General features: G+C 65.5%; 54 protein-coding genes (2 of these 54 cut by a window edge). 26 read left to right on the top strand and 28 right to left on the bottom strand.

Features of this window, described 5'->3' with window-relative positions:
• The 4 genes from atpD to AC3WLX_RS32230 form a co-directional block, all read right to left on the bottom strand.
• Positions 1-331 carry the 5' end (the start) of a F0F1 ATP synthase subunit beta gene (gene atpD, locus AC3WLX_RS32245; protein WP_291628905.1) on the bottom strand. 1,103 nt of this gene lie to the left of the window's left edge, so only the first 331 of its 1,434 coding nucleotides appear in the window; it begins with the start codon at positions 329-331; the stop codon falls past the left edge of the window.
• Positions 332-414: 83 nt separating this feature from the next.
• Positions 415-1,287 (bottom strand): F0F1 ATP synthase subunit gamma, encoded by an 873-nt coding sequence (locus AC3WLX_RS32240; RefSeq protein WP_492338978.1) that lies wholly within the window; start codon positions 1,285-1,287, stop codon positions 415-417.
• A gap of 173 nt (positions 1,288-1,460) precedes the next feature.
• Positions 1,461-2,990 carry a F0F1 ATP synthase subunit alpha gene (atpA, locus tag AC3WLX_RS32235; protein WP_492338977.1) on the bottom strand — a complete coding sequence of 510 codons (1,530 nt, stop codon included), beginning with the start codon at positions 2,988-2,990 and terminating at the stop codon, positions 1,461-1,463.
• A complete protein-coding gene (locus AC3WLX_RS32230; protein WP_492338976.1) occupies positions 2,990-3,550 on the bottom strand; it encodes a F0F1 ATP synthase subunit delta in 561 nt (186 codons plus the stop codon). Before AC3WLX_RS32230 ends, atpA begins: the two co-directional genes overlap by 1 nt.
• Before the next feature lie 660 nt (positions 3,551-4,210).
• On the opposite strand from AC3WLX_RS32230, the gene AC3WLX_RS32225 reads away from it, so the two are divergent.
• A complete protein-coding gene (locus AC3WLX_RS32225) occupies positions 4,211-4,714 on the top strand; it encodes a septal ring lytic transglycosylase RlpA family protein (RefSeq protein ID WP_492338975.1) in 504 nt (167 codons plus the stop codon).
• Positions 4,715-4,940: 226 nt separating this feature from the next.
• Here the strand turns inward: AC3WLX_RS32225 and AC3WLX_RS32220 are convergent, their stop codons facing one another.
• On the bottom strand, positions 4,941-7,148 hold the full coding sequence (locus tag AC3WLX_RS32220; RefSeq protein ID WP_492338974.1) for a primosomal protein N': 2,208 nt from the start codon (positions 7,146-7,148) through the stop codon (positions 4,941-4,943).
• Positions 7,149-7,260: 112 nt separating this feature from the next.
• Between AC3WLX_RS32220 and AC3WLX_RS32215 the strand changes: the two genes are divergently transcribed.
• On the top strand, positions 7,261-8,226 hold the full coding sequence (locus tag AC3WLX_RS32215) for a tyrosine recombinase XerC (RefSeq protein WP_492338973.1): 966 nt from the start codon (positions 7,261-7,263) through the stop codon (positions 8,224-8,226).
• A gap of 88 nt (positions 8,227-8,314) precedes the next feature.
• Complete coding sequence (locus tag AC3WLX_RS32210) at positions 8,315-8,902, top strand: DUF4337 domain-containing protein (RefSeq protein WP_291623665.1); 588 nt, start codon at positions 8,315-8,317, stop codon at positions 8,900-8,902.
• Positions 8,903-9,080: 178 nt separating this feature from the next.
• Here the strand turns inward: AC3WLX_RS32210 and AC3WLX_RS32205 are convergent, their stop codons facing one another.
• The 10 genes from AC3WLX_RS32205 to zapE form a co-directional block, all read right to left on the bottom strand.
• Entirely contained in the window at positions 9,081-9,611 is a 531-nt protein-coding gene (locus AC3WLX_RS32205) for a hypothetical protein (protein WP_492338972.1), read from the bottom strand.
• A 34-nt stretch (positions 9,612-9,645) separates the two neighbouring features.
• Positions 9,646-11,046, bottom strand: a complete 1,401-nt coding sequence (gene lpdA / locus AC3WLX_RS32200) for a dihydrolipoyl dehydrogenase (RefSeq protein ID WP_492338971.1) — start codon at positions 11,044-11,046, stop codon at positions 9,646-9,648.
• Between the two features lie 51 nt (positions 11,047-11,097).
• Positions 11,098-11,847 carry an SDR family oxidoreductase gene (locus tag AC3WLX_RS32195; protein WP_492338970.1) on the bottom strand — a complete coding sequence of 250 codons (750 nt, stop codon included), beginning with the start codon at positions 11,845-11,847 and terminating at the stop codon, positions 11,098-11,100.
• A gap of 64 nt (positions 11,848-11,911) precedes the next feature.
• A complete protein-coding gene (gene odhB, locus AC3WLX_RS32190) occupies positions 11,912-13,159 on the bottom strand; it encodes a 2-oxoglutarate dehydrogenase complex dihydrolipoyllysine-residue succinyltransferase (RefSeq protein ID WP_291623673.1) in 1,248 nt (415 codons plus the stop codon).
• A gap of 185 nt (positions 13,160-13,344) precedes the next feature.
• A complete protein-coding gene (locus tag AC3WLX_RS32185; protein ID WP_492338969.1) occupies positions 13,345-16,326 on the bottom strand; it encodes a 2-oxoglutarate dehydrogenase E1 component in 2,982 nt (993 codons plus the stop codon).
• Between the two features lie 137 nt (positions 16,327-16,463).
• Positions 16,464-17,348 (bottom strand): succinate--CoA ligase subunit alpha, encoded by an 885-nt coding sequence (gene sucD / locus AC3WLX_RS32180; protein WP_024338867.1) that lies wholly within the window; start codon positions 17,346-17,348, stop codon positions 16,464-16,466.
• 33 nt (positions 17,349-17,381) lie between these two features.
• Positions 17,382-17,861 carry a DUF1579 family protein gene (locus AC3WLX_RS32175; RefSeq protein WP_291630911.1) on the bottom strand — a complete coding sequence of 160 codons (480 nt, stop codon included), beginning with the start codon at positions 17,859-17,861 and terminating at the stop codon, positions 17,382-17,384.
• A 4-nt stretch (positions 17,862-17,865) separates the two neighbouring features.
• Positions 17,866-19,065: an ADP-forming succinate--CoA ligase subunit beta gene (gene sucC, locus AC3WLX_RS32170; RefSeq protein WP_492338968.1), complete on the bottom strand. Its 1,200-nt coding sequence runs from the start codon at positions 19,063-19,065 to the stop codon at positions 17,866-17,868.
• A gap of 213 nt (positions 19,066-19,278) precedes the next feature.
• Positions 19,279-20,247, bottom strand: a complete 969-nt coding sequence (gene mdh, locus AC3WLX_RS32165) for a malate dehydrogenase (RefSeq protein WP_492338967.1) — start codon at positions 20,245-20,247, stop codon at positions 19,279-19,281.
• A gap of 260 nt (positions 20,248-20,507) precedes the next feature.
• Positions 20,508-21,695, bottom strand: a complete 1,188-nt coding sequence (zapE, locus tag AC3WLX_RS32160) for a cell division protein ZapE (RefSeq protein ID WP_291627568.1) — start codon at positions 21,693-21,695, stop codon at positions 20,508-20,510.
• A 171-nt stretch (positions 21,696-21,866) separates the two neighbouring features.
• Between zapE and AC3WLX_RS32155 the strand changes: the two genes are divergently transcribed.
• Positions 21,867-22,121 carry a type II toxin-antitoxin system VapB family antitoxin gene (locus AC3WLX_RS32155; protein ID WP_291627570.1) on the top strand — a complete coding sequence of 85 codons (255 nt, stop codon included), beginning with the start codon at positions 21,867-21,869 and terminating at the stop codon, positions 22,119-22,121.
• Positions 22,121-22,525 (top strand): type II toxin-antitoxin system VapC family toxin, encoded by a 405-nt coding sequence (locus tag AC3WLX_RS32150; protein WP_492338966.1) that lies wholly within the window; start codon positions 22,121-22,123, stop codon positions 22,523-22,525. The genes AC3WLX_RS32155 and AC3WLX_RS32150 overlap by 1 nt, the downstream gene beginning before the upstream one ends.
• 16 nt (positions 22,526-22,541) lie before the next feature.
• Here AC3WLX_RS32150 and thpR read toward each other — a convergent pair whose 3' ends face one another.
• Positions 22,542-23,078, bottom strand: coding sequence for an RNA 2',3'-cyclic phosphodiesterase (gene thpR, locus AC3WLX_RS32145; protein ID WP_291627574.1), 537 nt, complete (start codon positions 23,076-23,078; stop codon positions 22,542-22,544).
• A gap of 174 nt (positions 23,079-23,252) precedes the next feature.
• On the bottom strand, positions 23,253-23,888 hold the full coding sequence (locus AC3WLX_RS32140; protein ID WP_492338965.1) for an arylesterase: 636 nt from the start codon (positions 23,886-23,888) through the stop codon (positions 23,253-23,255).
• A 55-nt stretch (positions 23,889-23,943) separates the two neighbouring features.
• On the opposite strand from AC3WLX_RS32140, the gene AC3WLX_RS32135 reads away from it, so the two are divergent.
• The 4 genes from AC3WLX_RS32135 to AC3WLX_RS32120 all read left to right on the top strand — a co-directional run bounded on the left by AC3WLX_RS32135 (position 23,944) and on the right by AC3WLX_RS32120 (position 29,028).
• On the top strand, positions 23,944-24,663 hold the full coding sequence (locus AC3WLX_RS32135; protein WP_492338964.1) for an ABC transporter ATP-binding protein: 720 nt from the start codon (positions 23,944-23,946) through the stop codon (positions 24,661-24,663).
• Complete coding sequence (locus AC3WLX_RS32130) at positions 24,660-27,230, top strand: ABC transporter permease (protein WP_492338963.1); 2,571 nt, start codon at positions 24,660-24,662, stop codon at positions 27,228-27,230. The genes AC3WLX_RS32135 and AC3WLX_RS32130 overlap by 4 nt, the downstream gene beginning before the upstream one ends.
• A 271-nt stretch (positions 27,231-27,501) precedes the next feature.
• Positions 27,502-28,293, top strand: a complete 792-nt coding sequence (locus tag AC3WLX_RS32125; RefSeq protein ID WP_492338962.1) for a Bax inhibitor-1/YccA family protein — start codon at positions 27,502-27,504, stop codon at positions 28,291-28,293.
• A 204-nt stretch (positions 28,294-28,497) separates the two neighbouring features.
• The gene (locus tag AC3WLX_RS32120; RefSeq protein ID WP_492338961.1) at positions 28,498-29,028 is read left to right on the top strand and encodes a GNAT family N-acetyltransferase; all 531 of its coding nucleotides are present in this window, start codon (positions 28,498-28,500) and stop codon (positions 29,026-29,028) included.
• Positions 29,029-29,170: 142 nt separating this feature from the next.
• Here AC3WLX_RS32120 and AC3WLX_RS32115 read toward each other — a convergent pair whose 3' ends face one another.
• The 3 genes from AC3WLX_RS32115 to acnA form a co-directional block, all read right to left on the bottom strand.
• Positions 29,171-29,542, bottom strand: a complete 372-nt coding sequence (locus AC3WLX_RS32115) for a DUF2794 domain-containing protein (RefSeq protein ID WP_291630813.1) — start codon at positions 29,540-29,542, stop codon at positions 29,171-29,173.
• A gap of 596 nt (positions 29,543-30,138) precedes the next feature.
• A complete protein-coding gene (locus tag AC3WLX_RS32110; RefSeq protein WP_492338960.1) occupies positions 30,139-30,915 on the bottom strand; it encodes a DUF1223 domain-containing protein in 777 nt (258 codons plus the stop codon).
• 231 nt (positions 30,916-31,146) lie between these two features.
• A complete protein-coding gene (acnA, locus tag AC3WLX_RS32105; protein ID WP_492338959.1) occupies positions 31,147-33,867 on the bottom strand; it encodes an aconitate hydratase AcnA in 2,721 nt (906 codons plus the stop codon).
• Between the two features lie 240 nt (positions 33,868-34,107).
• Here acnA and ccmA point away from each other — a divergent pair, with 240 nt between their 5' ends.
• From ccmA to AC3WLX_RS32080, 5 genes are all read left to right on the top strand, one after another.
• On the top strand, positions 34,108-34,710 hold the full coding sequence (gene ccmA, locus AC3WLX_RS32100; RefSeq protein WP_492338958.1) for a heme ABC exporter ATP-binding protein CcmA: 603 nt from the start codon (positions 34,108-34,110) through the stop codon (positions 34,708-34,710).
• A 271-nt stretch (positions 34,711-34,981) separates the two neighbouring features.
• The gene (gene ccmB / locus AC3WLX_RS32095) at positions 34,982-35,650 is read left to right on the top strand and encodes a heme exporter protein CcmB (protein ID WP_028133288.1); all 669 of its coding nucleotides are present in this window, start codon (positions 34,982-34,984) and stop codon (positions 35,648-35,650) included.
• Between the two features lie 75 nt (positions 35,651-35,725).
• Positions 35,726-36,517 (top strand): heme ABC transporter permease, encoded by a 792-nt coding sequence (locus AC3WLX_RS32090; protein ID WP_492338957.1) that lies wholly within the window; start codon positions 35,726-35,728, stop codon positions 36,515-36,517.
• Positions 36,514-36,699 carry a heme exporter protein CcmD gene (ccmD, locus tag AC3WLX_RS32085; protein ID WP_492338956.1) on the top strand — a complete coding sequence of 62 codons (186 nt, stop codon included), beginning with the start codon at positions 36,514-36,516 and terminating at the stop codon, positions 36,697-36,699. The genes AC3WLX_RS32090 and ccmD overlap by 4 nt, the downstream gene beginning before the upstream one ends.
• Complete coding sequence (locus tag AC3WLX_RS32080) at positions 36,696-37,280, top strand: DsbE family thiol:disulfide interchange protein (RefSeq protein WP_492338955.1); 585 nt, start codon at positions 36,696-36,698, stop codon at positions 37,278-37,280. The genes ccmD and AC3WLX_RS32080 overlap by 4 nt, the downstream gene beginning before the upstream one ends.
• 54 nt (positions 37,281-37,334) lie before the next feature.
• Here the strand turns inward: AC3WLX_RS32080 and AC3WLX_RS32075 are convergent, their stop codons facing one another.
• Positions 37,335-37,937, bottom strand: coding sequence for a septation protein A (locus AC3WLX_RS32075; RefSeq protein ID WP_492338954.1), 603 nt, complete (start codon positions 37,935-37,937; stop codon positions 37,335-37,337).
• A gap of 122 nt (positions 37,938-38,059) precedes the next feature.
• Positions 38,060-39,004 (bottom strand): signal recognition particle-docking protein FtsY, encoded by a 945-nt coding sequence (ftsY, locus tag AC3WLX_RS32070; protein ID WP_492338953.1) that lies wholly within the window; start codon positions 39,002-39,004, stop codon positions 38,060-38,062.
• A 44-nt stretch (positions 39,005-39,048) separates the two neighbouring features.
• Between ftsY and AC3WLX_RS32065 the strand changes: the two genes are divergently transcribed.
• Positions 39,049-39,750: an RluA family pseudouridine synthase gene (locus tag AC3WLX_RS32065; RefSeq protein ID WP_492338952.1), complete on the top strand. Its 702-nt coding sequence runs from the start codon at positions 39,049-39,051 to the stop codon at positions 39,748-39,750.
• A 235-nt stretch (positions 39,751-39,985) separates the two neighbouring features.
• On the top strand, positions 39,986-41,095 hold the full coding sequence (locus AC3WLX_RS32060; protein WP_492338951.1) for a DUF2336 domain-containing protein: 1,110 nt from the start codon (positions 39,986-39,988) through the stop codon (positions 41,093-41,095).
• 134 nt (positions 41,096-41,229) lie between these two features.
• Here the strand turns inward: AC3WLX_RS32060 and mtaB are convergent, their stop codons facing one another.
• Together mtaB and dapF are read right to left on the bottom strand one after the other, a co-directional pair.
• Positions 41,230-42,483 (bottom strand): tRNA (N(6)-L-threonylcarbamoyladenosine(37)-C(2))-methylthiotransferase MtaB, encoded by a 1,254-nt coding sequence (mtaB, locus tag AC3WLX_RS32055; protein WP_492338950.1) that lies wholly within the window; start codon positions 42,481-42,483, stop codon positions 41,230-41,232.
• Entirely contained in the window at positions 42,483-43,358 is an 876-nt protein-coding gene (gene dapF / locus AC3WLX_RS32050) for a diaminopimelate epimerase (protein ID WP_492338949.1), read from the bottom strand. Before dapF ends, mtaB begins: the two co-directional genes overlap by 1 nt.
• A gap of 246 nt (positions 43,359-43,604) precedes the next feature.
• Here dapF and AC3WLX_RS32045 point away from each other — a divergent pair, with 246 nt between their 5' ends.
• Together AC3WLX_RS32045 and AC3WLX_RS32040 are read left to right on the top strand one after the other, a co-directional pair.
• Positions 43,605-44,363, top strand: a complete 759-nt coding sequence (locus tag AC3WLX_RS32045; RefSeq protein ID WP_492338948.1) for a GyrI-like domain-containing protein — start codon at positions 43,605-43,607, stop codon at positions 44,361-44,363.
• 5 nt (positions 44,364-44,368) lie between these two features.
• Positions 44,369-45,073 carry an SIMPL domain-containing protein gene (locus tag AC3WLX_RS32040; protein ID WP_492338947.1) on the top strand — a complete coding sequence of 235 codons (705 nt, stop codon included), beginning with the start codon at positions 44,369-44,371 and terminating at the stop codon, positions 45,071-45,073.
• 195 nt (positions 45,074-45,268) lie between these two features.
• Here AC3WLX_RS32040 and AC3WLX_RS32035 read toward each other — a convergent pair whose 3' ends face one another.
• On the bottom strand, positions 45,269-46,333 hold the full coding sequence (locus AC3WLX_RS32035; RefSeq protein ID WP_492338946.1) for an MBL fold metallo-hydrolase: 1,065 nt from the start codon (positions 46,331-46,333) through the stop codon (positions 45,269-45,271).
• 450 nt (positions 46,334-46,783) lie between these two features.
• Here AC3WLX_RS32035 and ffh point away from each other — a divergent pair, with 450 nt between their 5' ends.
• The 6 genes from ffh (at position 46,784) to leuC (ending at position 52,631) form a co-directional block, all read left to right on the top strand.
• A complete protein-coding gene (gene ffh, locus AC3WLX_RS32030) occupies positions 46,784-48,337 on the top strand; it encodes a signal recognition particle protein (RefSeq protein WP_492338945.1) in 1,554 nt (517 codons plus the stop codon).
• A 159-nt stretch (positions 48,338-48,496) separates the two neighbouring features.
• On the top strand, positions 48,497-48,829 hold the full coding sequence (rpsP, locus tag AC3WLX_RS32025; RefSeq protein ID WP_194390793.1) for a 30S ribosomal protein S16: 333 nt from the start codon (positions 48,497-48,499) through the stop codon (positions 48,827-48,829).
• A gap of 9 nt (positions 48,830-48,838) precedes the next feature.
• Positions 48,839-49,390: a ribosome maturation factor RimM gene (gene rimM / locus AC3WLX_RS32020; RefSeq protein WP_492338944.1), complete on the top strand. Its 552-nt coding sequence runs from the start codon at positions 48,839-48,841 to the stop codon at positions 49,388-49,390.
• Between the two features lie 118 nt (positions 49,391-49,508).
• Complete coding sequence (trmD, locus tag AC3WLX_RS32015; protein WP_492338943.1) at positions 49,509-50,264, top strand: tRNA (guanosine(37)-N1)-methyltransferase TrmD; 756 nt, start codon at positions 49,509-49,511, stop codon at positions 50,262-50,264.
• A 109-nt stretch (positions 50,265-50,373) separates the two neighbouring features.
• Positions 50,374-50,757, top strand: a complete 384-nt coding sequence (gene rplS / locus AC3WLX_RS32010) for a 50S ribosomal protein L19 (RefSeq protein ID WP_024338835.1) — start codon at positions 50,374-50,376, stop codon at positions 50,755-50,757.
• Between the two features lie 467 nt (positions 50,758-51,224).
• The gene (gene leuC, locus AC3WLX_RS32005) at positions 51,225-52,631 is read left to right on the top strand and encodes a 3-isopropylmalate dehydratase large subunit (RefSeq protein WP_492338942.1); all 1,407 of its coding nucleotides are present in this window, start codon (positions 51,225-51,227) and stop codon (positions 52,629-52,631) included.
• A 116-nt stretch (positions 52,632-52,747) separates the two neighbouring features.
• On the opposite strand, the gene AC3WLX_RS32000 is transcribed toward leuC, so the two are convergent.
• The 3 genes from AC3WLX_RS32000 to AC3WLX_RS31990 all read right to left on the bottom strand — a co-directional run bounded on the left by AC3WLX_RS32000 (position 52,748) and on the right by AC3WLX_RS31990 (position 54,095).
• Complete coding sequence (locus AC3WLX_RS32000) at positions 52,748-53,326, bottom strand: hypothetical protein (RefSeq protein WP_492338941.1); 579 nt, start codon at positions 53,324-53,326, stop codon at positions 52,748-52,750.
• Between the two features lie 211 nt (positions 53,327-53,537).
• Complete coding sequence (locus AC3WLX_RS31995) at positions 53,538-53,804, bottom strand: hypothetical protein (RefSeq protein WP_492338940.1); 267 nt, start codon at positions 53,802-53,804, stop codon at positions 53,538-53,540.
• A 9-nt stretch (positions 53,805-53,813) separates the two neighbouring features.
• On the bottom strand, positions 53,814-54,095 hold the full coding sequence (locus AC3WLX_RS31990) for a hypothetical protein (protein ID WP_492339051.1): 282 nt from the start codon (positions 54,093-54,095) through the stop codon (positions 53,814-53,816).
• A 157-nt stretch (positions 54,096-54,252) separates the two neighbouring features.
• Here AC3WLX_RS31990 and AC3WLX_RS31985 point away from each other — a divergent pair, with 157 nt between their 5' ends.
• Both AC3WLX_RS31985 and AC3WLX_RS31980 read left to right on the top strand, forming a co-directional pair.
• Positions 54,253-54,651, top strand: coding sequence for a metallopeptidase family protein (locus AC3WLX_RS31985; RefSeq protein ID WP_291626865.1), 399 nt, complete (start codon positions 54,253-54,255; stop codon positions 54,649-54,651).
• A gap of 103 nt (positions 54,652-54,754) precedes the next feature.
• Positions 54,755-55,103, top strand: the 5' portion of a protein-coding gene (locus AC3WLX_RS31980; RefSeq protein ID WP_492338939.1) for a thermonuclease family protein. 239 nt of this gene lie beyond the right edge of the window; 349 of the gene's 588 nt are visible here — the first part of the coding sequence; its start codon is at positions 54,755-54,757; its stop codon lies off the right edge, out of view.

Below are 55,103 nucleotides of genomic sequence, written 5' to 3'. Positions count from 1 at the left end.
TGGCACGCAGGCCTTCCGACTTGACGGGACCGGCCTCGTCGATCGGCTCGCCGATGACGTTGATGATGCGGCCGAGCGTGCCTTCGCCGACGGGGACGCGGATCGGCGCGCCGGTGTCGGTCACGTCCTGGCCGCGGACCAGACCTTCGGTGGTGTCCATCGCGATGGTGCGCACCGTGGATTCGCCGAGATGCTGGGCGACTTCGAGCACAAGGCGGTTGCCGCCGTTCTTGGTCTCGAGCGCGTTGAGAATGGCCGGGAGGTGGCCTTCGAACTGCACGTCGACGACGGCGCCGATGACCTGGGTGACGCGACCGACCTGGGCTGCCATTGAATGTCTCCTTCGATCCGAACTTCTAGACCACGGTCAATCCGACCGGGATGTTGCGTGAGATGGGTGCTGAAGCGCCTTGGTCAGACGGCCTCGGCGCCCGAGATGATTTCGATCAGTTCCTTGGTGATCTGCGCCTGACGCGTGCGGTTGTAGACCAGCGTCTGCTTGCGGATCATCTCACCGGCGTTGCGGGTCGCATTGTCCATCGCGCTCATCTGCGCGCCGTAGAACGAGGCGTTGTTCTCGAGCAGCGCGCGGAAGATCTGGACCGCGAGGTTGCGCGGCAGAAGACGGGTGAGGATTTCGTCCTCTGCCGGCTCGTATTCGTAAGAGGTCGTGTTGGCGGCGGCGCTCTGCTCGACCACCAGCGGGATCACCTGCTGGGCGGTCGGGACCTGCGCGATCACCGACTTGAAGCGCGAGTAGAACAGCGTGCAAACGTCGAACTCGCCGGCCTCGAAACGCGCCAGAACCTTCCTGGCGATCTCCTCGGCATTGACGAAGCCGAGCTGGCGGACGCTGCGCAGGTCCATGTGCTCCACGATCTGCTTGTCGAACTGGCGACGAAGCTGCTCGTAGCCCTTGCGGCCGACGCAGAAGAACTTCACGTCCTTGCCCTGCGCCATCAGCGCCAGGGCGCGCTCGCGGGCGAGGCGCACGATCGAGGAGTTGAAGGCGCCGGACAGGCCGCGCTCGCCGGTGCAGACCAGCAGCAGGTGGACCTGGTCATTGCCGGTGCCGGCCAGCAGCACCGGCGCACCGGGCGATCCCGCCGCGGCGCTGGCGATGTTGGAGATCACCGCGCTCATCTTGTCGGCATAGGGACGCGCCGCTTCCGCAGCGGTCTGCGCGCGGCGCAGCTTGGAGGCGGCGACCATCTGCATGGCCTTGGTGATCTTCTGCGTCGCCTTGGTGGAGGCGATGCGGACACGCATGTCTTTAAGTGACGCCATTCTTCGTCCCCGACGGTTCGATCCCTCGGATCAAGCCGCTAGCCTATCCCTGTCGTCATGCCCGGGCTCGTCCCGGGCATTCACGTCTTCACCCTCCACGCCGCAAGGCGTGGATGGCCGGACTTCAGATGCGAAGACGCGCTTCGCGCTTGGGCCCGGCCACGAGGGCTTTGTTAAGCGAAGCTCTTCGCGAAGCCTTCGACCACCGACTTCAGCTTGGCAGCGGTATCGTCGGAGAGATCGCGGCTGTCGCGGATCGCATTGAGGATGTCGACATGCTTGCCGCGCAGCAGCGAGAGCAGGCCGTCCTCGAACGCGCGCACCTTGTTGACCGGCAGCGGATCGAGATAACCGTTGGTGCCGGCCCAGATCACGCAGACCTGCTCTTCCATCTTCAGCGGCGAGAACTGCGGCTGCTTCAACAGCTCGGTGAGGCGCGAGCCGCGGTTGAGCAGGCGCTGGGTCGAGGCATCCAGGTCGGAGCCGAACTGCGCGAACGCCGCCATTTCGCGGTACTGCGCGAGCTCGCCCTTGATCTTGCCGGCGACCTTCTTGGTGGCCTTGGTCTGCGCCGACGAACCGACGCGCGACACCGACAGACCGACGTTCACGGCGGGGCGGATGCCCTGGAAGAACAGGTCGGTTTCCAGGAAGATCTGGCCGTCGGTGATCGAGATGACGTTGGTCGGGATGTAGGCCGACACGTCGTTGGCCTGGGTTTCGATGACCGGCAGCGCCGTCAGCGAGCCCGAGCCCATGTCCTTGTTCAGCTTCGCCGCGCGCTCGAGCAGGCGGGAGTGCAGATAGAACACGTCGCCGGGATAGGCTTCGCGGCCCGGCGGGCGGCGCAGCAGCAGCGACATCTGGCGGTAAGCGACGGCCTGCTTGGACAGATCGTCATAGATGATGACCGCGTGCATGCCGTTGTCGCGGAAGTACTCGCCCATGGTGCAGCCGGTGAAGGGCGCGATGTACTGCATCGGAGCCGGATCGGACGCGGTGGCGGCGACGACGATCGAATATTCCAGCGCGCCCTGCTCTTCGAGCACCTTAACGAACTGGGCGACGGTCGAACGCTTCTGGCCGACCGCGACGTAGACGCAGTACAGCTTGATGTTCTCGTCCGGCTGCGCGTTGAGCGGCTTCTGGTTCAGGATGGTGTCGAGCGCGATCGCGGTCTTGCCGGTCTGGCGGTCGCCGATGATCAGCTCGCGCTGGCCGCGGCCGATCGGGATCAGGGCGTCGATGGCCTTGAGGCCGGTCGCCATCGGCTCGTTCACCGACTTGCGCGGAATGATGCCGGGCGCCTTGACGTCGACGCGCATGCGCTTCTCGGCCTGGATCGGGCCCTTGCCGTCGATCGGGTTGCCGAGCGCGTCGACGACGCGGCCGAGCAGACCCTTGCCGACCGGCGCGTCCACGATGGCGCGGGTGCGCTTGACGGTCTGGCCTTCCTTGATCTCGCGGTCGGCACCGAAAATAACGACACCGACGTTGTCGGTCTCGAGGTTCAGCGCCATGCCGCGGGTGCCGTTCTCGAACTCGACCATTTCACCGGCCTGGACGTTGTCCAGACCGTAGACGCGAGCGATACCGTCACCGACGGACAGCACCTGTCCGACTTCGGAGACTTCAGCTTCCTGGCCGAAATTCTTGATCTGGTCCTTGAGGATCGCGGAAATTTCCGCGGCGCGGATGTCCATCAGCCTGCCTCTTTCATCGCGTGCTTGATCGAATTGAGTTTGGTGCGAAGCGAACCATCCACCATGCGGCTGCCCAGCTTGACGACGAGGCCACCGATGATCGAGGGATCGACTTTCACGTTCAGCGCGACGTCCTTGCCGGTCACCGATTTCAGGGCAACCTTGAGGGCATCGAGATTCTTGTCAGAGAGCGCTTCCGCCACGGTGACGTCGGCCGTCGTCTCGCCCTTGAACTTGGCGACGAGCGCGCGATAGGCCCGGATGACGTCGGCCACCGCGAACAGGCGGCGGTTGGCCGTCAGCACTTTCAGGAAGTTTGCGGCGATGCCGGCGATACCGGCCTTGTCCAGCACGGCCGAGAGGGCCCTGGACTGGGCGTCGGCCGCGAACACCGGGCTACGGACGAGGCGCTTGAGATCAGCGCTGTCGTTCAGCAGGGCCTCGAACTTGTCGAGATCGGCTTTGACCTCGTCGACCAAATTCTGGTCGCGGGCCAGTTCAAACAAGGCCGTTGCATAACGACCGGACACACCTGAAACGGACGTATCTTCTGCAGCCACAGACGCGCTCTTTATGCTGTCAAACTCGCAAGGGAAAAACCGTCGCCACGAAGCGGCGCCTAGCGATCCAAGCCCTTGGAATTCAAGCGGGACTTCGATTTTCGACCGGCGCGGGAGGTGCCGGGCTCGTTAAAATCGCGGCTTTGCTAACATAGCAGGTGCGCAGGTGCAACATGACGCCGGATTAAAGGCGCGAGGTTCTGTCGTCAGTTCGTCGCAGCCAAGCGAGGCCTGGAGGGGTGAGGGCTGGAGAGTGACGTCTGATTGCGCGCCACCTCCCATGTCGCGGAAATAGACTCGCCGCGCACCTCTGTTAGTTCCTGCCGCCAGCGCATAGCGGCCATGAACACGGATCGCTGAGGCGTGACTCAGGCCCCCTTCGGTTCCACCCCCGAATACTTACCGAATTCTAAACGCCAGCGGCGATGACTTCGCTCTACAGTATTCGTAAGTAATATTTGAGTTAATAAATCGTTAAAGCCGAAGTTTTGCGAGCAACGCCGGAATATCAGGCGCCGGTAACAAGATATTTCATGACGACACATATCGGATTTACTGCCCAATTCACGCCTCATTGGGAATCGAAACGCCAAACCGCTCACAAACTGATGGGAGCTCCACTTGCCACATATGTGGCAATACTAGCTTAGGGACCAATAAATGCTGTGTTTGAAGACGCTGGGCTCCGTGACCCGGCCGCGTACGGCGATTACTTTTGTTGCCGCAACTCTTCTGGTCGGTGCAACCGCCACCGAAGCTTCCGCCAAATCCCGGCATCACCGGCATCAACATCATCACCGCCACCACGCCCAGACCGACACCAACGCGACCTCCGACTGGCGCAATGCCAATGCGTCGATGACGCCGACCTCGGGCACCGGGCGCAGCTTTTCCGGCATGGCCTCCTTTTACGGCAACGAGTCCGGCAGCAAGACCGCCTCGGGCCAGCGCTTCAACCAGAACGCCATGACCGCGGCGCACCGCTCGCTGCCGTTCGGCACCAAGCTGCGCGTCACCCATGGCGGCCAGAGCGTCGTCGTCACCATCAACGATCGCGGCCCATTCATCCGCGGCCGGGTGCTCGACCTCTCCACGGGTGCCGCCCGCGCCATTGGCCTCACCAGCCGCGGCGTCGGCCGCGTCACCGCGGAAGTCGTCTCGTAAGACGCGGTCCGCGCCTTATCCTCGCGCAGTTTTCGTCAGTTGCTGCGCATATGAACAAGCCCGCGGTCTTGGGGGACCGCGGGCTTTTTTACGTTCTGTCATTCCGGGGCACGCGCAGCGCGAACCCGGAATCCATTCATCCACAAACTCTGCCGCCCGATGGATTCCGGGCTCGATGCTGCGCATCGCCCGGAATGACAGCGGAGTGTGCTGCGCCAGTGGGCTCCTACAAGAAGCTCTGCGGATCGACGTCGACTTCGAGCTTCTGATTGCCCGTCGGCTTCGGGCAGACCGCGAGCCAGTTGCGCAAATAATCCGACAGGTCGAAACCGCGGGCCGATTTCACCAGGATGCGGAAACGGTAGCGGCCCTTGATGACGGCGAGCGGTGCTTCGGCGGGACCGAGCACCACGACGCGCTCGTCGCGCGGCGCCAACGTCACCAGCTTGCGGCCGAAGCCTTCGGCGCTGGGGCGGTCGCCGGCGGAGATGATCAGGCTGGCGAGCCGGCCGAACGGCGGATAGAGCGTCTTCTCGCGCAGATCGATTTCGCTGTCGTAGAACGCCTCGCGGTCGCAGGCGATCAGGGCCCGCATCACGGGATGATCGGGCTGATGGGTTTGGAGATAGCCGACGCCGCGGCCCTGCTCGCGCCCGGCGCGACCGATCACCTGGTTGAGCAATTGCCAGGTGCGTTCCGCCGCGCGCGGATCGCCGTTGGACAGGCCAAGGTCCGCATCGACCACGCCCACCAGGTTGAGCCTGGGAAAGTTGTGACCTTTTGCCACGAGCTGCGTGCCGATGATGATGTCGACGCGGCCCTCTGCGATCTCGGCGAGCTCGACGCGCATCGTCTCGATCGAAGTAATGAGATCGCTCGACAGCACCATGGTGCGTGCCTGAGGAAACAGCGCGGCCGCCTCCTCCTGGAGGCGTTCGACGCCGGGCCCGACCGCGACCAGCGATTCTTCGGCCGAACAGTTCGGGCAGATATGCGGGCGCGGCATCGAGAAGCCGCAATGATGACAGACGAGGCGCTGGCGGAATCGATGATCCACCAGCCAAGCATCGCAGATGGTGCAGGCGAAGCGATGGCCGCAGGCACGGCACAGCGTCAGCGGCGCATAGCCGCGACGATTGAGGAACAGGAGCGCCTGCTCGCGCCGTTCGATGGCCGTCCTGATCTCTCCGGCGAGCCGCGGCGAGATGAAGCGGCCGCGCGCAGGCGGCTCGCGGCGCAGGTCGATCGCCTCGATGTGCGGCATGTGCTGGCCGCCGAAGCGCGAGGGCAGCGCGATGCGCTGATAGCGGTTCTTGCGCGCATTGACCTCCGATTCCACCGACGGCGTCGCCGACGCCAGCACGACCGGAATCTTGGCGATATGCCCGCGCACCACCGCCATGTCGCGGGCGTGGTAGTGCACGCCGTCGTCCTGCTTGTAGGCCTGGTCGTGCTCCTCATCGACGACGATCAGGCCGAGATCGGCGTAGGGCAGAAACAGCGCCGAGCGCGCGCCGACCACGACCGGCGCTGTGCCGCCAGAGATCGCCGCCCAATTGCGCGCGCGGGTGCGCGGCGTCAGCTCCGAATGCCATTCGATCGGCCGCACGCCAAAACGCTGCGCGAAGCGGTCGAGGAACTGGCCGGTGAGCGCGATCTCGGGCATCAGGATCAGCGCCTGCCTGCCGCGGCGGATCACCTCGGCCACGGCTTCGAAATAGACCTCGGTCTTGCCCGAGCCGGTGACGCCGTCGAGCAGCGCGACGTGGAAGGTGCCGTTGGCCGCGAGCGCGCGCATCGCGTCCACACCGGCACGCTGCAGCGGCGAAAAATCCGGCCGCTCGAACTCCGGATCGGGCGCGGGCGGCGGCGGAGGCGGCGGCATCGGCTCCACCGTGAGCGTGCCTTCGTCGACGAGGCCGTCGATCACGCCGGAGGAGACGCCGGCCTCCCTGGCTGCCTCGGACTTGGCGTGCAGCAGCCGGTCGGACAGCAGCGCGATCACGCGCTGACGTGCCGGCGTCAGCCGCTTCGGGGGATCGCCTGTTAGCCGCACGCCGGCGCGCGCCCGCTCGGGGCCGAGAGTCTCGCCCATGCGCAGGCACATGCGCAGCACCATGCCGCGCGGGCTCAGCGTGTAATTGGCGACCCAGTCCACCACCTGGCGCAGCTCCGGCTTCAGCGGCGGGATATCGAGCTTCTCGCTGACCTCCTTGAGGCGGTTGTGCAGGCGCGGATCGGGATTGGCGTTTTCGCCCCAGACCACGGCCAGCACCTCGCGCGGCCCGAGCGGCACGCTGACGAGGTCGCCGGCCTTCAGCTCCATCCCGCGCGGCACCTTGTAGGAATAGGTCTGGTCGAGCGCGACCGGCACCAGCACGTCGACCATGCCGGTCGCGTGGGCGGAGGCGGAGTTGCGCGGTGCGTGATCCATGGGTGGAGAATCGGAACCCTGAGGCCTCGAGGCTAGCCCCGTGGGCGGGCCTTAGCGAACGATAAACGAGTGTGATGCGATATACTGTGCGGAATCATCCCGTCCAGAGCGCATGACCAAAGCGGCCGCCCCAAGACTCGAGCTCGCCAGCGCCGATCCCTCGATCGCACAGGAGATGGCGCGCTGGCTGTCGCATCTCGGCGCCGAGCGGCGATTGTCGCCCAAGACGCTGGAGGCCTACGGCCGCGACCTCAGGCAATGTCTGGATTTCCTCTGTGCCCATTGGGGCGAGCGCGTGACGCTCGAGCGATTCGCAGCGCTGGAAGCCACCGATGTGCGCGCCTTCATGGCGATGCGCCGGGCCGACGACATCGCCGGCCGCAGCCTGATGCGCGCGCTGGCGGGCCTGCGCTCGTTCGGGCGCTTCCTGGAGCGCGAGGGCAAGGGCAAGGTCGGAGCCTTGTCCGCGATCCGCGCGCCGAAGGTTGCAAAGAGCCTGCCGAAGCCGCTGCCGATGGCCTCCGCCAAACGTCTGGCCGATGCCGACGAGCGTGCCGGCGAGGAGCGCGAGACCTGGATCCTTGCGCGCGATGCCGCGGTGATGGCGCTGCTCTACGGCTCGGGCCTGCGCATCTCCGAGGCGCTCGGCCTGAAGCGCCGCGAGGTGCCGAAGCCCGGCGAAGGCGACGTGCTGGTCGTGACCGGCAAAGGCAACAAGACCCGCATGGTGCCGGTGCTGCAGAACGTGCTGGCGCTGGTGCAGGAGTACGTCGCGATGTGCCCCTATCCGCTGCCGGCGGACGGCCCGATCTTCGTCGGCGCGCGCGGCGGGCCTTTGAGCCCGCGCATCATCCAGCTCGCGATGGAGCGGCTGCGCGGCGCGCTGGGACTTCCCGACAGCGCTACGCCGCACGCGCTCCGGCATTCCTTCGCCACGCATCTGCTCTCGCGCGGCGGGGACTTACGCGCGATCCAGGAACTGCTCGGGCATTCCTCGCTGTCGACCACGCAGGTCTATACCGGCATCGATTCCGAGCGGCTGCTCGAAGTGTATGCGAGCGCGCATCCGCGGCGGTGAAGCTGACATGAAGCTGTCATAGCTCGCGTGCCTCTTGCGCGGCGCCCACGGTTCGGTCAAATCGTGGGAACCAGCACAGGAGAGATTGATGGGCGCACATGAAAGCATGGAGCATGCCGAGCACGCCGAACACGCGTCCGGCTCGAACAAGAAGATCGCGCTCCTGATCGCCGTGCTGGCGCTGTTCCTGGCGATCTCGGAGACGCTCGGCAAGGCCGCGCAGACCGAATCGATCAGCAAGAACGTCGAGGCCGCCAATCTCTGGGCGTTCTTCCAGGCCAAGAGCATCCGCCGCACCGTGGTGGTGACCGCGGCCGAGCAGGGCAAGCTCACGCTCGCTGCCGCGGACGAGGCGCAGAAGCCCGCCGTGCAGAAGCAGATCGACGATTGGACCAAGACCGCGGCGCGCTACCGCTCCGAGCCCGAGACCGGCGAAGGCACCGAGCAACTCGCCGACAAGGCCAAGCACGCCGAGCACGCGCGCGACCAGGCGACCGCAAAATACCATCATTTCGAGCTGGCCTCGGCCGCCTTCCAGATCGGCATCGTGCTGGCGTCCGCCACCATCATCACCGGCATGCTGGCGCTGGCTTACGTCAGCGGCGTGCTGACGCTCGCCGGCCTGTTCATGACCGCGCTCGGCCTGTGGTGGCCGCACCTGTTGCATCTGCATTGAGGTGTTGAGGCGCGTGGCCTTCACGCCACAAGACAAGTGTCATGCCCCGCGAAGGCGGGGCATCCAGTACGCCGCGGCTTCTCGGTTCAATCACTGACGTCTCTGGAATACTGGATTGCCCGCCTTCGCGGGCAATGACACCGAATTTCTGGCGATGACCGTGTACGCGACGCGCAGCTCACCGCGCCTGGTGCACGCTCCTGCGGAAGCGCTGGATCAGGCGCAGCGTTCGTGATGACCACCCCTCGCCGTCGCCGGCGATCAGCGCGCGGATGCGGCGCTTGATCGGGTCGACCAGCTCGGCGGCCTTGGCACGCACCTTCAGCACGAGTTCGTAGATCCGCTCGAACCAACGCATCTCCAGCAGCTTGGCGCGCGTGACGTCGAACACGAAGGCGGTGACACCGACGCCGACCAGCTTCCCGAACACGATGGTGAAGAACGCGCCGGTCCAGTATTCATGCGCGAGCAGCCACAGGCCGACCAGCTTGAGCGGAAACAGTGGGACGACGGGCACCGCGAACACCAGCAGCGTCATGGCCGGCGACAGCGCATCGACGCGCTCCGTCAGCCAGTGCTTGAAGCGCGCCAGCGGGATGGCTGCGACGACCCTGGCAACAACAGGCTCGAGATGATCCCACAGCCAGGCTTCGATCAGGAAGACGATCGCAAGCAGGACCCAGACCGGTTGCAGAAGGCGGCGCAGCATGTGTTTCCCGCCCGGTTCGGCGCTGGGCGCGTCGTTACATATGGATGGCCCGCTTGCCGACCGCAAGCGCGGCTTCCTTGACCGCCTCCGAGCGCGTCGGATGGGCGTGGCAGGTGCGCGCGAGATCCTCCGCACTGCCGCCGAACTCCATGAGAACGCAGGCTTCGTGGATCATCTCGCCGGCTTCGCGGCCGATGATGTGCACGCCGAGCACGCGATCGGTCTTCGCATCTGCGAGAATCTTCACGAAGCCGTCGGTGGTCTGGTTGACCTTGGAGCGGCCGTTGGCGGTGAACGGAAACTTGCCGACGGTGTAGGCCACGCCGGCCTGCTTGAGTTCCTCCTCGGTCTTGCCGACGGAGGACACTTCCGGGGTGGTGTACACGACGCCCGGAATGACGTCGTAATTCACGTGCCCGGCCTGGCCTGCGATGATCTCGGCGACCGCGACGCCTTCGTCCTCGGCCTTGTGCGCCAGCATCGGGCCGGCGACGACGTCGCCAATGGCATAGACGCCCTTCAGGCTGGTGGCGAAATGCGGATCGATCTGGACGCGGCCGCGCTGATCGAGCGCGACGCCGGCTTCCTTGAGGCCAAGCGCCTCCGTGAACGGCACGCGGCCGATGGCGACGAGAACGACGTCGGCTTCCAGCGTCTCCGCAGTGCCGCCGGCGGCGGGCTCGATCGTCGCCTTCAGCGTCTTGCCGGAGGTGTCGACGGCGGTGACCTTGGCCCCTAACTTGAACGCAAAGCCTTGCTTCTCGAGGATACGCTGGAACTGTTTCGCAATTTCGCCGTCCATGCCTGGCAGGATGCGATCCAAGAATTCGACCACGACGACTTCCGCGCCGAGCCGCTTCCACACCGAGCCGAGCTCGAGGCCGATCACGCCGGCGCCGACGATCAGCAGCTTGCCGGGGACCTTGTCCAGCGACAGCGCGCCGGTCGAGGAGACGATGCGCTTCTCGTCGATCTCGATGCCCTTGAGCCGCGCGATGTCCGAGCCGGTGGCGATCACGATGTTCTTGGTCTCGACCACCTGCGACTTGCCGTCGGCGGATATTTCGACCTTGCCGGTCCCCAAGATCTTGCCGGTGCCCTTGAGCACGTCGATCTTGTTCTTCTTCATCAGGAACTCGACGCCCTTGACGTTGCCATCGATGCCCTGCTGCTTGAAGTTCATCATCGCCGGCAGATCGAGCTTCGGGGCGGAAACGCTGACGCCCATTTTGGCGAAGGAATGGCCGGCTTCCTCGAACATTTCGGAGGCGTGGAGCAGCGCCTTCGAGGGCATGCAGCCGACATTGAGGCAGGTTCCGCCGAGGGTGGCGTTCTTCTCGACCACGGCGACTTTCATGCCGAGTTGGGCTGCACGCACTGCACAGACGTAACCGCCCGGTCCGGTGCCGATGACGACGAGATCGTAGGATGCCATGAGAGAAAGTCCCGTGAGTTTAGCGTGATGAGAATGCGTCCGCGCAGCGCGTCAGCGTCCGCCGGACACATCGAGAATGGCTGAGGTGACGTAGGAGGCCTCGTCGGAGATCAGCCAGACGATGGCGTTGGCGATCTCGTCGGCGGTGCCGACGCGCTTCATCGGCACCATGTGGGCCAGGCGATGGGCGCGATCGGGCTCGCCGCCCGCGGCGTGAATTTCGGTATCGATCAGGCCGGGACGGATCGCGGCGACGCGGATGCCTTCGTTCGCGACTTCATAACCGAGACCGACGGTGAAGGAATCGACCGCGCCCTTGGACGCGGCGTAGTCGACATAGGTGTTGGGTGCGCCGAGACGCGCCGCCACCGAGGACAGGTTGACGATGACGCCGCCCTTGCCGCCATGCTTGGTCGACATCCGCTTCACCGCCTCGCGCGCGCAGAGGATGGAGCCGGTGACGTTGACCGCCATCACGCGTTGAATGCGCTCGGCCGACATCTCGTCGACGCGCACGCCACTCTTGCCGACGATGCCGCCATTGTTGACGAGCGCGCCAAGCGCGCCGAACTTGTCGGCTTCCTTGAACAGCGCGAGGATGTCGCTTTCCTCGGCGACATCGCATTTCACCGCGACGGCCTTGCCGTTGCTGGCCTCGATCTGCGCGATAACCTCGTCGGCCGCCTTCTTGTTGCTGGCATAGCCGACCACGACGCGGTACCCGCGCGCAGCCGCCGCAAGCGCGGTCGCCCGCCCGATACCGCGGCTGCCGCCGGTGATGACAACGACTTTATCGGTCATGCGCACCTCCATTGTTCGACATGCGCCGTCGCGGGGAGCGACGGCGCTGTCGGAGCATCAGGGATCAGAGGTCCAGCACCAGCCGCGCCGGGTCTTCCAGGCTCTCCTTGACGCGGACCAGGAAGGTGACGGCTTCCTTGCCGTCGATGACGCGATGGTCGTAGGACAGCGCCAGATACATCATCGGGCGGACCTCGATCTTGCCGCCGACGACCATCGGCCGCTCCTGGATCTTGTGCATGCCCAAAATGCCGGACTGCGGCGCGTTCAGGATCGGGGTCGACATCAGCGAGCCGTAGATGCCGCCATTGGTGATGGTGAAGGTGCCGCCCTGCATCTCGTCGATCTTGAGCTGGCCGTCGCGGGCGCGGCGGCCGTAGTCGGCGATGCTCTTCTCGATGTCGGCGATCGACTTCTGGTCGCAGTCGCGCACCACGGGCACGACGAGACCCTTGTCGGTGCCAACGGCGACGCCGATGTGGTAATAGTTCTTGTAGATCAAATCGGTGCCGTCGATCTCGGCGTTGACCGCCGGGATGTCCTTGAGCGCTTGCACGACGGCCTTGGTGAAGAAGCCCATGAAGCCGAGCTTGGCGCCGTGCTTCTTCTCGAACGCGTCCTTGTAGTGCGCGCGCAGCGCCATGACGTTGGTCATGTCGACCTCGTTGAAGGTCGTCAGCATGGCCGCGGTGTTCTGCACGTCCTTGAGACGGCGGGCGATGGTCTGGCGCAGGCGGGTCATCTTGACGCGCTCTTCGCGGGCGGCGTCATCGGCCGGCGAGGGCGCACGGACCTGAACCGCGGCGGCGGGCTGGTTGACCGGCGTCGGCGCGGAGGCGGCGCGCTCGATCGCGGCGAGCATGTCGCCCTTGGTGACGCGGCCGTCCTTGCCGGAGCCGGGAACGGTGGAGGCATCGACACCGGTCTCGGCCGAGAGCTTGCGCACCGACGGGGCAAGCGGCGCATCGGCCGGCGGCGCCTTCGGCGCAGCGGCGGCAGCAGCCGGAGCCGCAGCGGCTGCGGCGGGAGCAGCGGCGGGCTTGGCCGGCGCGGCGGCCGGCTTGGCTGCACCGGCGGCGCCTTCCGTGATCTGGCCGAGCAGCGCACCGACCGCAACGGTCGCGCCGTCGGCGGCGATGATCTCGCTCAAGGTACCCGCGGAGGGCGCGGGAACTTCGATGGTGACCTTGTCGGTCTCGAGCTCCACCAGGGGCTCGTCGACGGCGACGGGGTCGCCGGCCTTCTTGAACCAGCGGCCGATGGTGGCCTCGGTGACGGATTCGCCGAGCGTCGGCACACGAATTTCAGTCATGGTCTCTTCCTCAAGGGGATCGCAGGTAGCGGTCATGAATTTCATCCGTCATGCCCCGCGAAGGCGGGGCATCCGGTACTCCGCGGCTTTCGTTCTGATCACGAAAGTCACGGCGTACTGGATTGCCCGCCCCTGTGCGCAATTGCGCACTGGGCGGGCAATGACAGAGTCCTAAAAAAAACTTCTCAGCTCAGTGCTTCGTCCAGGAACGCCTTCAGCTGAGCCTGATGCTTGGACATCAGACCCGTTGCGGTCGCAGCGGAAGCGGCGCGGCCGACATAACGCGGACGCCGGCTCGCGCCGTTCACCTGGTTCAGCACCCATTCCAGATAGGGCTCGATGAAGTGCCAGGCGCCCATGTTGCGGGGCTCTTCCTGACACCACACCACTTCGGCCTTCTTGAAGCGCGACAGCTCGGCCACCAGCGCCTTCAGCGGCACCGGATAGAGCTGCTCGATGCGCATCAGATAGATGTCGTCGATGCCGCGCTTCTCGCGCTCCTCGTAGAGGTCGTAATAGACCTTGCCGGAGCACAGCACGATGCGGCGGATCTTCTCGTCCGGAACGAGCTTGATCGCCTCGCTCGGCAGCATCTGGGCGTCATCATAGAGGATGCGGTGGAAGGTCGTCCCCTTCGCCAGCTCGTCGAGACGCGACACCGCCCGCTTGTGGCGCAGCAGCGACTTCGGCGTCATCATGATCAGCGGCTTGCGGATCTCGCGGTGCAGCTGCCGGCGGAGCGCATGGAAGTAATTCGCCGGCGTGGTCGGGTAGACCACCTGGATGTTGTCTTCCGCGCACATCTGCAGGAAGCGCTCGAGGCGCGCCGAGGAGTGCTCCGGTCCCTGGCCCTCATAGCCGTGCGGCAGCAGGCAGACGAGGCCGGACATGCGCAGCCATTTGCGCTCGCCCGAGGAGATGAACTGGTCGAACACGACCTGGGCGCCGTTGGCGAAGTCGCCGAACTGGGCTTCCCACAGCGTCAGCGTGTTCGGCTCTGCGAGCGAATAGCCGTATTCGAAGCCGAGCACGGCTTCTTCCGACAGCAGCGAGTTGATGACCTCGTAATGGCCCTGCTCGTTGCCGAGATGGTTGAACGGCGTGTAGCGGCTCTCGTCCTCCTGATCGATCAGGACCGAATGGCGCTGCGAGAAGGTGCCGCGCTCCGAATCCTGTCCTGATAGCCGGACGTGGTGGTTCTCGTTGAGCAGCGTGCAGAACGCCAGCGCCTCGCCGGTCGCCCAGTCGATGCCGTTGCCGCTCTCGATCGCCTTGGCACGGTTATCGAGGAAGCGCTGAATGGTGCGGTGGACGCGGAAGCCGTCCGGCACCTTGGTGATCTTGCGGCCGATGTCTTTCAGGATCGGCAGGTCAACGCCGGTGACGCCGCGGCGCGCATCCTCTTCCTGGTCGGCGATCTTGAAGCCGGCCCACTTGCCGTCGAGCCAGTCGGCCTTGTTCGGCTTGTAGGAGGTGCCGGCCTCGAACTCGGCATCGAGCCGGGCGCGCCAGTCGGCCTTCAGCTTGTCGACCTCGCCCTCGGTGACCACGCCTTCGGCGATCAGGCGCTTGGAGTAGAGCGTGAGGGTCGAGGGATGGGCCGCGATCCGCTTGTACATCACCGGCTGGGTGAAGGCGGGCTCGTCGCCCTCGTTGTGGCCGTAGCGGCGATAGCACCACATGTCGATGACGACAGGCTTGTGGAACTTCTGCCGGAATTCGGTCGCGACCTTGGCCGCGAACACGACGGCCTCCGGATCGTCCCCGTTCACGTGGAAGATCGGCGCGTCGATCATCTTCGCCACATCCGACGGATAGGGCGAGGAGCGCGAGTAACGCGGATAGGTGGTGAAGCCGATCTGATTGTTGACGATGAAGTGCACGGAGCCGCCGGTGCGGTAGCCCTTCAGGTCGGACAGGCCGAAGCATTCGGCGACCACGCCTTGACCTGCGAACGCGGCATCGCCGTGCATCAGCAGCGGCATCACGGAGATTCGCATGTCCGGGGGATCGCCGTGCTGGTCCTGCTTCGCACGCACCTTGCCGAGCACCACGGGATCGACGATCTCGAGATGCGAGGGGTTGGCGGTCAGCGACAGATGGATGCGGTTGCCGTCGAACTCCCGGTCCGAGGAGGCGCCGAGGTGATATTTGACATCGCCCGAGCCCTCCACCGCGTCGGGATTGGCCGAGCCGCCCTTGAACTCGTGGAACAGGGCGCGGTGCGCCTTGCCCATCACCTGCGTCAGGACGTTGAGGCGGCCGCGATGCGGCATGCCGAGCACGATCTCCTTCACGCCGAGATTGCCGCCGCGCTTGATGATCTGCTCCAGCGCGGGGATCAGGGCTTCGCCGCCGTCGAGGCCGAAGCGCTTGGTGCCGGTGAACTTGGTGTCGCAGAACTTCTCGAAGCCCTCGGCTTCGACCAGCTTCTGCAGGATGGCCCTGCGGCCTTCGCGCGTGAACGAAATCTCCTTGTCGGGTCCCTCGATGCGCTCCTGGATCCAGGCCTTCTGCGCGGCATTGCTGATGTGCATGAACTCGACGCCGAGCGTCTGGCAGTAGGTGCGCTCGCAGATCGCAGTGATTTCGCGCAAGGTGCCGTATTCGAGACCGAGCACGTGATCGAGGAAGATCTTGCGGTCGAAATCAGCCTCGGTGAAGCCGTAGGTGCGCGGATCAAGCTCTTCGCGGTTGCGCGGGGCCTCGATACCGAGCGGATCGAGCTTGGCATGGAAGTGACCGCGCATGCGGTAGGAGCGGATCAGCATCAGGGCGCGGACGGAATCGCGCGTGGCCTGGAGCAGGTCGGCGGAGGAAATGTCGCCGCCCTTCTCGCTTCCCTTATCGCTTCCCTTGGCCTGCGCCTTGGCGGCGATCTTGGCACCGACCGCCTTCTCGACCTCGGCCCAATTGCCGTCAAGGGCGGAGGTCAGGTCATCCCTGGGCGTCAGCGGCCAGTTGTCGCGCTCCCAGGACGGGCCTTCCGCGTTCTTGCTGATGTCGGCAGGCGCATCGTTCAGGCTCTTGAAGAACTCCTGCCACTCGGGGTCGACCGAAGACGGGTCCTTCTGGTAGCGGGCGTAGATTTCGTCGATGTAGGTGGCGTTGGTGCCCTGCAAAAAGGATGACAGGGCAAAGGCTGCGTTCGCGTCCTGGCGAGACATACTTGAGTTCCTGGCGATTTCGGTTCGCGCATAACAAACGGCGCTGGCGCCGAGCTCCCCCGACAGGGCTCGACGTGATAGGCACCCTTTACCCTATTTGCTGCGAAACTTCGCCCGGAAAAGCACGAAGAACTGAATTAGCCTTTCAACTTTTCGGCAAGCGTATGCCCGAGTCGCGCGGGCGACGGGGACACTGTAATACCTGCTGATTTCATCGCCTCGGTCTTGGAACCAGCGTCGCCCTTGCCGCCCGAGATGATCGCGCCGGCATGGCCCATGCGGCGGCCGGGAGGGGCGGTGACGCCGGCGATGAAGCCGACCATCGGCTTCTTGCGGCCGCGCTTGGCCTCGTCCTTGAGGAACTGGGCGGCATCCTCCTCGGCGGAACCGCCGATCTCGCCGATCATGATGATCGATTCGGTCTTGGGGTCGGCCAGCAGCATTTCCAGCACGTCGATGAACTCGGTGCCCTTGACCGGGTCGCCGCCGATGCCGACCGCGGTGGTCTGGCCGAGGCCTTCCTGGGAGGTCTGGAACACGGCCTCATAGGTCAGCGTGCCCGAGCGGGAGACGATGCCGACCGAACCGGTCTTGAAGATGTTGGCCGGCATGATGCCGATCTTGCACTCGCCGGCGGTCATGACGCCCGGGCAGTTCGGCCCGATCAGGCGCGACTTGGAGCCAAGCAGGGAGCGCTTCACCCGCACCATGTCGAGAACAGGGATGCCTTCGGTGATGCAGACGATCAGCGGGATCTCGGCGTCGATGGCTTCGCAGATCGCGTCCGCCGCGCCCGGCGGCGGCACGTAGATCACCGAGGCGTCGGCGCCGGTCTTCTCACGCGCCTCGCGCACGGTGTCGAACACCGGCAAGCCCAGATGCGTCGAGCCGCCTTTGCCCGGAGAGGTGCCGCCGACCATCTTGGTGCCGTAGGCGATCGCCGCCTCGGAATGGAAGGTGCCGTTCTTGCCGGTGAAGCCCTGGCAGATGACCTTGGTGTTCTTGTCGATCAGGATGGACATGAGGTCTGCTTTCGCGAACTAACGAGTGAGAGGTCAGTGGATGCGGCGGTAGACGCCGGTGAGCACGTCTGCCCAGCCTTCCGCGTCCGGCGAGAACTGGATCTTCAACGAGTAGGAATTGTCGTCGAGGATCTCGTAGACGTGGCGCGCATTGCCGCGGAGCGAGCCGCGCACCAGCGTCAGGGTCTTGCCGGCCCATCCGCCCGAGGCGGGCGAAGGCGGCGTGTAGCCGAGCGAGTCGTACCAGAACAATTTGTAGGTCCGGTCGTCGCGGTCGAAGGTGAAGATGCCATGGGTGGCGAAGCTCTGCTTGCCGTCGCGCATCTGGACCGAGTCCTGGATCAGATAGAACCCGTTGAGATCCATGCGCGCGACGGTGCGCGAGGTGGCCTGCCCGCCTTCCGTCCAGCGCGACGGAAAGACCACCTCTTCGCCATCCCATTCGCCGGCGAACGCGGCGAGACGCGCATGCTCGGGGAGCGGAAGTGACGCGGCGAGATGGTCCTGGGCCATGGCCTTAGCCTCCCTTGACGGCCTTCACGATCTTCTGCGCGGCGTCGTCGAGATTGTCGGCCGGCACCACGTTCAGTCCGGATTCATTGATGATCTTCTTGCCGAGTTCGACATTGGTGCCTTCGAGGCGGACCACCAAGGGCACGCTGAGGCCGACTTCACGAACCGCCGCCGTGACGCCCTCGGCGATCACGTCGCACTTCATGATGCCGCCGAAGATGTTGACCAGGATTCCCTTCACGTTGGGATCGGCGGTGATGATCTTGAACGCGGCCGCGACCTTCTCCTTGCTGGCGCTGCCGCCGACGTCGAGGAAGTTCGCCGGCGCCATGCCGTAGAGCTTGATGATGTCCATCGTCGCCATGGCGAGACCGGCGCCGTTGACCATGCAGCCGATGTTGCCGTCGAGCGTGACGTAGTTGAGGTCGTATTTCGACGCCTCGATCTCCTTGGCGTCTTCCTCGGTCAGATCGCGCAGCGGCACAGCGATCTCGGGATGGCGGAACATGGCGTTGTCGTCGAATGACACCTTGGCATCGAGCACGCGGAGCTCGCCCTGCTTGGTGACGACCAGCGGATTGATCTCCAGCATCGCCATGTCCTTGGCGATGAAGGCCGCGTAGAGCTGCGCGGTGAGCTTCTCCGCCTGCTTGGCGAGGTCGCCGGTCAGGTTCAGCGCCTTCGCCACGGTGCGGCCGTGATGGCTCATGATGCCGGTCGCCGGATCGACCGAGAAGGTGACGATCTTCTCGGGCGTGTTGTGCGCGACGTCCTCGATGTTGACGCCGCCTTCGGTCGACACCACGAAGGAGGCGCGCGAGGTCTCGCGGTCGACGAGGATCGAGAGATAGAACTCCTTGTCGATGTCGGAGCCGTCCTCGATGTAGAGGCGGTTGACCTGCTTGCCGGCCGGGCCGGTCTGCACGGTGACCAGCGTTGCGCCCAGCATCTGCTTGGCGAATTCGTTGACCTCCTGCACCGACTTGGCGATGCGGACGCCGCCCTTGTCGCCTGCGCTGGCTTCCTTGAACTTGCCCTTGCCGCGGCCGCCGGCGTGGATCTGGCTCTTCACCACCCAGACCGGGCCGGGCAGCGCCTTGGCGGCGGCTTCGGCGTCGCTCGCTTTAAGCACCGGAACGCCCTTGGAGATCGGCACGCCGAACTCGTGCAGCAGCGCTTTGGCCTGATATTCATGGATATTCATGTGCTCGCTCCCTGAACCCGCGTGCGGAAGCCCGCTTGAGGCCGCCTCAGCCTTTGGTTTGGCATACCATATACCAAAGGAACTGCAACCGGGGTTCTCATCGAAATCTCTGGACTGCCGGTCCGGAGGTTCAAGCCCGCGATGGGACCTGGCTGCCCTCCAGAAGTGAAACCGCCGAAGACCGGGTTCGATCTTCGGCGGGAATGCCTTGAATTACTTGCCGAGCAGATCGGGGGCAATCTTCTTGCAGGCGTCCACCAGACCCTGCACCGCGCCGACCGACTTGTCGAAGGCCTCGCGGTCCTTGCCGGCGAGCTCGATCTCGACGACACGCTCGACGCCCTTTGAGCCGATCACCACCGGCACGCCGACATACATGTCCTTCACGCTGTACTCGCCGTTGAGGTAGGCGGCGCAGGGCAGCACGCGCTTCTTGTCCCTGAGGTAGCTCTCGGCCATCGCGATCGCGGACGCGGCCGGCGCATAGAAGGCCGAGCCGGTCTTGAGCAGATTGACGATCTCGGCGCCGCCGTTGCGGGTGCGGTCGACGATCTCGTCGAGGCGCGCCTGCGAGGTCCAGCCCATCTTGACGAGGTCGGGCAGCGGGATGCCGGCGACGGTAGAGTATTTCACCAGCGGCACCATGGTGTCGCCATGGCCGCCGAGCACGAAGGCGGTGACATCCTCGACCGAGACGTTGAACTCGTCGGCCAGGAAGTAACGGAAGCGCGCCGAATCCAGCACGCCGGCCATGCCGACGACCTTCTTGTGCGGCAGGCCCGAGGCCTTCTGCAGCGCCCAGACCATCGCGTCGAGCGGGTTGGTGATGCAGATGACGAAGGCGTCGGGGGCGTACTTCTTGATGCCGGCGCCGACCTGCTCCATGACCTTGAGGTTGATGGAGAGGAGGTCGTCGCGGCTCATGCCGGGCTTGCGCGGCACGCCGGCAGTGACGATGCAGACCTTGGCGTTGTCGAGCGCTTCGTAGGAGTTCGCGCCGGTGTAGTGCGCGTCGAAGCCGTCGACCGGCGAGGACTGTGCGATGTCGAGCGCCTTGCCCTGCGGCACGCCCTCGGCGATGTCGAACATCACGACGTCGCCCAGTTCCTTCAGGCCGATGAGGTGAGCCAGCGTCCCGCCGATCTGGCCTGAGCCAATCAAAGCAATCTTGTCGCGCGCCATGTGAACCTGTCCTTCAGACACGTAAGGAGGGGAAAACTGAGACGGGTGGTTATCCCTTTCGCCTTCCCCGTTCAAGTCGCCGGATGCCCAATTGTCGGGCTTGGCGCGATTCCGGCCAGCGCACCGAAGCCGTCATTCCGGGGCGTGCGGAGCACGAACCCGGAATCCATGGGGTCACGGAGTTGGTGGTCTGATGGATTCCGGGCTCGCGACTTCGTCGCGCCACGGAATGACACCGACGAAAGCCGAGAGAATAGAACTTAAGTCTCTACCAGGCCCTTGGTCGAGCCGCTGGCGGTGGAATCCTTGCGGCCGTGGGCCAGCGCCAGATAGGATTCCGAGCTCATCTCGATCAGGCGGGAGGCGGTCCGCTTGAATTCCATGGCCTCGACCCCCTCATGGGCGAGGTACAGCGAGATCGGATTGGCGTCGGCCGAGGCCATCAACTTCACCGCATTGTCATAGAGCGTGTCGATCAGCGTGATGAAACGCTTGGCGGCGTTGCGCTGGGAGACGTCCATCACTGGAATATGGTCGACCAGGATGGTGTGATAGTCGTGCGCCAGCCTGAGGTAATCCGATGCGCCGAGCGGCTTCTCGCAGAGATCGGCGAAGGTGAACCGCGCCACGCCATGGGCCGAGCACGGCACGTGCAAGGTGCGGCCCTTGATGGCGATGTCGCGCGACTTGCATTTGGCGTTGCCGGTCATCTTGACCCAGGCGCGGTCGAGCGCGGCGTCCGCGTCGCCGTCCGCCGGCGTCAACCACATCGGCACGCCCTGGAGCTTCTCCAGCCGGAAGTCGGTGCGCGCATCGAGCCGCGCGACGTCCATGTGGTCGGTGATCTGCTTGATGAAGGGCAGGAACAGCGACCGGTTCAGGCCGCCCTTGTAGAGATCGTCGGGCGCGACGTTCGAGGTCGCGACCACGACGGTGCCGAGCTCGAACAATTTCGCGAACAGGCGTCCGAGGATCATCGCGTCCGCGATGTCGGTGACATGGAATTCGTCGAAGCAGAGCAGCCAGCTCTCCTCGAAGATCGCGGTTGCGGTCAGCGCGATGACGTCGGCGTCGGCGATCTCGCCGCGCGCGATGCTCTGGCGATAGTCGTAGATGCGCTCGTGCACGTCGGCCATGAATTCGTGGAAATGCGCGCGGCGCTTGTGCTCGATATCGGAGTGCTGGAAGAACAGGTCCATCAGCATGGTCTTGCCGCGGCCGACCTCGCCATGGATGTAGAGCCCGCGCGGCGCGTCGTCCTTGTCGCCGCCGCCGAACAGGCGGCTGAGCAGGCCCTGCTTGCGCCTGGGGCTGTAGTTCGCAAGCCTGAGGTCCAGCGCCGCATAGGCCTCGGCGACCTCGGCCTGCGCAGCATCAGGCTCGATCGCGCCGGAGGCGACCTGGCCCTGATAGGCTTCGCTGAAGGAGGAGCTGGGGGTGGAGAGCATGGCCCTTTACCGCCAGAAACGGACGGAAATTGCAACCGCGTGTTGGCGCAACGGCTTATGCGCTGCCTTCCAGGGAAAGCGTCCATGACGAGTGGCGGGGTCCATCGTCCAAATGAACCTTGCAGCGTCCCGAGGTAGAATATACCTATTTAGGAACAAAGGAGCCATAAGATGGCGCTAAGCATCAAGGACCCCGAAACTGAGCAATTGGCGCGAAGTCTGGCGCAGTTGACGGGCGAGAACATTACGACTGCGACCAAGCGTGCCATCGAAGAGCGATTGCGCCGGCTCAACGCTCAAACGCGCAAGGACGCGCTGCTCGAAGATTTGGCCGAAATCAGGCGACGCTGGAGCCAGATGCGCGTCTTGGACGACCGCACGCCTGAGGAAATTCTCGGATACGACGAGCATGGATTGCCGCGCTGATGGTGATCGACACGTCGGCGATCGTGGCAATCGCTCTCAACGAAGCTGATGCCGGCGATATTGAGCGCTTGATTGTAGAAGACCAGATCCGTTTGATCTCTGCAGCGACTGTCGTTGAAGCGACTATGGTGATCGAGACCCGGCTTGGCGAAGCGGGAGGGCGTGAGTTCGATCTCTGGCTCGTCAAGTTGAGCGCCGAGATCGTTGCCGTCGATGCCGTGCAAGCCGATGCAGCGCGGCGGGCCTGGCGGCGCTACGGAAAGGGACGACACGCCGCAGCGCTCAACTACGGTGATTGCTTTTCCTATGCGCTGGCTATGACCCGCGGCGAACCCTTGTTGTTCAAAGGCGGGGACTTCGCAAAGACCGACATCAGGCAAGCAGGCGCGGGGCAGCCGCGGTAACGTCGCCGAGTTGGGCCTACTCGCACAGCTCGTAGGCGTCCTCGACCACATACGGGCCGCCGCCGGTGGAGGCGCGCGACGAGAACAGCACGAAGCGCTCGGCCATGAACGCCTTGCTTGGAAAATAGCCGCGCAGCGACAGATAGTCGGCGACGTCGCGGTCGGAGGCATCGTGCAGGCGGGCCAGCGTGACGTGCGGGATGAACTTGCGCCCTTCCGGATCGAGGCCGATCCGCTGCATCATGCGTTCGAGTTCGGCCTGCAATTCCATCAGCGGCTTGCTCGGCGCGATGGTGGCGACCACGGCGCGCGGCTTGCGGCCGCCAAAGCTCGTGAGCCCCTGCACCTTCACCTCGAACGGCTTGCGGTCGACGCGAAACAGCAAGGAGGCGATCTCGTTGGCGGAGGCGCCGTCGATATCGCCGATGAAGCGCAAGGTGACGTGATAATTTTCGGGATCGATCCAGCGGGCGCCGGGGAGGCCGCCCCTCAAGTTGGAAAGCGAGTGGCCGATCTCGGCCGGAATTTCCAGACCCGTGAACAAACGCGGCATCGTTTCGCACTCCCGATGCTTGGGTACGGCCCTCGAGACAAGGACCATATCCAAATTAGAGCCGGCGACGAATCACCGGTACCCTGATTCCTATCGCAGTTGTGTGACTCTGCGAAGCATCGCTCGCCTCACTCCGGTAAAACCCTGGGAATTAGGGTTAGCGCTGCCTGGTTTTCAACGCCGCTGCTCAGCGATCGTGCCGATGAATGCCTCCACGGTGGGCATGACGTTGCGAACGATGACGTCGACGCCGGCTGCGGTCGGATGAATGCCGTCACCTTGGTTGAGCTTGGCGTCGGCGACGACGCCCTCGAGGAAAAACGGATAGAGCGGCACGTCGAATTGTTTCGCCACATCCGGATAAATCGAATTGAAGCGCGCGGCATAGTCGGCGCCATTGTTGGGCGGCGCCAGCATGCCGCACAGCATCACCGCGATCTTGCGTGCCCTGAGCCGCTGGACGATGTCCGCGAGCGCGGCCCGCGTCACAGCGGGATCGATGCCGCGCAGGGCGTCGTTGGCGCCGAGCTCGACGATGACGCCATCTGTTCCCTCTGGCACCGACCAGTCGAGCCGATCGCGGCCGCCGGAGACGGTGTCGCCGGACACCCCGGCATTGATCATGTCGATCGCTATGCCCTTGGACTGCAAGGCTTTTTGAAGCTTCTGGGGAAACGCTTCCTGGGCCGCCAGGCCGTAACCGGAGCTCAAGGAATCGCCGAGCACGACGAGCTTGACCGGCTTTGTCGCCTCCGCCCAGGCCGGGTGCGCTATCGTCATAAAGCCGAGCATCAACACGGCTATGTGCATGAACAATCCGTAACGCCTCTCGACCCCGCGTGCGGAGTTGCCATATGACCGGACCATGGACACTCGCATCGACCCCTCTTCGCTCGCCGCCACCGCGGACACCATCGCCATCTCCAACGTCAACCTCTCATTGGGCACGGGCGCGGCGCGCGTTCACATCCTCAAGGATATCAGCCTGCGCATCGGCCGTAGCGAGACGATAGGCCTGATCGGCCCTTCAGGCTCGGGCAAATCCACGCTGCTGATGGTGATGGCCGGGCTGGAGCGCCCTGATAGCGGAGAGGTGGTGGTCTCGGGCACGCCTTTCAATGCCCTCGACGAGGACGCGCTGGCCCGCTTCCGCGGCCGCCAGGTCGGCATCGTCTTCCAGTCGTTCCATCTGATCCCGACCATGACGGCGCTGGAGAACGTCGCCGTGCCGCTCGAGCTTGCCGGCAATCCCGATGCTGCCAAGCGCGCCGCGCAGGAGCTGCAGTCGGTCGGGCTCGGCGACCGCCTGCATCATTATCCGACGCAGCTGTCCGGCGGCGAGCAGCAGCGCGTCGCGCTCGCCCGCGCGCTGGCGCCCGATCCCGCCATCCTCGTCGCCGACGAGCCGACCGGAAATCTCGACGAGACCACCGGACAGCAGATCGTCGACCTTCTGTTCAGCAAGCATGCCGAGCGCGGCATGACCCTGGTGCTGGTCACGCACGATTCCTCGCTGGCGCATCGCTGCGATCGCGTCATCCGCCTGCGCTCGGGTCGCATCGACACCCAGTCCGCGCCGGCATGAGCGCAGCGGTCGAACCCTTCGCGAAGCCGAACGGCATCGCACTGTCGCTGCGCTACGCCTTACGCGAATTGCGCGGCGGCCTGCGCGGCTTCTACGTCTTCATCGCCTGCATCGCGCTCGGCGTGATGGCGATATCAGGCGTCGGCTCGGTCTCGGCGAGCCTGTCCGACGGCCTTGCCCGCGAGGGCCGCACGCTGCTCGGCGGCGACGTCTCCTTCGTGCTGTTCCAGCGCGAAGCAAAGCCCGAGGAGGTCGCCTTCCTGCGCTCGCGCGGCACGCTGTCGACCGCAGCGACCTTGCGCGGCATGGCGCGCTCGGCCGACGGCAAGCTCGCTTTGGTCGAGATGAAGGCGGTCGACGCCACCTATCCGATGCTCGGCAAGCTGAAGCTTGCGCCGCAGTTGGAGATGTCCGATCTGCTCGCGGAGCGTGACGGCGCCTTCGGCGCCGCCGCCGATCCGACGCTGCTGACGCGGCTGTCGCTGAAGGCCGGCGACCGCGTCACGATCGGCAACGCGACGTTCCAGATCCGCTCGACCGTCGAGACCGAGCCCGACAAGCTCGCCGGCGGCATCGGCTTCGGCCCGCGCTTTCTGATCAGCGAGGCGGCCTTGCGCGCCACCGGCCTGATCCAGCCCGGCAGCCTGGTGCGCTGGGTCTACCGGGTCAAGCTGCCCGATGCCGCGAACAGCGAGCGCGCCACCGAGGCCTTCATCGCGGACGCCCGCAACGCCGCGCCGCAGGCCGGCTGGGAGATCCGCAGCCGGTCCAACGCTTCGCCGCAGCTGGAACGCAACATCAGCCGCTTCACCCAGTTCCTGACGCTGGTCGGCCTTGCCGCGCTTCTTGTCGGCGGGGTCGGTGTCGCCAACGCCGTCAAGAGCCACATCGATCGCCGGATCGAGGTGATCGCCGCCTTCAAGGCCGTCGGCGCCACCGGACGCGACGTGTTCGGCATCTATCTGGCGCAGGTGATCCTGCTGGCCGCGATCGGCTCGGCGATCGGCCTTGCCCTCGGCGCCGCGCTGCCCTTCGCCATCGTCGGCCTGTTCGGCAAGCTGTTGCCGCTGCCGGTGGTGCCGGCCGTGCACGTCGAGGAGCTCGCGCTGTCCTTCCTCTACGGCCTGCTGACCGCATTGGCCTTCGGCCTGTGGCCGCTCGGCCGCGTCCACGACGTGCCGGTCGCCGCGCTGTTCCGGGACACAATCAGCTCGGAATGGCACCGGCCGCGTCTCGGCTATCTCGTCTTCATGGGCGTGGTGATCGCGCTGTTGATCGCCGTGGTGATCGGGCTCTCCTTCGACAAGCGCATCGCCGCGGTGTTCGTGGCCGCCTCGATCGTCGTGTTCGCGCTGCTCCGCGGCATCGCCGCCCTGCTGATGGCGACCGCGCGACGGCTGCCGCGGACGCGGCTGCCGATGCTGCGGCTGGCGATCGCCAACATCCACCGGCCGGGCGCGCTGACGCCCTCGGTGGTGCTGTCGCTGGGACTCGGGCTCGCCGTGCTCGTCACCATCACCCAGATCGACGGCAATCTGCGCCGCCAGTTCCTCGCGGCTCTGCCCGACCAGGCGCCGTCGTTCTTCTTCATCGACATTCCGAGTGCGCAGGCCGAGCAGTTCGACGGCTATTTGCGCCGGATCGCGCCGGCCGCCAGGATCGAGGACGTGCCGATGCTGCGTGGGCGCATCGTTTCCGCGCGCGGCGTTCGCGCCGAAGAGCTCAAGCCGACCACGGATTCCGAATGGGTGCTGCAGAGCGACCGCGGCCTGACCTACACCAGTGAACTGCCGAAGGGCTCCAAGGTGGTCGAGGGCGAATGGTGGAGCGCGGATTATTCCGGCCCGCCGCTGGTTTCGCTGGAGAAGAAGATCGCCGACGGCCTCGGCCTCAAGCTCGGGGACGAGATCGTGGTCAACGTGCTCGGCCGCGACATCCCGGCCAAGATCAGCAATTTGCGCACGATCGACTGGCAGGGGCTCGGTATCAATTTCGTCCTGGTGTTCTCGCCGAACGCCTTCAAGGGCGCGCCGCACACCCATATCGCGACGCTGACGGAAACGGGCGGAAATGCGGCGGGCGACGGCAAGATCATCAAGGAGGTCGCCGACGCCTATCCGATGGTCACCAGCGTGCGGGTGCGCGAGGTGATGGAGACGGTCGGCTCGGTGGTGACCAATCTGGCCCTGGCGATCCGCGGCGCCAGCGCGGTGACCCTGATCTCGGCGATCCTGGTGCTCGGCGGGGCGCTCGCCGCCGGCCATCGTCACCGGGTCTACGATGCCGTGATCCTGAAGACCCTGGGCGCGACGCGGCTGCGGCTGCTCGGCGCCTATGCGCTCGAATACCTCCTGATCGGTCTGGCCACCGCGGTGTTCGGCGTGATCGCCGGCAGCTTGGCTGCCTGGATGATCGTGACGCGGCTGATGACGCTGACTTTCGTCTGGCAGGCCGGCAGCGCCGCCGGGGTGGTCGCTGCCGCGCTGGTCGTCACGGTCGGGCTCGGCCTCGCCGGCACCCTGCTGGCGCTGAACAAAAAGCCCGCAACGGTGTTGCGAAATTTGTGACAAAATGTAGCGGATGGGGGCGCCGGAGCGGAATCGCACGATTCCTGCGGTTAACCACGTCCGCTCGTCAGGATTGCAGGGTGAGGGCGACATTCAGCCGCGCGTGGAAGGTTGCAGCGGATGTGTTAGTTTCCCACATATCGGATGGGTTCGGAGTCCGATCGTTCGCCAAACTTTTAGTCGGCTGGCATCGGTATCCGAGATGGAATTTGACGAACCGGCGGCATGGCGACCCTCGTGCCGGACCGGACCAACCAACGGGAATTCGACCATGTCGGACCTAGACCGTAACTACGCTTCTCCTTTCGGCAGGGCCGCCGGGCGTGTTGACGCCGCGACGGTCGATGCCGGACTGCGCGCCTATATGCTGCGCGTCTACAACTACATGAGCATCGGCCTCGCCATCACCGGCCTGGCCGCGCTCGGCGTCTACATGGCCGCCGTGACCGACGTTGCGACCCCTGACGCCGTTCGCGTCGGCAAGCTGTTCCTGACGCCGTTCGGCTACGCGATGTTCGTCAGCCCCCTCAAGTGGCTGTTCATGCTCGCGCCGCTCGCAATGGTGTTCGCGATCTCGGCGGGCATCAACCGTCTGGCCCCCTCGACCGCCCAGATCCTGTTCTGGGTATTCGCGGCGCTGATGGGCATCTCGCTGTCGTCCATCTTCCTGGTGTTCACGCACACCTCGATCGTGCGGGTGTTCTTCATCACCGCGGCGACGTTCGGCGCGCTGAGCCTCTACGGCTACACCACCAAGCGTGACCTCACCGGCATGGGCTCGTTCCTGTTCATGGGCCTGATCGGTATCGTCCTCGCCAGCCTGGTGAACCTGTTCCTGGCCAGCTCGATGCTGCAGTTCATCGTGTCGGTGGTCGGCGTGCTGGTGTTCTCTGGCCTCACCGCCTGGGATACGCAGCGGTTGAAGAACGACTACATCTACGGCTACGCTTCGGCCGGCGGTGACGTCGCAGAGCGTGCGGCCATTACCGGCGCGCTGTCACTGTACCTGAACTTCATCAACCTGTTCACGCTGCTTCTGCAGTTGCTCGGCCAGCGCGAGTAAGCGCAACGACGAGAGAACGGACACGAACCCCGGCCGAGAGGCCGGGGTTTTTGTTTGCGTAACACTCTCAGTCATGCCCGGGCTTGTCCCGGGCATCCACGTTCTTCGTGCCGCGGGTAACGGCGTGGATGGCCGGGAAAAGCCCGGCCATGACGCATGCGGAAACAGCGTTGCTCGTTGCAATACCGCTGCTATCTTCCCCCCATGTCCGCACCCGAAATCAGGCCCACCACCGAGGCCGACCTTCCCGCCATCACCGCCATCTACCAGCAGGCCGTCCGCGAGGGCACCGCGACGTTCGAGCTGGAGCCGCCCGATCTTGCCGAGATGACGCGTCGCTACCGCGCGCTGGTCGACGGCGGCTATCCCTATTTCGTCGCCATGCTCGACGGCAGCGTTGCCGGCTATGCCTATGCCGGCGCCTACCGGCCGCGGCCGGCCTACCGCTTCACGGTGGAGAACTCGATCTATCTCGACCCCGCCTTCCACCGCCGCGGCGTCGGCTCGTTGCTGCTGGAACGGCTGATCACCGAATGCGAGGCGCGCGGCTTCCGCCAGATGATCGCGGTGATCGGCGATTCCGCCAATGCCGGATCGATCGGCGTCCACACCAGGAGCGGCTTCAAGATGATCGGCACGCATCCCAATGTCGGGCTGAAATTCGGCCGCTGGCTCGACACGGTGATGATGCAGCGCGACCTCGGCGAGGGAGCGTCCACGGTACCGGGGAAGTAGTCCGTCCGTCATTCCGGGAGATGCGCAGCATCGAACCCGGAATCCATTGAGCGGCACATAAGGTGCATGAATGGATTCTCAGGTGCGCATTTGCGCACCAAAGTTCGCGCTGAGCGCGCCCCGGAATGACGACCGAAGGTCGTCACACCACCGCCAGCTTCCGATCGATCACCAGCAGCACCCGGTCCAGCTCATGGCCGCGGCGCAGGATCAGGCCCGTTGCCGAGATCACGCTGTACATGCCCTGCTTGCGCGCAAGGCGCGGGTCCTTCTCGATGCGGTAGATCGGGACTTCCGAGGCGCGGCGATAGACCGAGAACACGGCGCGGTCCTTCAGGAAGTCGATGGCATAGTCGCGCCACTCGCCGTCGGCGACCATGCGGCCGTAGAGATTGAGAATCCGATGCAGCTCGAGCCGGTTGAACGTCACCCGGTTCGGCTGCGCGTTCGCCGGCGCGGGGCGCGCCGCCGCGCGCTGCTCGCTCGGGTCGGCATCCTCCGACATCAGGCTCATGGGAAGCGCCTCCTCATCGCACGCCAGTGACCGCGTCCGCGAAAACCGTCCCCGGAACCGCGATCATGACAATGGCATGATCGCGCCAACCGTTCCGGGCCGCAAGGGGCTCAACCTGCCGAATCGGCGCTTCGTCAGCGCACACGCCAGGGTGGAACTCTATCGCGACGAACCGTCACGGGATCGTTAGCAGGAATCATAGTATCGCCGCTTTTCCGCCAACCGCCTGCCGCCCTACGTTGCGAAAAGACTTGTGTGCGTTGACCCGGTCCTTTCGGTTCCGGATTCCTCAGCCCCCAGCCCCCCGGGGTCGAACAGGATCGGGTCTGTACGCACAGCAAGGAGGGATCAACGCAAGTTGGTCCTTTTTTGTTTGTCGCGATGTTGCCGGCACGACCGGCACTCTTCCCAAACATCCGGGCGAACACTCCCTCCCCTCGTCCTGAGGGCCGCGCCCTTCGCGCGGCGTCTCGACGGATCGCGGTCCGAGCTGCATCAGCGGGGCCTTTCATGTTCGAGAGGCGCGCAAGAGCGCGCTCCTCACCATGAGGATTGCGAGCAGTCTCGGAGATCAAAGAATTCGAAGTACGGCTTCTTCAATGCAGCGACGTGTACGCCGCGCCTAGCATCGGGCCCGGCTTCTCGCGGCTGCCGTCCTGGACGTAGACCACCGCGCCGTCGACGCCATCGCGCGTGAGGTTCTCGATCGGCACCGTCCAGCTTTCCGGACGGCCGGTCCAGTCGCCGACCTTGAGCAGGTTGCGCACCACATTGTGATAGGTGACCTGCTGTCCGCGATTTTCGCCGCGGGTGATCGCGATCGGCACCGACTTGGCGATCGAGCAGATCCAGACCTCGCCGCGCGAGACCGCGGGCTCCTTGCTTGCGGCGACCGAGACGTTGATCTGCTTGCCCGAGAGCGACATCGTCACCGGCACGCTCATCACGCCGGTGCCCTTGTCGGCCTTGCCGATCGCCTTCTCGATGCCGGCGCGATCGCTGCCGATGACATGCGTCGATCCGTTGACCACGACCTGCGGGGTGTAGACTTCGCGGTCGCCGCGCATGCGGGAATACGCACGCTGCCGTGCAGAGAAGCGCGAATCGGCCAGCGTGTCCTTCCAGCCGAGATAGTCCCAATAGTCGATCGGCATGCTCAGCGCGATGATCGACGGGTCTTTCGAGAGATCGCCGATGATCTGGTCGGCCGGCGGGCAGGACGAGCAGCCCTGCGATGTAAACAATTCGACGACGGCGCGGGGCTCAGCGTCCGCGGGGCGAATGACGGCGATGATCGCACAGATGCCGAGAGCTCCCGACCAGAGCGCGCCGGTCCAACGTGAAATCGGATGAGAAGCCGTCATTGTCGTCATGTCGAACGCCGCACACCATTGCTCGTGAGAGGGGAATCTTATCGCCTGATGGTCACCGTAGTCTTACGGGGCGCGGTACATTCATCCATCCGGGCAACCGTCCAGGGGAAGGTTTCCGCCGGGCGGGCCCAGCCGAAGCGTACCGCAAACGCGCGAAGGCGGCCTTTGATAGGCCGCCTTCGTCAGGGCTTCTACTCACTTCGCAGTGAGCCATGGTTCACAAATCCGCGCTCAGGCCGCGAGCTTGCGCAGCACGTAGTGCAGAATGCCTCCGTTGCGGTAGTAGTCGAGCTCGTCCAGCGTATCGATGCGGCAGAGCAGCGAAACGCGCTGCAGCGAACCGTCGCCGGAGACGATCTCCGCGGTGAGCTTCTGGCGCGGCTTGAGGTCGCCGACGAGGCCCCGCAGCGTGACCTTCTCGTCGCCCTTCAGCCCCAGCGACTGCCAGGAGGTGCCTTCCTCGAAGGTCAGCGGCAGCACGCCCATGCCGACCAGGTTGGAGCGGTGGATGCGCTCGAAGCTCTGGCAGATCACGGCGCGAACGCCGAGCAGACGCGTGCCCTTGGCAGCCCAGTCGCGCGAGGAGCCGTTGCCGTATTCGGCGCCGGCGAACACCACCAGCGGCACCTGCTCCTGCTGGTACTTCATCGCGGCGTCGTAGATCGACATCTGCTCGCCGTCGGGCCAGTGCTTGGTAAGACCGCCCTCGGGGATGTTGCCGTCCGCACCCTTCAGCATGAAGTTCTTGATGCGGATGTTGGCGAAGGTGCCGCGCATCATGACTTCGTGGTTGCCGCGGCGCGTGCCGTACTGGTTGAAGTCGGCCGGGCGCACCTGGTGCTCGCTGAGATATTTGCCCGCGGGCGAGGTGAGCTTGATCGAGCCGGCCGGCGAGATGTGGTCGGTGGTGATCTTGTCGCCGAACATGGCGAGGATGCGCGCCTCGACGATGTCGGTAACCGGCTCCGGCTCCTTCTTCATGCCGTCGAAATAGGGCGGGTTCTGCACATAGGTCGACGACATGTTCCAGCGATAGGTCTCGCTCTCGACCGTCTTGATCTTGCGCCAGTTGGTGTCGCCCTTGAACACGTCGGCATATTTCTTCTTGAAGATCGACGCGGTCACGAACTTCTTCATGAAAGCGTTGATTTCCTTGGTCGTGGGCCAGATGTCCTTCAGGTACACCGGCTTGCCGTCCTTGCCCTCGCCGAGCGGCTCGGTGGCGAGGTTCTTGGTGACGGTGCCGGCGAGCGCGTAGGCGACGACCAAGGGCGGCGAGGCCAAATAGTTCGCCTGCACGTCCGGCGAGACGCGGCCTTCGAAGTTGCGGTTGCCGGAGAGCACGGCCGCCGCGACGATCCCGTTGTCGTTGATCGACTTCGAGATCTCCTCGGGCAGCGGACCGGAATTGCCGATGCAGGTGGTGCAGCCGAAACCGACCAGGTTGAAGCCGACCTTGTCGAGATAGGGCTGCAGACCGGAATTGGCGAGATATTCGGCGACCACCTGGCTGCCAGGAGCGAGCGAGGTCTTCACCCAGGGCTTGGCCTTGAGGCCCTTTGCAGCGGCGTTACGCGCCAGCAGGCCGGCGCCGATCAAGACGCTCGGATTCGAGGTGTTGGTGCAGGAGGTGATCGCGGCGATCACGACGTCGCCATGGCCAAGATCGAAGTTCTTGCCTTCGACCGGGAAGCGCTTCTCCGGCTCCTCCGCCTTCTTGTACTCGCTGGCGAGCGCGAGCGAGAAGCCGTCTGCGACGGTCGGCAGTGCGATGCGGCCTTCGGGACGCTTCGGGCCGGCCAGGGACGGCACGACATCGCCGAGGTCGAGCGTCAGCGTTTCCGTGAACACTGGATCGGGCGACTTGGCGGTGCGGAACAGGCCCTGTGCCTTGGCATAGGCCTGCACCAGCGCGACGCGCGCCGAAGCGCGGCCGGAGGTCTTGAGGTAGTCGAGCGCGGCGGCGTCGACCGGGAAGAAGCCGCAGGTCGCGCCATATTCGGGCGCCATGTTGGCGATGGTGGCCTTGTCGGCGACCGAGAGGTGGTCGAGGCCGGGGCCGAAGAATTCGACGAACTTGCCGACCACGCCGAGTTTGCGCAGCATCTGCGTCACGGTGAGCACGAGGTCGGTCGCGGTGACGCCTTCCTTCAGCGCGCCCTTCAGCTTGAAGCCGACGACGTTGGGCAGCAGCATCGACAGCGGCTGGCCGAGCATGCAGGCCTCGGCCTCGATGCCGCCGACGCCCCAGCCGAGCACGGCAAGACCGTTGACCATGGTGGTGTGCGAATCAGTGCCGACCAGCGAGTCGGGATAGGCGACTTCGAAGGTGCCGGTCTTCTTGCCGACCGTCATCTTCTCCTTCCTGGTCCAGACCGTCTGGGCCAGATATTCCAGGTTGACCTGGTGGCAGATGCCGGTGCCGGGCGGCACGACCGAGAAGTTCGTGAACGCCTTCTGGCCCCACTTCAGGAACTCGTAGCGCTCCTGGTTCTGCTTGTATTCCTCGGTGACATTCTTGCCGAAGGCCTTGTTGTCGCCGAAGAAGTTCACGATCACGGAGTGGTCGATGACGAGATCGACCGGCACCAGCGGATTGATCTTCTCAGCATCGCCGCCGAGCTTCTGCATCGCGTTGCGCATCGCGGCGAGGTCGACCACCGCGGGCACGCCGGTGAAGTCCTGCATCAGCACGCGCGCCGGGCGGAAGGCGATCTCATGCTCCAGCGACTTCTTGCGCAGCCATTTCGACACCGCGACGATGTCCTCCTTCTTGACCGAGCGGCCGTCCTCGTTGCGCAGGAGGTTCTCGAGCAGGACCTTCATCGAATAGGGAAGTTTCGAAATGCCCTTCAGACCATTCTTCTCGGCCGTAGGCAGGCTGTAATAGACATAAGTCTTGGCGCCGACCTTGAGGGTCTTTTTGCATTTGAAGCTGTCGAGCGAGGTCATGTAGGAATCCCAATTGTTAGCTATACCCGGCAGGGTATTTTAACACCGTCAGCGTATCAGGCTGGGCCGCTTGCAGGGGCAGGTTGAGTTGCTGCATCAAGTAGTTCCGGGCTTATAGAAGCTTTCTAACGGCGCCGCCACAGCCTCAATCGCGCCGCTGCAATCCGCGAGCCAAAAATTCCCATGCGCTACCCCAAGATTTCCTGAGGCCAGGCCTTGAGCGGGTTGAAACAAGGCGAGATGCGGCTGGCCGGTCACGGGCTCAGATGCGTACGGGGCGGCCGCGAGGTCTTCGCCGGGCTCGAATTCGCGGCCGCCTCGGGCGAAGCCGTGGCGGTGACGGGTCGCAACGGATCGGGCAAGACCTCGCTGCTGCGGCTGATCGCGGGCCTGCTCGTTCCCGCCGCCGGGACGATCGCGCTGGACGGGGGCGACGCGGAGCTGACGGTGCCGGAGCAGTGCCACTATCTCGGCCATCGCGATGCCCTGAAGCCGGCGCTGAGCGTGGCTGAAAACCTGGCATTCTGGGCCGATTTTCTCGGCGGCGAGCGCGTCGATTTCGCCGAGAGCCTCGCCACGGTGGGTCTCGCGCACGCCACCGATCTGCCCGCGGGCTTCCTGTCGGCCGGCCAGCGCCGCCGGCTGTCGCTGGCGCGCCTGCTGACGGTCCGCCGCCCGGTCTGGCTGCTGGACGAGCCGACCAACGCGCTCGACGTCGCCGGCCAGGACATGTTTTCCGGATTGATGCGGCAGCATTTGGCCGCTGGCGGCATGATCATCGCCGCCACCCACGCCCCGCTCGGGATCGATTCGCGAGAGTTGCGGATCGGGGGGACGGCATGATTCCGATGGACCCTCAGCTTTCCAAGCGCCCGGGCGCGACACTCTCCGTTCCCTCCCCCCTTGTGGGGGAGGGTCAGGGAGGGGGGCGCCACACGACGCGGCCTATCGGTTCTGACGTTCGAGCAGCGGATGCTCTGTTGCTTGCGGTCCGCGCCCGACGAGCATCTCGCCCGGGGCTACCCCTCTCCCCCGCCCTCCCCCACAAGGGGGGAGGGAGCGCAGTTTGCCTGTGGCGCGAGGTGCCGGTTCGTGAGACTGCCGGGGCCGCCCCATGACCGCCCTCGCCGCTCTCATCCGCCGGGACATCCGGATCGCGCTGCGCGTCGGCGGCGGGGCGCTGATCGGCGTGCTGTTCTTCCTCACCGTCGTCGTGCTGATGCCGTTCGCGGTGGGGCCGGACCTGGCACTGCTGTCACGGCTGGGACCTGCGATCCTGTGGCTCGGCGCGCTGCTGGCGAGCCTGCTCACCCTGGACCGGCTGTTCATGGCCGACCATGAGGACGGTTCGCTCGACCTGATCACGATGAGCCGGACGCCGCTGGAGCTCGCCTGTGCCGCCAAGGCGCTGGCGCATTGGCTGGCGGCGGGCCTGCCGCTGATTGTCGCAACCCCCGTGCTGGGCTTGCTGCTCAACCTCGATATGGTCGCGACCGGCGCGGTCGCCCTGACGCTCTTGGCGGGTACACCCGCCCTCACCTTCACCGGCATGATCGGGGCCGCGCTGGCGGTGACGCTGCATCGCGGCGGGCTCTTGATGGCCGTGCTGGTGCTGCCGCTATCGATTCCGGTGCTGATTTTCGGCGTTGCGGCCTCGCAGGCGGTGATCGTCGGTCCCATGACGTTCGGCGCGCCGTTTTCGATCCTGTGCGCGCTGTCGCTGGTCAGCCTGGTGATCGGCCCATTCGCAGCGGCGGCGAGCCTGCGCCACGGACTGGACTGATTTGACCCCGATCAACTTTCGCATCGGGCTTTCGTGCTGATTGCCTGCGGGCACCCTCCCGATTATCAGGATACCATGTCGCTGATCGACCTCGCCAACCCCACACGGTTCCTCGCGCTGACGGCGCGGGTCCTGCCGTGGCTCGCGGCCGCGACCGTCATCCTGCTCACGATCGGTCTCTACCAGGCCGCCCAGGCGCCCGACGACTATCAGCAGGGCGCGACGGTCAAGATCATGTTCATCCACGTGCCCAACGCCTGGCTTTCGATGTTCGTGTGGGGCGTGATGAGCATCGCCTCGCTGGGCACGCTGGTGTGGCGCCATCCGCTCGCCGACGTCGCCGCGAAAGCCGCTGCTCCGATCGGCGCCGCCTTCACCTTCCTCGCACTGCTCACGGGCTCGCTCTGGGGCCGGCCGATGTGGGGCACCTATTGGGAATGGGATGCACGGCTGACCTCGGTGCTGATCCTGTTCCTGATGTATCTCGGCCTGATGGCGCTGTGGCGTGCGGTCGACGATCCCTCGCGCGCGGCGCGCGCCGCCGCGGTGCTGACGCTGGTCGGCGCGATCAACCTGCCGATCATCAAGTTCTCGGTCGACTGGTGGAACACGCTGCATCAGCCGGCCTCGGTGATGCGCGTGGGCGGCTCGGCGCTCGACAAGTCGTTCCTGATTCCGCTGCTCGTGATGGCGGTCGCCTTCACGCTGCTGTTTGTCACGCTGCATCTGGCAGCGATGCGCAACGAGATCCTGCGCCGGCGTGTCCGCTCGCTGCAGATGATGCAGGCCAGCCGCATGGCGTATTCGAGCGAAGCGGCCGCCGGTTCGCGTCAAGAAAACGCGTCGAACGAAGTTGGGGCAGCATGACGATGTCGCTTGGTCCCTACGCCTCGTTCATCGTGATGTCCTATGCCGCGGCGGCGCTCGTGGTCGCGATCCTGATCGGCTGGGTCATGCTCGATTATCGCAACCAGACCCAGCGCCTGCGCGAACTCGAGCAGCGCGGCATCACCCGTCGTTCGGGGCGCGGCGCGACGGAGCTGCGATGAGCGATCAGTCGAGCCCCGCGCCGCCGCAGCGCCGCACCTTCCTGATGGTGCTGCCGCTGATCGCCTTCCTGGCCCTGGCGCTGCTGTTCTGGTTCCGGCTCGGCAGCGGCGACATCTCGCGGATCCCGTCCGCGCTGATCGGCCGTCCGGCGCCGCAGACAATGCTGCCGCCGCTCCAGGGATTGCAGGACAACGGCGCGCCGGTGCCGGGCCTCGATCCCGCCGCGTTCAAGGGCAAGGTCACCCTGGTCAATGTCTGGGCGTCCTGGTGCGTGCCGTGCCACGACGAGGCGCCGCTTCTGACCGAGCTCGCCAAGGACAAGCGATTCCAGCTCGCCGGCATCAACTACAAGGACGCCGCCGACAATGCGCGCCGCTTCCTCGGCCGTTACGGCAACCCGTTCAGCCACGTCGGCGTCGATGCCAACGGCCGCGCCTCGATCGAATGGGGCGTCTATGGCGTGCCCGAAACCTTCGTCGTCGGGCGCGAAGGCACCATCGTCTACAAGCTGGTCGGGCCGATCACGCAGCAGAACCTCAAGACCGTGCTGATGCCGGAGTTGGAGAAGGCGCTGAAGTAATCACCGTCATTCCGGGGCGGCTCGCAGAGCCGAACCCGGAATGACTCAAACCGACTACCCCTTGCTCACGTCCCCCGCCTCGGTCTCGCTCCGCTCCAGCGACACCGGCTCGAGATGGTAGCGCTTGGTCAGCGGCAATTGGGCGATCGCGAAGATCATGGTCACCGTGGTCACGCCGAACACCTTGAAGTTCACCCAGAAGTCCGTGGTTTGGGTGCGCCAGACGATTTCGTTCAGCACCGCCATGCCGGCGAAGAACAAGGCCCAGCGCAGCGTGAGGATGCGCCAGCCTTGCGGCGTCAGGTTGAACACCTGGTCGAACATCACGGCGATGAAGGAACGGCCGAACAGCAGGCCGCCGCCGAGGATCGCGGCGAACAGGCCGTAGATGATGGTGGGCTTGACCTTGATGAAGGTCTCGTCGTGCAGCACCAGTGTCAGCGTGCCGAACACCAGGACGACCACGCCCGTCACGATCGCCATGATGGGAATGTGGCGCGTCACCACATAGGAAGCGACCAACGCAATTGCGATCGCCACCATGAAGGCGCCGGTCGCGGCGAACAGGTTGAACTTCGCGTTGACGAAGAAGAACACGAGCAGCGGACCGAGTTCGGTCGCGAGCTTGAACAGCGGATGCGGCTGGGTCTTGTCCATTCTCTCTTCCGTCTCTCTCATCCTTCGAGACGACCGCTTCGCGGTCTCCTCAGGATGAGGATCTCATGTGTGGCACGACCTCATCCTGAGGAGCCGCGCAAGCGGCGTCTCGAAGGATGACACTATTCGATTCCGGCGATGGCGCGGGCGAAATCGCGCGCGGTGAAGGGCGCGAGATCGTCGACGCCTTCGCCGACGCCGATGAAGTGCACCGGCAGCTTGAACTTCTCCGCGAGCGCCACCAGGATGCCGCCGCGCGCCGTGCCGTCGAGCTTGGTCATCACAAGGCCGGTGACCCCGGCGGTGCGATGGAAGGCCTCGACCTGCGACAGCGCGTTCTGGCCGACAGTAGCATCCAGCACCAGCAGCACGGCATGCGGCGCAGTGTCATCCACCTTGCGGATCACGCGCACGACCTTTTCGAGCTCGTTCATCAGCTCGGCCTTGTTCTGCAGGCGGCCGGCGGTGTCGATCAGGAGCACGTCGACATTCTGCTCCTTCGCCGCCGTCAGCGCGTTGAAAGCGAGGCTCGCCGAATCCGAGCCTTGCGCGCCCGCGATGACGGGCGTCTTGGTGCGCTCGCCCCAGACCTTGAGCTGCTCGATCGCCGCGGCACGAAAGGTGTCGCCGGCGGCGAGCATCACCTTGCGGCTTTCCGAGGCGAATTTCTGCGAGAGCTTTCCGATCGTCGTGGTCTTGCCGGAACCGTTGACGCCGACGACGAGAATGACGAACGGCTTCCTGCCCGTGTCGATCACGAGCGGCTTTGCCACCGGCGCCAGCACCTTCTCGACCTCGGTCGCGACGACGTCCTTGACCTCGTCCGCCGAGATCGCCTTGTCGTAGCGCCCGGTACCGACGGCGTCCGCGATCCGCACCGCGACCGAGGTGCCGAGGTCGGCGCGCAGCAGCACGTCCTCGATGTCGTCGAGCATGGCGCGATCGAGCTTGCGCTTGGTGACGAGATCGGCGACCGCGGTGCCGAGCGAGGACGAGGTGCGCTTCAGCCCGTTGGACAGGCGGCGCCACCAGCTCAGCTTGGGGGTCTCGGAAGTGGTATCGTTCATGGAGGCGTGTTAGCCGTTCCCGCTTCCAAACGAAAGTCTTGCCATTGCTCGATGTTCCCCAATTGACCGCTGACGAGATCTTGAGCCGCGTGCTCCATCGCGACGGGCTGATGCTGATCATCGACAAGCCGGCCGGCCTGCCGGTGCATCGCGGCCCCAAGGGCGGGCCGAACCTCGAGGATTCCTTTGGCGCGCTTTGCTTCGGCCTGCCGCGACCGCCGGTGCTGGCCCACCGGCTGGACAAGGACACCTCCGGCTGCCTCGTGCTCGGCCGCCATCGCAAGGCGACCGCCTCTCTCGGCCTCTTGTTCAAGCACGGCAAGATCGGCAAGACCTATTGGACCGTGGTCGAGGGCGGGCCGGTCGAAGACGAAGGCACCATCGACATGCCGCTTGGCCGGCTCAATGCCGAGCGCGGCTGGTGGCAGAAGCCGGACCCGGACGGGCAGAAGGCGGTCACCAACTGGAAAGTGATGGGCCGGGGCGAGGGCCTGACCTGGCTCGCCATGGAACCGGTGACCGGCCGGACCCACCAATTGCGGGTGCACGCGGCCGCGAGCGGCTGGCCGATCTTCGGCGATAACATTTACGGCAACGGCCCGCGCTTCGGCGAACCGAAGCTGCACCTGCACTCCCGCGAGATCGTGGTGCCGATCTCCCGCAACAAGGAGCCGATTCGCGCGGTTGCGCCGGCCCCGCCGCACATGCAGGAAAAACTCAGGGCTTGCGGCTGGAAGGGGGAATGATCGACCCTCATGGTGAGGAGGCGCGTCAGCGCCGTCTCGAACCATAGAGGCCCCGCTGCTGCATCTCGCCCGCGGCCATCCTTCGAGACGCCCGCTTCGCGGGGCCCTCAGGATGAGGAGCGGAGTGGTGCTCCGCTACGGACCCGTGGTTTACCAAACCTTCAGCGCTCGCCGCTAATGATGGCGGTTGCTTAGAACAAGCTTCCGTCAATCCGCTCAGGACGAGCAGCGCGCGATGACCACGGCCGGGCTATCGATCATCGACGAGGTCGAATCTGCGATTCGGCTCGGATCGGCGGAAAAGGGCCTGGAAACGGCCCGGCGCGTCACCGCGCTGTTCCTGTCATCTGCCGGCAAGTTCGACGACGAGCAGATCGCGCTGTTCGACGACGTGCTCGCGCGCCTGATCGGCACCATCGAGCTGCGTGCCATCGCCGACATCGGCGCCCGCGTCGCGCTTGCCGAAATCAGCGCGCAGCTCGCACCGATCGCGCAGGCGCCGCCCTCCGTAATCCGCCGCCTCGCCAACAATGACGAGATCCGCATTGCCGGCCCCGTGCTGCAGGAATCCGCCCGCCTCGACGATGACGAGCTGGTGAAGATCGCCTCAGTCAAGGGCGAGCCACATCTGCTCGCGGTCGCCGGCCGCTGGTGGCTGAAGGAGATCGTCACCGACGCGCTGCTGGCGCGGCGCTATCCCAGCGTCAGCCGGCGGCTCGCCGCCAATCCCGGCGCGCGCGTCTCGGGCAACGGATTTGCGGTCATCGTCGGCCAGGCCGAAAACGATCCGGAGCTCGCAGTCAGCGTCGGCGTTCGCGTCGATCTGCCGTCGGATCTGCGCCGCCAGCTGCTGCGTTCGGCGACCGATGCCGTGCGCACCCGCCTGTTGTCCCGCGCTCCGCCGCATCTGTTCGAGGAAATCCAGAGCGCGATCGCCGCCGTCACCGTCGGCGTTGCGCGCGACATGTCCGGCGTGCGCGATTTCGAGGGCGCCAAGCGCGCGATCGCGAATCTCAAGGCGAGCGGCCAGCTCAACGAAGCGACATTGCTCGGCTTCGCCAGGCAGCGGCGCTACGAGGAAACGGTGGCGGCGCTCGCGGCGTTGTCGGGATCGACGGCCGAAGTGGTCCGCCCGCTGATGCAGAGTCTTCGCGACGACGGCCTCCTGGTGCCGTGCAAGGCCGCGCAGCTCAGCTGGGAGACCACGGTCGCCGTGCTCGAAAGCCGCTTTGCGACCGGTGCGATGAAGCCCGCGGATCTCGCGCGGGCGCAGGGGCATTACGCGAGAATGACGGCGGAGAACGCCAAGCGGACGCTGCGGTTCTGGCAGGTGCGGGCGTCGTAGGGCGCTTGCTGCTCATTACACATTCCTGTCATCGCCCTCGAAAGCGGGCAATCCAGTATTCCAGAGACGGCGGACATTGAATCGAGAAGCCGCGGCGGACCGGGTCGCCCGATCGAGCCGGGCGACGACACCCACTATGTGGTGAGCCGCGCACCATCAATGCCGGCAATCACTCGCGGCACGACGCTTCCCACTCGCTCGCCTGCGACAGCCACCGGCAGATAATGCTCCGTGCGGCCCTGCCCTTCGCTCTCGATCAGCACCTCGCGCCTCGCGCCGATCTCGGCTTGCAGGCGCTGCCGCAGCGCCGCTTCGCCGGCTGCGCGCAGCCGCTTCGCACGGTCCTTAACGACCGCCCCCGCCACCTGCGGCATCCGCGCGGCCGGCGTGCCCGGGCGCGGCGAATACGGAAACACGTGCAGGAACGTCAGGCCGCATTCCTCGACGAGGTCGAGCGAGCGCGCAAACATCTCCTCGGTCTCGGTCGGGAAGCCCGCGATGATGTCGGCGCCGAAGGCGATATCCGGGCGCAGACGGCGGACCTGCCCGCAGAACGCGATGGCGTCATTGCGCGAATGCCGCCGCTTCATGCGCTTCAGGATCATGTCGTCGCCGGATTGCAGTGACAGATGCAGATGCGGCATCAGCCGCGCATCGTCGGCGATGGCATCGAGCAGGTCGCGGTCGGCCTCGATGGAGTCGATCGAGGAGATGCGCAGGCGCTTCAGATCCGGCACATGCCGCAGGATCTGCCTGGTCAACAGGCCGAGCTTCGGCGCGCCCGGCAGGTCAGTGCCGTAGCTGGTGAGATCGACGCCGGTCAGCACGATCTCGGCATGGCCTCGCGCGACCAGCGCCCGCACCTGCTCCACCACCGCGCCCATCGGCACCGAGCGTGAATTGCCGCGGCCGAACGGAATGATGCAGAAGGTGCAGCGATGGTCGCAGCCGTTCTGCACCTGCACGAACACGCGGGGCAGGCCGCTCGCATAACCGTCAACGAGATGCGGCGCCATCTGCTTCACAGCCATGATGTCGCCGACGGCGATCTTCTCGCTGGTGCCGAGATCGAACGCATCGCGCGTCGCGTGCCAGGCTTCGCGGCGCATCTTGTCGTCATTGCCGACGACGCGATCGACCTCCACCATGTCGGCGAACATGGCGCTTTGCGTCTGCGCCGCGCAGCCGGTGACCACGATGCGGGCCTCGGGCCGCTCGCGCTTCAATCTTCGGATCGATTGCCGCGCCTGCGCCACCGCCTCGTTGGTGACCGCGCAGCTGTTGATGACGATGGTGTCGGAAAGGCCCACAGCCTCGGCCTCGCGGCGCATCACCTCGGCCTCGAAGGCGTTGAGGCGGCAGCCGAAGGTAACGATATCGACGGCCATCAGGCGGCCGGCGCGAACAGCGCCGGATCGAAGGTGCCTTCGTATTCGAAGGTCGCGGTGCCCGTCATCAGCACGTGGTCGTCGCGCTCGCGCCATTCGATGCCGAGCTTGCCGCCGGGCAGCGTGATCTCGACCTTGCGCTCGGCGCGCTTCAGCCGTGCCGCGGCGACCGCCGTGGCACAGGCCGCCGATCCGCACGCCTTGGTGAGGCCGGCACCGCGCTCCCAGGTGCGGATCGTGATGTGCTTGTCATCGACGATATGGGCGAGCGTGATGTTGGCGCGCTCCGGGAAGATCGGATGGTTTTCCAGCAAGGGACCGAAGCGGCCGAGATCATAGGCGTCGACGTCATCGACCCAGAACACCGCGTGCGGATTGCCCATGCTCACCACCGAGGGCGAATGCAGGATCGGATTGTCGATCGGCCCGATCTGCAATTCGATGTAGCGGGTGTCGCGAAACTCTTCGGCCAGCGGAATGTCCTGCCAGCCGAACTTCGGCGCGCCCATGTCCACTGTGTAGAGGTCGGGCGCCGGGCCCTGCCAGGCATTGAGCAGGCCGGCGGCCGTCTCGAACGTCGCATTGGTCTGCCCGGTCTTCTCGAAGATGCGGCGCACGACGCAGCGCATGCCGTTGCCGCAGGCGCCGGCCTCGGAACCGTCATTATTGTAGATGCGGATGAAGGCTTCGGTGCCGTCGAGCCGCGGCTTCTGCAGCACCATGAGCTGGTCGTAAGCCACGCCGCCCTTCGCGGACGCCACCGCGCGCGCGTCGTCCGGCGTGACCGGCCCTGCGGAATCGCGCATGTCGACGACGACGATCTCGTTGCCGATGCCGTTCATCTTGGCAAATGCGTGATTGGCCAGCGCGCTCATGAAAATTCCCGAATTTCGCCTGCCTTATATGGCGATCCTCGGCCGCTTGGCCAGTGATTTGCGGCTCTGTGCCAGGGCGCCTTCCAAGACGCGTGCCATGACGCATCTGTCATGGGACGAATTCGGCGGCCGCGTGTTAGAACGGCGCGGTTCGCGCGAACCGGGACGCGCGGCGGGTTAAGGCCTTGGTGGGTAAGGCCTGGATGAATTCAGACCCCGACGAAGCGGGGTCTTGGGGAGAATAAAATGGGCATTTTTCGTCGTCTTGTGCTGGCCGCGCTGATCCCGGCTGCGGCCTTGTCGCAGGGGCTATCCGGCGCGCTTGCGCAGACGCCGAGCCCGGCGCCGGCCGCATCGGCAAGTCCCTCGCCGGCCCCGTCGGCTTCTCCCGTTCCGGCTGCCAGTGCCTCGCCCGCCCCCGCGGTAACCCCCTCGCCTGCGGCGAGCGCCTCACCCGCTCCTGCAGCATCGCCAGCGCCCGCCGCCAGCGCCTCGCCCAGCCCGCCCCCGGCGGCCGCCGCGACGCCCGCGCCGGTTCAAACCGCCGATCCCTTTGGCCTCGAGACCGCGCTCGAGCCGAAAAAGGTGGTGATGGTCAAGGGCACTGCCAATTGGGACTCGGCCTTTGACACGCTGATCGACGCATTCAAGGCGCTGAATACGCTGCTGGACAAGCAGGGCATCAAGCCCGCAGGAAATTCGATGATCGTCTACACCTCGACCGACGACACCGGCTTCACCTTCCTCGCCCAGATCCCGGTCGACCAGGACCCCAAGAACCTGCCCAAGGACATGAGCATCGGCAAATCGCCGGAAGGCAAGGCGCTGAAGTTCGTCCATCGCGGCTCCTACGACAACATGGACAACACCTATGAGGCGATCACCAACCACCTCGACGACAAGAGGCTGGAAGCCAAGGACACCTTCATCGAGGAATACCTCACCGATCCCCTGAAGACGGCCGAGGACAAGCTCGTGATCAACGTTTTCGTACCGCTGAAGTGAGACTGATGAAAAAGCCTGCCCTCCTTGCCGCTGCTATCGCCACCGCCCTGCTGACCGTGCCCGCACGCGCCGACGATTTTCCGTCGGCCATTTCGGTGAGCGGCGAAGCCATGATCTCTGCGGCCCCGGATCTCGCGCAGATCGACGCGGGCGTCGCCAACGACGCCAAGACCGCGAAGGAAGCCTCCGATGCCAACAATGCCGCGATGGGCAAGGTGCTTCTGGCGCTGAAGGGCGCGGGCATCGCCGAGAAGGATTACCAGACCTCGCGGCTGTCGCTGCAGCCGCAATACGGCCAGAACAAGTCCACCGGCGCATCCCCGGTAACAGGCTTCCGCGCCAGCAACCGCGTCACCGTGAAGATTCGCGACGTGACCAAGGTGGCCGGCATCATCGACACGCTGGTCGGCGCCGGCGCCAACGATATCGGCAATATCTCGTTCGAGGTGACGCAGGCCTCGAAGCTGCTGGATGATGCGCGCGAGCAGGCCTTGGCCGATGCGCGGCGCAAGGCGGAGGTTTATGCTAGGGCTGCCGGCGTTACGCTGGGCGCGCCGCTCAGCATCACCGAGGGCGGCGGCCCGGTGCCGCTGTTCAAGGGCCGCATGGCAGCGCCAATGGCCGCAGCACCGCAGGCCGCGGTCGCGCCCGGCGAGGAGACACTGACGGTGACGGTGAATGTGAGCTGGGCGATCAAGAAAGAGCAGTAGGTCGTAAGAGGCACACGGCGCACTCCAATTTCGCTGTCATCCCCTCGAAGGCGGGGATCCATAACCCCAGGGCGGCGTGTGGGGCACAGCTCCCACTCCGAGTCTTCGCCAAACATCTCCCTGTGGCTATGGGTCCCGGGCTCGCGACTTCGTCGCGCCCCGGGACGACGAGCTGTTGCTGTGGCGACTGTAGACCTAAATCTCCACCACCTGCCCCGGCTTCATCGCCACGAACCGCTCCTGCGGAATCTTCGCCGCATCGAGCGCTTCCACCAGCGCCTTGGCCGGGGCGTCGATCGCCTCGTCGGTCAACTGGAACGTGAAGTGATGGTGCCCGAGCGCTTGCTCGGCGCCGCAATCGGCCAGCGCCTTCACCGCGTCTTCCGGGTTCATGTGCTGGTCGCGCATGAACCAGCGCGGCTCGTAGGCGCCGATGGGCAGGATCGCCAGGCGCAGCTTGCCGTGCTTCTCGGCGACGCGACGGAAATGGCGGCCATCGCCGTAGCCGGAATCGCAGACCACGTAGATCTTCCCGGCCGGCGTCTCCAGGACGAAGCTCGCCCACAGCGCCTTGTTGCGATCGAACAAGCCGCGCGCGGTCCAGTGCCTTGTCGGCACCAGATGCACCGCGACGCCTTCGCCGAGCTCGACCCGGTCGTGCCAGTCGAACGCTTCCACGTTGATCGCGGAATCCCAGCTGCGCATCGTGACGTCGTTGCCGAGCGGCGTGACCACGCGCGGGGCAAAATTCTTGGCGAGGCGCGACAATGTCGCGATGTCGAGATGGTCGTAGTGGCCGTGCGAGACCAGCACGACGTCGATCTTCGGCAGCTTCTCGAAGGCGATGCCGGGATCATTGTGCCGCTTCGGGCCGGCAAAGGCGACCGGCGAGACCCGCTCCGACCAGACCGGATCGACCAGAATGTTGAGGCCGGCGGTCTGGATCAGCCAGCTGGCGTGGCCGACAAAGGAGAGCCGCACCTTGTCGCCATCGACACGCGCCGGCGGGGTATCGGCGTGGGGGCTGGGCGCCCAATCCGGCCAGGCTGCGCGCTGGCGCTTGCCGCCGAACTGCCAGCGCAGCACCTCGCGCAGCGATTTCGGCGGCGATCCGTCCGGATCGAAGAAGGTCAGGCCGTCGAAGTGGTCGGAGACGGGGCCGTCATAGGTTTTCATGCTGGACATCCAGAGGGAGGGGACGCCGACCAGAGCGCCGGCTCCGGCAAGCAGTCCGAACAGGCGGCGGCGGGTGACCGGCACGGCGGGTTTCTAGGGATGGTCGAAGTGGTAAGACATCACCGCCTATATGGGCGGGGCTGGCGGAAAAGGAACCGCGACAAAAGGGACACGTTTTCAGAACCTTGCCTTACCGTGGCCGGGCCGACACCCTAACTTTCCTTGACTTTTGGGCGGGAGCGGCGTTTAACCCCGCCACTTTCTCGGAAAGGCTTTCTTTTCGACCCGCCGACCGGCCCTCGAGGCCGGAGGTCAACGCCCGACAGCGCTGTGCGCCCTCGGGCGTGAAGGTGTTTGGAGAATTGCTTATCCCGGTAAGTGGTCATCCCCCGCGAAAGCGGGGGATCCAGTACTCCGAGACGGCTCGGCTGGAACCGAGAAGCCGCGGCGTACTGGATGCCCCGCCTTCGCGGGGCATGACGGTGGAGAATAACGGCGCGCCCCTCAACGGGGGACAGCAACAGGACAACGGCATTGTTCGACAATCTGTCGGAACGGCTTGGCGGCATTCTCGATCGTCTGACGGGGCGCGGTGCGCTGACCGAAAAGGACGTCGACGCCGCGATGCGCGAGGTGCGCCGCGCGCTGCTGGAGGCCGACGTCGCGCTCGAAGTGGTGCGCAGCTTCACCGAGCGCGTGCGCGAGCAGGCGATCGGCGCCACCGTCGTCAAGTCGGTCACGCCCGGCCAGATGGTGGTCAAGATCGTCCATGACGAGCTGGTCAACACGCTCGGCGCCGAAAGCCAGAGCATCGACGTCAATTCCGTGCCGCCGGTGCCGATCATGATGGTCGGCCTGCAAGGCTCCGGTAAAACGACCACCACCGCAAAGCTCGCCCGCCGCCTGGTCCAGCGCGACAAGCGCAAGGTGCTGATGGCCTCGCTCGACGTCTACCGCCCGGCGGCGATGGAGCAGCTGGCCGTGCTCGGCCGCGACCTCGACATTCCGACGCTGCCGATCGTCGCCGGCCAGCAGCCGCCGCAGATCGCCAAGCGCGCGCTGGAAGCCGGCAAGCTCGGCGGCTACGACGTCGTGCTGCTCGACACCGCCGGCCGCACCACGCTCGACGAAGAGATGATGGCGGAGGCGGCCGCGATCAAAGCCGCGGCCAATCCGCATGAAGTGCTGCTGGTCGCCGACTCTCTCACCGGCCAGGACGCCGTGAATCTCGCGCGCTCGTTCGACCAGCGCGTCGGCCTCACCGGCATCGTGCTGACGCGGGTGGACGGCGACGGCCGCGGCGGCGCGGCGCTGTCGATGCGCGCGGTCACGGGCAAGCCGATCAAGCTGCTCGGCACCGGCGAAAAGACCGACGCGCTGGAAGACTTCCACCCCGATCGTATCGCCGGCCGCATCCTCGGCATGGGCGACGTGGTCTCGCTGGTCGAGCGCGCCGCCGCCAATATCGACGCCGAGAAGGCCGCGCGCACCGCCGAGCGCATGCGCAAGGGTCAGTTCGACCTCAACGACATGCGCGAACAGCTGCTGCAGATGTCGAGCATGGGCGGCATCAGCGGGCTGATGGGCATGATGCCCGGCATCTCCAAGATGAAGAACCAGATCGCGGCCGCCGGCATCGACGACAAGATCCTGAAGCGCCAGGTCGCGATCATCGATTCCATGACGCGCGACGAGCGCCGTCATCCCGACCTGCTCAAAGCCAGCCGCAAGAAGCGTATCGCTGCGGGCTCCGGCCAGAGCGTCGAGCACGTCAACAAGCTGCTCAAGATGCACCGGAACATGGCCGACGTGATGAAGGCCATGGGCTCGGGCAAGCGCGGCCCGCTCGCCGGCATCGCGCAGGCCATGGGCTTCGGAGGCGGCATGAAGATGCCCTCGCCCGAAGAGATGAAGGCGCTGCAGGAGAAGATGCAGAGCGGCGGCGGACAGGGCCTGCCCAATCTGCCGAAGGATCTGCCGCCCGGCTTGCGCCAGGGCCTTCCGAATGTGCCGGGGCTCACGGGCCTCAGCAACAAGCCGACCCTGCCCGGGCTCGGCGGCTTCCCCGGACTGGGGAAGAAGAAGTGAGGGCATTCTCTCTCCTCGTCATTCCGGGGCGCGCCGGTAGGCGCGAACCCGGAATCCATTTCACCGCGCGCATGCGGCGCGATGGATTCCGGGCTCGCGCTCCGCGCGCCCCGGAATGACGAGCTGATTTTCAATTAACCGACACTCAGGAGACCAACAATGTCCGTCGTTATCCGCCTCGCCCGTGCAGGCACCAAGAAGCGTCCCGTCTATCACGTCGTCGTCGCCGACTCGCGCTTTCCGCGTGATGGCCGCTTCATCGAGCGTCTCGGCCATTTCAACCCGCTGCTGCCGAAGGACAACGAGACCCGCCTCAAGCTCGACATGGAGAAGGTGAAGGCCTGGCTCGCCAAGGGCGCGCAGCCGTCCGACCGCGTCGCGCGTTTCCTCGACGCCGCCGGCGTCAAGAAGCGCGAAGCGCGCAACAACCCGGAGAAGGCCGTGCCGCGCAAGGAGCGCAAGGCGCAGGCCGAAGCCGCGGCCAAGAGCTAAGGCCAGATCATGTCGGCGCTGGTCTGCGTCGCGCGGATCGGCGCCGCGCATGGCGTGCGCGGTGCGGTCAAGCTGTGGACCTTCACCGAGGATCCCTTTGCTGTGCGACACTACGGCCCGCTGCTGTCCAAGGACGGCAAGCGCCAGTTCGAGATCGCGCAGGTGCGCGAGGCCAAAGACCATCTGGTCGCGACGTTCAAGGGCGTCGCGACCCGCGATGAGGCCGAGCGCCTCAATGGCATTGAGCTGTACGTCCCGCGCGACAAGCTGCCCGCGACCGACGAGGACGAATATTACCACACCGATTTGATCGGCCTCGCCGCCGTCACCACCGATGGCGAGCCGCTCGGCCGCGTGCTCGCGATCCACAATTTCGGCGCCGGCGACATCATCGAAATTGCGCCGCTCAAGGGCACGACGATGCTGCTGCCGTTCTCGAATGCCGTGGTGCCGGAGGTCGATCTCGAAGGCGGACGCGTCGTGATCGCGCTGCCACGGGAGATTGAGGGTGAGGACAGCAATCCCTCCACGAGTCGTCCCCGCGAAGGCGGGGACCCATAACCACAGGGCGTGGTTTTTGGCTAAGCTGATGGCTCCAGCCATAGCAAAACTGGCTGCGGTGGTTATGGATCCCGGGCTCGCGCTTCGCGCGCCCCGGGACGACGAGAACTGAGATCGAATGACCAACCCCTCACCCTGGCGCGCGACGGTGCTGACGCTGTTTCCGGAGATGTTTCCGGGGCCGCTCGGCGTGAGCCTGGCCGGCCGGGCGCTCGCATCCGGGCTCTGGGAGATCGAGGCGCGGGATATCAGGGCCTCCGCGACCGACCGCCACCGCAGCGTCGACGACACCCCGGCCGGCGGCGGCCCCGGCATGGTGCTGCGGGCGGATGTGCTGGCCGCCGCTATCGATGCCGCCGAGATCGGGCAAGCCCCCTCAAGAGCGCGGCCACGCCTGCTGATGAGCCCGCGCGGTCGGCCATTGACCCAGGCCCGGGTGGTCGAGCTGGCCCAGGGCCCTGGGCCCCTGATCGTCTGCGGGCGGTTCGAGGGCATCGATCAGCGGGTGATCGACGCCCGGGGCCTGGAGGAGGTCTCGATCGGCGATTACGTGCTCTCCGGGGGCGAAATCGCAGCTTTGGCCCTGATTGACGCCTGCGTCCGGCTGCTGCCGGGGGTGATGGGCAAGGAAGCCTCGGGAACCGAGGAAAGCTTCTCCGAAGGCCTGCTCGAATACCCCCAATACACCCGCCCGCAACTGTTCGAGGGCGTTCCGATCCCTGCCGTCCTCACCTCCGGCGACCACGCCAAGGTCGCGAGCTGGCGGCGAGCCCAATCCGAGGCCCTGACGGCGGCCCGGCGGCCGGATCTGTGGGAAAAAGCCGCGAATCGCGGGAGCGGCCAAAAAACGCCAAAAAACAAGACAGACGGGTGACAAACGCTCCGGCTTGCCTTATAGGAGCGGCCACATCCGCAATGGCTGGATCAACGAATTTCACGCAGCCCCCGTTTCGAAGGCTGGGCGCGCCGATGGAGATTTACCCATGAACCTGATCAAGCAGCTCGAGCAAGAGCAGTTCGACAAGCTGTCCGCCGGTAAGACCATTCCGGAATTCGGACCCGGTGACACCGTGATCGTCAACGTGAAGGTGGTCGAAGGCGACCGTACCCGTGTGCAGGCCTATGAGGGCGTCTGCATCGGCCGTTCCGGCGGCGGCCTCAACGAGAGCTTCACCGTCCGCAAGATCTCCTATGGCGAAGGCGTCGAGCGCGTGTTCCCGGTGATGTCGCCGATGATCGACTCGATCAAGGTGGTGCGCCGCGGCAAGGTGCGTCGCGCCAAGCTCTATTACCTCCGCAACCTTCGCGGCAAGTCGGCCCGCATCGTCGAGAAGACTGAGCACGCCAAGGCCGCCGTCAACGAGTAAGCTCCGCTTACAGGCAAGTTTCGAGGAGCGCGGGGCAAAACCCCGCGCTTTTTTATTTTGCCTGTGCGGCGCGCACGGAGGCGGTCCCTCACCCTGAGGAGCGCGGAACGCGCGTCTCGAAGGGCGAGGCCACCGGCCGGGCCTGCATCCTTCGAGACGCGCGCAAGGGCGCGCTCCTCAGGATGAGGGTCATGCACGGTGCGCGTGCCGCGCATTTGAAAGCTCTCGCGCTTCCAATTCGGCCTGCTATATATCTCTGGAATGTTTCCAGATCTGACCAGACCCTCGTCCGTCAAGCGCATCGTCATCGACGATCGCTCGCGGCTGCCTGGGCGGTTCTTCGGGCGCTTCGCGACCTCGGCAACCTCAGAGCTTACGCGCGCAGCCTGAAAGGCTGCGCTGACGATCTGTTGCCCGCGCGGCATGCCGCGCTCATCGCTGACACACATTCTTCGGAGCTGACGCTCATGTCCAAGCCGACCACCCTGTATGACAAGATCTGGAACGACCATCTGGTGCACGAAGCCGAGGACGGCACCTGCCTGCTCTACATCGACCGCCATCTGGTGCACGAGGTGACCTCGCCACAGGCGTTCGAAGGCCTGCGCGCCACGGGACGCAAGGTGCATGCGCCGGAGAAGACGCTCGCCGTCGTCGACCACAACGTGCCGACCACCGACCGCAGCAAGCCGAACCCCGACCCCGAGAGCATCGAGCAGATCAAGGCGCTGGCCGAGAACGCCAAGGAGTTCGGCGTCGAATATTACAACGAGTTCGACAAGCGCCAGGGCATCGTCCACGTCATCGGCCCCGAGCAGGGATTTACGCTGCCCGGCACCACCATCGTCTGCGGCGACAGCCACACCTCGACGCATGGCGCGTTCGGCGCGCTCGCGCACGGCATCGGCACCAGCGAGGTCGAGCACGTGCTGGCGACGCAGACGCTGATCCAGAAGAAGGCCAAGAACATGCGCGTCACCGTCGACGGCAAATTGCCTGACGGCGTGACCGGCAAGGACATCATCCTGGCCATCATCGGCGAGATCGGCACCGCCGGCGGCACCGGCTACGTGCTGGAATACGCCGGCGACGCGATCCGCGCGCTCTCGATGGAAGGCCGCATGACGGTCTGCAACATGTCGATCGAAGGCGGCGCGCGCGCCGGCCTGGTTGCGCCCGACCAGAAGGCCTACGACTTCCTGCGCGATCGTCCGAAGGCGCCGAAGGGCGCGGCCTGGGACGCAGCGATGCGCTATTGGGAGACGCTGCGCTCCGACGAGGGCGCGCATTTCGACCATGAGCTGCGGCTCGACGCGGCCAAGCTGCCGCCGATCGTGACCTGGGGCACCAGCCCCGAAGACGTGATCTCGGTCACCGGCATCGTGCCAGACCCTGATAAGATCGCAGACGAGGCCAAGCGCATCTCCAAGCATCGCGCGCTGAAATATATGGGCCTGACCGCGGGCACGAAGATCACCGACATCAAGCTCGACCGCGTCTTCATCGGCTCCTGCACCAACGGCCGTATCGAGGATCTACGGGCTGCGGCGAAGATCGCCGAGGGCAAGACCGTCAACGCCCACGTCAACGCCATGGTCGTGCCGGGCTCAGGCATCGTGAAGGAGCAGGCCGAGGCCGAGGGCCTCGACAAGATCTTCATCAAGGCCGGCTTCGAATGGCGCGAGCCGGGCTGCTCGATGTGCCTTGCCATGAACCCGGACAAGCTGAAGCCGGAAGAGCGCTGCGCCTCGACCTCGAACCGCAATTTCGAGGGCCGCCAGGGCTTCAAGGGCCGCACTCATCTGGTGTCGCCGGCCATGGCGGCAGCCGCGGCGATCGCGGGACATTTCGTCGACGTCAGGGACTGGCGCTGAGCCGGTTCCGGTATTAGCCGCCCGTCATTCCGGAGCGCCCGAAGGGCGTATCCGGACTCTCGACATTCCGGGTCTGGCGCTTGCGCGCCATCCCGGAATGACGGTCCTAACTCACCTCACCAATACCGATACGGATATTGCCAGCGCGGCCAATGGCAGACGCGGCGCGGGCCGTAATAGGTGAAGACGATCCGGCAGCGGCGCGGATACGAGTAGGCAGGATAGTAGCCGCCGACATAATAGGGCCGGTAGACGTGACGATGCCGGTAATAGGGGCGATGGTGTCCCCAGTGACGGTGGTATCCGCCATGTCCGCCGTAGCGAAAGCCGTGATGGCGATAGCCGACATGCCGGTGATGAAACGCCGGTCCGGCGCGGAAGCCGCCGACATGAGCGCGATGAAAGCCACCGCCCCGGAAACCGCCGATATGGCCGCCCCGGAAACCACCACTGTGAAAGCCGCCACCGCGGAAGCCTCCGCCGCCGTGAAAACGTCCGCCGCCAGGGCCGCCGCCATGGCGAACCTGCGTGACGAGATCGTCGGTCGCGGCCTTCGCCGCGGGTGACGTCGCCGGATTGATCAAGGTCAGCGCTTCAGCGCGACGTGCAGTTCCGGCCGACAGCATCAGCGTCGCGGCGGCTGCGAGACCGAGCAGGCGCATCGGGCTCGCCCGGCGTCCGAATATTCTCAGCATGGAATTCTCCCTAGATCAGCACGGCAGAGCTGCGATGCGCGTTGCGCCGCAGTTGCCGTTCAATGACGGTCGCTCCCGGGTCGAAGTTGCGGACAGCGACGTGAACGCGCCATGAATGAACGACGCCGGACGCCGCCATGCGACGCAGTGCCTCGCGTTGCCGCGCGTATTCGATGCTGCTCTCGAGGGATTGCGCCGGACGGCTAGCGCTTCACCAGAACGGGCCGTAGCCGAACACGAACGGGGCCGGCACGCCGTAGGGATAGGGACGGTAATGGACGGGCCGCGCGTAGTAGCGTGGATCACGGCGCACGACAGGTCGCACCACGACATTTCGTGCGGGCCGTCGCGCATCGAAGACCGCGATCCCTGCCGACGCCTCCGGAATCGCCGCCCTTTGCGCTGCGGACGCGCGCGACAGGCCGCCGGCCAGCGCGACGGCAATGGCCAATGCGATCCATTTCGCCATCACGGGCATGGAACAGTCTCAGCCGCGGCGCCAGTAGCAGCTTACGCGCGGAACGATCACCGTGCCGCTCGGCCTGTACTCCTGGACATAGGTGGCGTTGCAGACGCGGACGGCATCGGGGCCGGGATTGTAGCGTGGATAGACGCCGTCTGGGCTGTGATAGGGCGTGACCCGCAAGCGCGCCGGGGGCCGCTTGCGCGGCGGGGGAACGTCGTCCGGTGAGACCAATTGGGCGATCCGCATTCCGGAACTGGCGGTCTGGGCCTCGGCGCCAACGGAAAACTGCGAAAACAACCCCATGCACAGTAGAGCCAGCACTGTTTTCGTTCGCATTTTTTTCGTCCGCCTGAAACGTCCCATTCGAGGGCCCACGCTCCCCGTTTTGACAGCGCGCGTCAACCTCGCGGCGCTTATAAAGCGGGATGCATCGCCGCGGAACCTACGCTAAGAGGTGTGCATGTGGACGGAATTGAAAGCGCCCTCGCTGGCCGAGATGGAAGCCACGGCGCATGAGATCTTCGAGCGCCTGCCGAAGGAGTTCCGCAAGCTCTGCGAGGGCGTGATCATCCGCGTCGACGACTTCCCGAGCGAGGAGGTCCTGGACGAGATGGAATGCGAGAGCGAGTTCGACCTGCTCGGCCTGTTCCAGGGCGTCGGCCTGCCTCAGCAGAGTGTTTCCGACGTGGCGCGGCTGCCCAACATGGTCTGGCTCTACCGCCGGCCGATTCTGGATTACTGGGCCGAGCACGACGAAAGCCTCGGTCACATCGTCCGCCACGTCCTGATCCACGAGATCGGCCATCATTTCGGCCTTTCGGACGACGACATGGAGGCGATCGAGGCTGCGGCGGAGTAGGCGCTCCTCCTTCGTCACGAGCATTCGAGCTCGCGTGACGATCTGTGCCAAGGACAGGCGGTGTCGCTTGCGGAATTCCCCGACTCAGCTCTAGCGTTACGCCATGCGTTCCCGGGGCCGTAGCAATGCGTATCGATCTTCCTTCGGCGGCGCACCGTTCGCCCGCCGCTTCTCGGGACTTCTGCCCTGGATGTTCGTGGTCGGCGTCGCGGCCGCGATCGTGCTCGTCTTTCGTCACGGAGCGAACTGGCCTCTGCCGCACGCGGACGAGCGATCGCAGGACGCCGAAATCGTCCTGCAACAGACCGGCCATGCCGACGTCCGTCCGGTCGACGTCATCCGCACCATCGACGGCGACACTTTTCTCGCGCGTGTCCGTCTGCGTGAGGGACGCGATCCCGTCGTGCGGGTCCGGCTACGCGGCATCGATGCGCCTGAACTGAAAGCATCCT

Source organism: Bradyrhizobium sp. FW305-F6, assembly GCF_058782905.1.
This window is presented reverse-complemented; position numbering and strand designations above follow the sequence as displayed.

What these genes read in the sequence shown, in the direction of transcription:
- AC3WLX_RS32240 (WP_492338978.1), bottom strand. Translation starts at nt 1,287, where the DNA reads ATGGCGTCACTTAAAGACATGCGTGTCCGCATCGCCTCCACCAAGGCG.
- atpA (WP_492338977.1), bottom strand. Translation starts at nt 2,990, where the DNA reads ATGGACATCCGCGCCGCGGAAATTTCCGCGATCCTCAAGGACCAGATC.
- AC3WLX_RS32225 (WP_492338975.1), top strand. Translation starts at nt 4,211, where the DNA reads ATGCTGTGTTTGAAGACGCTGGGCTCCGTGACCCGGCCGCGTACGGCG.
- AC3WLX_RS32220 (WP_492338974.1), bottom strand. Translation starts at nt 7,148, where the DNA reads ATGGATCACGCACCGCGCAACTCCGCCTCCGCCCACGCGACCGGCATG.
- AC3WLX_RS32215 (WP_492338973.1), top strand. Translation starts at nt 7,261, where the DNA reads ATGACCAAAGCGGCCGCCCCAAGACTCGAGCTCGCCAGCGCCGATCCC.
- AC3WLX_RS32210 (WP_291623665.1), top strand. Translation starts at nt 8,315, where the DNA reads ATGGGCGCACATGAAAGCATGGAGCATGCCGAGCACGCCGAACACGCG.
- AC3WLX_RS32205 (WP_492338972.1), bottom strand. Translation starts at nt 9,611, where the DNA reads ATGCTGCGCCGCCTTCTGCAACCGGTCTGGGTCCTGCTTGCGATCGTC.
- lpdA (WP_492338971.1), bottom strand. Translation starts at nt 11,046, where the DNA reads ATGGCATCCTACGATCTCGTCGTCATCGGCACCGGACCGGGCGGTTAC.
- AC3WLX_RS32195 (WP_492338970.1), bottom strand. Translation starts at nt 11,847, where the DNA reads ATGACCGATAAAGTCGTTGTCATCACCGGCGGCAGCCGCGGTATCGGG.
- odhB (WP_291623673.1), bottom strand. Translation starts at nt 13,159, where the DNA reads ATGACTGAAATTCGTGTGCCGACGCTCGGCGAATCCGTCACCGAGGCC.
- AC3WLX_RS32185 (WP_492338969.1), bottom strand. Translation starts at nt 16,326, where the DNA reads ATGTCTCGCCAGGACGCGAACGCAGCCTTTGCCCTGTCATCCTTTTTG.
- sucD (WP_024338867.1), bottom strand. Translation starts at nt 17,348, where the DNA reads ATGTCCATCCTGATCGACAAGAACACCAAGGTCATCTGCCAGGGCTTC.
- AC3WLX_RS32175 (WP_291630911.1), bottom strand. Translation starts at nt 17,861, where the DNA reads ATGGCCCAGGACCATCTCGCCGCGTCACTTCCGCTCCCCGAGCATGCG.
- sucC (WP_492338968.1), bottom strand. Translation starts at nt 19,065, where the DNA reads ATGAATATCCATGAATATCAGGCCAAAGCGCTGCTGCACGAGTTCGGC.
- mdh (WP_492338967.1), bottom strand. Translation starts at nt 20,247, where the DNA reads ATGGCGCGCGACAAGATTGCTTTGATTGGCTCAGGCCAGATCGGCGGG.
- zapE (WP_291627568.1), bottom strand. Translation starts at nt 21,695, where the DNA reads ATGCTCTCCACCCCCAGCTCCTCCTTCAGCGAAGCCTATCAGGGCCAG.
- AC3WLX_RS32155 (WP_291627570.1), top strand. Translation starts at nt 21,867, where the DNA reads ATGGCGCTAAGCATCAAGGACCCCGAAACTGAGCAATTGGCGCGAAGT.
- AC3WLX_RS32150 (WP_492338966.1), top strand. Translation starts at nt 22,121, where the DNA reads ATGGTGATCGACACGTCGGCGATCGTGGCAATCGCTCTCAACGAAGCT.
- thpR (WP_291627574.1), bottom strand. Translation starts at nt 23,078, where the DNA reads ATGCCGCGTTTGTTCACGGGTCTGGAAATTCCGGCCGAGATCGGCCAC.
- AC3WLX_RS32140 (WP_492338965.1), bottom strand. Translation starts at nt 23,888, where the DNA reads ATGCACATAGCCGTGTTGATGCTCGGCTTTATGACGATAGCGCACCCG.
- AC3WLX_RS32135 (WP_492338964.1), top strand. Translation starts at nt 23,944, where the DNA reads ATGGACACTCGCATCGACCCCTCTTCGCTCGCCGCCACCGCGGACACC.
- AC3WLX_RS32130 (WP_492338963.1), top strand. Translation starts at nt 24,660, where the DNA reads ATGAGCGCAGCGGTCGAACCCTTCGCGAAGCCGAACGGCATCGCACTG.
- AC3WLX_RS32125 (WP_492338962.1), top strand. Translation starts at nt 27,502, where the DNA reads ATGTCGGACCTAGACCGTAACTACGCTTCTCCTTTCGGCAGGGCCGCC.
- AC3WLX_RS32120 (WP_492338961.1), top strand. Translation starts at nt 28,498, where the DNA reads ATGTCCGCACCCGAAATCAGGCCCACCACCGAGGCCGACCTTCCCGCC.
- AC3WLX_RS32115 (WP_291630813.1), bottom strand. Translation starts at nt 29,542, where the DNA reads ATGAGCCTGATGTCGGAGGATGCCGACCCGAGCGAGCAGCGCGCGGCG.
- AC3WLX_RS32110 (WP_492338960.1), bottom strand. Translation starts at nt 30,915, where the DNA reads ATGACGACAATGACGGCTTCTCATCCGATTTCACGTTGGACCGGCGCG.
- acnA (WP_492338959.1), bottom strand. Translation starts at nt 33,867, where the DNA reads ATGACCTCGCTCGACAGCTTCAAATGCAAAAAGACCCTCAAGGTCGGC.
- ccmA (WP_492338958.1), top strand. Translation starts at nt 34,108, where the DNA reads ATGCGGCTGGCCGGTCACGGGCTCAGATGCGTACGGGGCGGCCGCGAG.
- ccmB (WP_028133288.1), top strand. Translation starts at nt 34,982, where the DNA reads ATGACCGCCCTCGCCGCTCTCATCCGCCGGGACATCCGGATCGCGCTG.
- AC3WLX_RS32090 (WP_492338957.1), top strand. Translation starts at nt 35,726, where the DNA reads ATGTCGCTGATCGACCTCGCCAACCCCACACGGTTCCTCGCGCTGACG.
- ccmD (WP_492338956.1), top strand. Translation starts at nt 36,514, where the DNA reads ATGACGATGTCGCTTGGTCCCTACGCCTCGTTCATCGTGATGTCCTAT.
- AC3WLX_RS32080 (WP_492338955.1), top strand. Translation starts at nt 36,696, where the DNA reads ATGAGCGATCAGTCGAGCCCCGCGCCGCCGCAGCGCCGCACCTTCCTG.
- AC3WLX_RS32075 (WP_492338954.1), bottom strand. Translation starts at nt 37,937, where the DNA reads ATGGACAAGACCCAGCCGCATCCGCTGTTCAAGCTCGCGACCGAACTC.
- ftsY (WP_492338953.1), bottom strand. Translation starts at nt 39,004, where the DNA reads ATGAACGATACCACTTCCGAGACCCCCAAGCTGAGCTGGTGGCGCCGC.
- AC3WLX_RS32060 (WP_492338951.1), top strand. Translation starts at nt 39,986, where the DNA reads ATGACCACGGCCGGGCTATCGATCATCGACGAGGTCGAATCTGCGATT.
- mtaB (WP_492338950.1), bottom strand. Translation starts at nt 42,483, where the DNA reads ATGGCCGTCGATATCGTTACCTTCGGCTGCCGCCTCAACGCCTTCGAG.
- dapF (WP_492338949.1), bottom strand. Translation starts at nt 43,358, where the DNA reads ATGAGCGCGCTGGCCAATCACGCATTTGCCAAGATGAACGGCATCGGC.
- AC3WLX_RS32045 (WP_492338948.1), top strand. Translation starts at nt 43,605, where the DNA reads ATGGGCATTTTTCGTCGTCTTGTGCTGGCCGCGCTGATCCCGGCTGCG.
- AC3WLX_RS32040 (WP_492338947.1), top strand. Translation starts at nt 44,369, where the DNA reads ATGAAAAAGCCTGCCCTCCTTGCCGCTGCTATCGCCACCGCCCTGCTG.
- rpsP (WP_194390793.1), top strand. Translation starts at nt 48,497, where the DNA reads ATGTCCGTCGTTATCCGCCTCGCCCGTGCAGGCACCAAGAAGCGTCCC.
- rimM (WP_492338944.1), top strand. Translation starts at nt 48,839, where the DNA reads ATGTCGGCGCTGGTCTGCGTCGCGCGGATCGGCGCCGCGCATGGCGTG.
- trmD (WP_492338943.1), top strand. Translation starts at nt 49,509, where the DNA reads ATGACCAACCCCTCACCCTGGCGCGCGACGGTGCTGACGCTGTTTCCG.
- rplS (WP_024338835.1), top strand. Translation starts at nt 50,374, where the DNA reads ATGAACCTGATCAAGCAGCTCGAGCAAGAGCAGTTCGACAAGCTGTCC.
- leuC (WP_492338942.1), top strand. Translation starts at nt 51,225, where the DNA reads ATGTCCAAGCCGACCACCCTGTATGACAAGATCTGGAACGACCATCTG.
- AC3WLX_RS32000 (WP_492338941.1), bottom strand. Translation starts at nt 53,326, where the DNA reads ATGCTGAGAATATTCGGACGCCGGGCGAGCCCGATGCGCCTGCTCGGT.
- AC3WLX_RS31995 (WP_492338940.1), bottom strand. Translation starts at nt 53,804, where the DNA reads ATGCCCGTGATGGCGAAATGGATCGCATTGGCCATTGCCGTCGCGCTG.
- AC3WLX_RS31990 (WP_492339051.1), bottom strand. Translation starts at nt 54,095, where the DNA reads ATGGGGTTGTTTTCGCAGTTTTCCGTTGGCGCCGAGGCCCAGACCGCC.
- AC3WLX_RS31985 (WP_291626865.1), top strand. Translation starts at nt 54,253, where the DNA reads ATGTGGACGGAATTGAAAGCGCCCTCGCTGGCCGAGATGGAAGCCACG.